Consider the following 55,360-nt stretch of genomic DNA (forward strand, 5'->3'; position numbering starts at 1 on the left):
CAAGGGGCGCCGGGAGGAAGACAAGCAGGATGTACCACTGGCTGAAGCGCTTCCGTTCCTGATAAGCGCCTCACCCCGCAACGGGCTCTGAGCAAGCAACTGATGGAAGTGGGTAGGCACGCCCGGGGTTATGGGCGGCCAACCACTCCCGGCTCCATCTCCAGCGCGATACCGAAGCGTGCCTCGACATCATTGCGAATCCGGTCGGCCAGTGCCAGCACGTCCTGGCCACTGCCATGGGAGTGATTTACCAGCACCAGCGCCTGCCGGTTGTGAACGCCCACCTTGCCATTGCGGTAGCCCTTCCAGCCACACTGATCGATCAGCCAGGCTGCCGCAACCTTGGCATTGTTATCCCCGGGATGACCGGCAATATCCGGATAGGATTGCTGCAGTGCGTGCCAGGTTTTCAGAGAAACGACCGGGTTCTTGAAAAAGCTGCCTGCGTTGGGAAGCTGCGCCGGATCCGGCAGCTTGCGCCGCCGAACCGCCATCACCGCATTGGCCACCTCAAGTGGTGTCAGACTGCGGGTATCCTCACCGTCAAAATAGTCGGCCAGATCACGGTACTCCAGAGAGAACGGCCGGGAGCGGGACAGCCTCAAGCGAACCGTGGTGATGACGTAGCGACCGGGCTCATGCTTGAAAACGGAGTCGCGGTAGCTGAAATGACACAGGCTGTTAGTAAGCGTGATCTCCTCGCCCGTGCGTCGGTCCAGGGCACTGACTTCCAACAATGTATCCCGAAGCTCTGAGCCGTAGGCACCGATATTCTGGACCGGTGCCGCGCCAACAGTACCCGGAATCAACGCCAGGTTTTCAATGCCCCGGTAGCCGGCGGAGGCCGCGTAGATGACCACGCTGTGCCAGTTCTCGCCGGCGCCCAGCACCAGGGTTGCCTCGTCACCGTCAATGTTTTCCCAGCAGCGGCGGCTTATCGCAAGACGGATCACCAGCCCTGGATAATCACCGGCAAAAACCAGATTGCTGCCACCGCCGAGGATCAGCGGCTCCACGGACTGTTCAGCCCCCCAGGCCAGCGCCTGCCGGAGAGCATCGACGGAGGTCACCGACACAAAGTAACGGGCCTGGGCGTCAATACCCAGGCTGTTCATGCCGGCCAGGGAGACGTTCTCCTGAATTCGGGGCTGGCTGCTCAAACCAACTGCTCCCGGATACGCTGCAGGAGGCCCTCACTGGCGTCACTGATCAGGTCCAGCACCTGTTCGAAGCCGTGATTACCGCCGTAATAGGGATCGGGCACCTCGTCATACCCGGAGCTGCCGAACCGCAAAAACAAAACCGGCTCGGTACCGCCATTCTGGCGCCAGACATCGCGCACATCCTCCAGGTTCTGTCGGTCCATCACCAGTACGTAGTCGAAATTGTCCAGGTCCTCGCTGCTGAACTGGCGCGCCCGCAGATGGCCAATATCGACCCCGCGCTCCCGCGCGGCGGCAATGGCCCGACTGTCGGGGGCTTTGCCAACATGCCAGTCGCCGGTACCACAGGAGTCGATGGTTACCTGGTCATCAAGGCCGGCCTGTTGTACCACCCGACGGAAAACACCCTCGGCGCTGGGGGAGCGGCAGATATTGCCGAGACAGACAAAAAGTACCTTAACCGGTGTTGTCATGGGTTTGGCTCCTGGTGTTCGGCCATGTACTGGCGCAGACGTTCGAGATCCTCTTGTGTATCAACACCTGCCGGCGGCACCCGGCAGGCTTCTTCCACATGGATGCGGGCGCCGTTATACAACGCCCGCAGCTGCTCCAGGGATTCCGTCACTTCCGTCGGTGCTGGAGCCCAGGTGACGAAGTTCCGGAGAAGGCTGACACGGTAGCCGTAGATGCCAATGTGGCGATAATATTCGGACCCTTCCGGCAACTGCTTCCGGGCGTCTGCCGTCTGCCATGCATCCCTCGCCCAGGGTATCGGTGCACGGCTGAAATAATGCGCAATGCCGCGATGGTCAAACACCACTTTCACGACATTGGGATTGAACACGCTGGCCGCATCCGAGATCTGTTCACAGAGCGTGGCAATGGCAACATCGGGATGGGTCTCCAGGTTGGCGGCAACCTGGTCAATCAGTTGTGGCGGTATCAGCGGTTCATCACCCTGAACATTGACCACCCGTTCGTCCGGGCCGAAGTTCATCAGCCGGGCTACCTCTTCGAGGCGATCAGTGCCACTGGCATGACCGGCGGATGTCATCACCACCTCTGCCCCGAAGGACCGGCAGGCGGTCTCAATCCTGGGGTCGTCGGTGGCTATGATCACACGGCCGGCGTTACTTTCGCAGGCGCGATCATGGACGTGGGCAATCATTGGTTTTCCGGCAATCTCCGCCAGCGGCTTTCCCGGCAGGCGGGTGGATGCGAAGCGGGCCGGAATCACAACGGTGTAGGACATAAAGGCTTCCCGTCAGCGTTTATGCAGGCGCTCATCGGTGGTCAGGGTGCGAGCCTCGGTAGCCAGCATAACCGGAATACCTTCCCGAATCGGAAAGGCCATTGCATCCTGATAGCAGATCAGTTCGGTCTTGTCCTCATTGATTTTGAGGTCTCCCTTGCAAACCGGGCATGCCAGCAGGGCCATCAGTTTCTTATCCATGGTGTGTTCTCACAGTTTCGTTGGAATCCAGTGTTTGATAACAGTGATTGACGCTGGCTATAAATGCCTCTCTGAACGGCTCCGGAAGCCGGGCTTTGACGACCAGGGCCCAGGCATTGTCAGGGGCAAATCCACGGCACTTGACGGCATCCTTCGCTGTCATTACCAGCCACTCACCGGCCTCTGCCTGCAGATCTTCCGGGGTAAACCGGTGATGATCCGGCAGGGCACGGGACCGGACCTGCGCCCCCAAGCTTGTCAGTGTATCGAAAAAACGCGACGGGTTGCCGATTCCCGCTACGGCCCTAACCGGCTGGCCCTGGAGCCGGTCGGGTGAGAGGGTGTCACCGGAAACCAGGTTGCGCAGCTCGGTTGCAGCCAGGGTCATGGTGAACTGATGTTGGTGTTCAATCTCGTCCAGACGACCACCATTGGTAATGACATAATCGACGGAGTTCAATCTTTCCTGGGGCTCGCGCAGCGGCCCCACGGGAATCAGGGCCCCATTACCCAGACCGCGGGCAGCGTCAAACACCGCCAGTTCGATATCTCTGGGAAGCCGGTAGTGCTGGAGTCCGTCATCACACACCAGGATGTCACCCAGCTTTTGCTCGAGGGCCCAGAGTGCGCCGCGTTTCCGATCGGGATCAACCACCACCGGGCAACCAGACTCCGCGGCCAGCATCACCGGCTCGTCGCCTGCCACCTCAGGGTCCGTTTCCCCGTTGACCTGCAATGGATAATGATACGCTTTGCCACCATAACCGCGGCTCAGAATAACCGGCTGCCAGCCATGCTCCTGCAACAGTGCCGTGAGCGCCCCAGTCAGAGGCGACTTGCCGGTGCCACCGGCGGTGATATTTCCCACCACCACGACCGGCACCGGTATTTTCTCGTCCCGGGCCTGCCATGCCCGGCGGCGCCGGCTTTCGGCAATAGCGCGGTAAAGCCAGGCCAGCGGGTACAGTGGCCACAGCGGGCGCTTGCCGCCATACCACAGCCGGTCCACCAGCGTGCTCATGCCTGCTCGCTGAATTGCATCTGATGGAGCTGGGCGTAGGCTCCGCCTTTGGCAAGCAGCTCCTCGTGTCGGCCGGATTCGATAATCATCCCGCCGTCCATCACCAGAATGCGATCCGCCTTTTCGATGGTGGAGAGGCGGTGGGCGATGATCAGCGTGGTTCTGCCCTGCATGACAATGTCCATGGCTTCCTGTATGTGCCGTTCAGACTCGGTATCGAGGGCCGAGGTAGCCTCGTCGAGAATCAGCACCGGTGCGTCTTTCAGCAGTGCCCGGGCGATGGCGAGACGCTGGCGCTGGCCGCCGGAGAGCATCACGCCGTTATCACCGATCATGGTGTCCAGGCCTTCCGGCATGCGCTCGATAAACTCCATTGCATGGGCCTTGGTGGCAGCATCAATAATCTGCTCACGGCTATGATGGCGGAGGGCACCATAGGCGATATTGGCGGCAATGGTGTCGTTAAACAGCACCACGTTCTGGGTCACCAGCGCGATCTGGGCCCGCAGCGCTTCCAGGGAGAAGTCCTTCAGGGAGTGGCCATCCAGCCGGATATCGCCGCCGGTGTATTCATAGAATCTCGGCAGCAGACTGACCATGGTGGATTTACCGCTGCCTGAGCGCCCTACCAGTGCCACACTCTGGCCGGCCGGAATACTCAGGGTGATGCCTTTGAGCACATCTTCCAGCTGGTCCCGATAACGGAAACACACGTTATCGAACTCGATATTGCCATCGACCCGCTCGGGGGCATAGGTGCCCGGATCATGCTCCGGTTCCTCGTCCATGGTGCCGAATACGTCATGGGCTGCAGCCACACCTTTCTGGATCTTGGCATGCACCGACGTCACCTGGCGAATGGGTTTGGCCATGGTGGTTGCGGCGGTAATAAAGGCGACCAGTTGTCCCGTGCTCATTTCCCCGCGGATTTCCGGAGCGAGCATGGTCCACACCAGCGCAGCGATGGCAATGGCCACCAGAACCTGAATAATCGGAATGCTGATGGCCTGGGTCGAGGCCATTTTCAGGCTTTGCTGGAGATTTTTTTCGCTCACCTTGCGGAAGCGATCCCGCTCGTAGTGCTCACCACCAAAGGTGCGCACCACCCGGTAGCCACTGATGGACTCTGACGCCACATGGGTAATGTCACCCATGGAACCCTGGATCCGCTTGCTGATCTTGCGGAACCGCTTGCTCGCATAGCTGACCACCAGGGCAATCAGGGGCCCTACCGCCACGAACACCAGCGTGAGCTTCCAGTTGGTGTAGATCATGAAACCCAGCAGACCCAGGATCGTCAGCCCCTCCCGGAGCGTGATCGTCACTGCGTTCGTGGTGGCTTCGGCAACCTGCTCGACGTTAAAGGTAAGTTTGGAAACCAGGCGGCCCGAGGCATTCTCGTCAAAATACCGCGAAGGCAGGTTCAGCAGCCGGTCAAAAACCTGCTTGCGCAGGGCATTGATAACATTTCGCCCGACATAGCTGATGAAATACTGGCTCATAAAGGTACCCACACCACGAAAGGCAAAGACAGCCACAATGAGCAGGGTCAGCTGTATACGGTTTTCATCGGTGGGGTTCTCCAGCGCAGTGATAACGTATTCCATCGCCGCGGCCATGCCCGTAGATGCCGCTGCGTAGATGACGTTGCCCACCACCGCCAGAGAGAACGCCAGCCAGAAGGGTTTTACATAGGCCAGCAGACGCTTGTAGGTCGCCCAGTTGGTGGCGGGCTGCTTGACGGGGTCGGCTGTGGAGTTGGATTCGCTCACGGCGCTGGCGCCTCACGCTCGGTGGTGATGCTGAGTTTGGCAAAGCCGAGACGACCGGCAACATCCATGGCCCGAACCACAAACTCATGGGGCGTGCGGGCGTCAGCGGTAATAATGAAAGGCAGAGATGTATCATCACCGGCAAGCTCGCTCACGGCACGCTGCAGGGTTTCCCGGCGGTTGTTCACGAGTGTCCGGTCATTGAGAATGTACTGCCCCTCGGCATTGATCACCACGTCAATCAGTGTCGCTTCGGATTCAGACCTCTCGCCGTTGGCTTCCGGCAGTTCGATATTAAGATGGCTCTCACGGGTGAACGTGGTGGAAACCATAAAGAATATCAGCAGCAGGAAGACCACATCGATCAGTGGCGTCAGGTCGACCCCGACTTCCTGACTTCTCTGGCGCTTGAACTTCACGGTGTTCAGGCTCCTTCCACGTCGATTTCGCGGTCGCCGTGCACCACCTCAACCAGCTTGATGGCTTCCTGCTCCATGCCCACCACGAGCTCATCAACGCGGCGGATAAAGTAACGGTGGAAGATAAGGGCCGGAATAGCCACGGTGAGACCCGATGCCGTGGTAATCAGAGCCTCGGAAATACCCCCCGCCAGATTACCGGCATCGCCGACCCCGGCGAGCTGGATTTCGGCAAACACCTTGATCATGCCGATAACGGTTCCGAGCAGACCCAGCAGCGGGGCGATCGTCGCAACGGTACCCAGCGGATTGAGAAAGCGTTCCAGATCATGGATGACCTGGCTGGCCTCGTGTTCAATGCTTTCTTTCATGATCTCACGACCATGTTTTGCATTCATCAGGCCACCGGCCAGGATACGGCCCAGGGGAGACGATGCCTGCAACGCCTTGAGCTTGCGCCCGTTAAGCTCTTTTTTCTTTATCCAGCGCCACAACTCGTTAATGGTGTGCTGTGGTGTCACCCTGGACGGTCTGAGTGTCCAGAAACGCTCGAGAATGATGGCTAGGGCAAGAATGGAACAGGCAAGAATCGGCACCATGAGGATGCCACCGGCTTTCAAAAGCTCGAACACGCTTGGTCTCCCTGATTGTTGGCAAGCCGCGCTACTTTAGCATAGCTGCCGGCGGAGGCCACACCCGCAATGTCACGGTTTTTATACGCAACATCAGCGGGTTTCCGGTTTGCGTATCCAGAAGGGCACCCCTGCCCTGGCCTCGGTAACTGCCACTCCGGATTCTTGCAATTCCACTCGCACAGCCCCGGATGTGGCCGTGTTCAGCAAGCGGCTACCGCTGGCCAGGTACCGGCCCACCACATCCGGATGAGGATGTCCGAAACGGTGGCGGTATCCCGCACTGACAAGCACAAGATCTGGTGCCATCTCGCGCACCCATTGCTCTGATGAAGAGGTTTTACTGCCATGATGAGGCGCCAGAACAACACGGAAAGCGGCAGATTCATGTCTCCGATCTGCTGTGAAACTGCCCTCTACCTGCCGCGTGATGTCTCCGGACAGGATCACTTCTGCAGCCGCTGAGGCAGAGCGGATGGTCACCACGCAGGAGGCGTCATTGCCCTCGACGTCAGCGGGACTTCGCCAGAAAGAAACCGCAAGGCTGGCTATTTCCCGGACACCGTATCCAGTACAGGATTCCACAGCCACAGCGGAGGAGTCCGGCAACATGCTGGCCACGCGCTCGGGCTCGCCAGTGACCACCTGCCCCACCTCAAAGCTGTCAAACAACAGCGGCAACCCGCCGGCGTGATCACCATCGCCATGACTGATGACCAGCGTATCGATGCGGCGAACCCCCAGTGCTCTGAGATTGGGGACCAGCACCGAATCAACCGCGGAGTAGACCCCTTTCAGCGCCGGGCCGGTATCGTAAAGCAGCACCCGATCCTGATCCCGCACCATCACGGAAAGCCCCTGGCCGACGTCCCATACCCAGAGCTCCGGAACGTCCACCGGGGTATTCTGATTATCGCCGGCAGGGGCATCTACGAGCGCCAACGTCAGCCCCACCGCGGCCAGGCCAACCATGGCCAGGCGACATGCCCGAAAGGGCACCAGCAGCCCAACCATGACGACAACAGCCAGTAGCAGAAGTGCCCCCGGGCCAGGAGTCGGCAGCACCAGCTGCGCATCAGCCAACCAGGCCAGGCCCTGCCAGAGCATCCCCAAAACCAGATCGAAAACGCCGACGATGAGGTCATCAGCCACCGGCGAGATCATCATTACCAGAGCTCCGACGGCCAGAACCGGCATAACCACCAGCGATACCCAGGGAATAGCTACCAGGTTGGCGACAAAGCCAATCACAACCTGGGACTGACCAAGAACCTCGAGAATCGGCCACAGCGCGGCAAACACGGCCAACTGGGCCAGCAATAGGCCCTGGAGCCAACCGGCCTGTCGCAAACGGAAACTGAAAAGCAGCACCAGAACCGACACCGCACCGAACGACAGCCAGAAACCCTGATCGAGGGGTGAAAACGGATCGCTCAGCAGCACCAGGACCAGCGCCCCCAGCAGTCCGGTGAGGACTCCGGTTCTCCGTGCACCCAGAACCATCCAGCCGGCGATGATGACCATAATCAACGCCCGCCGGGTAGGCACTGAAAAACCGGCAGCAAGGGCATAGGCGAGGCTGGCGGTGGAAACACACAAAAAGACCAGCCCCCGCAACCTGCCCGGCGATATCCGGCCCTGGGGCATGCAGAGCAGCAGCCGTCTGCAGACAAAGCCCGCGCCTGCGGCGATCAACCCCAGATGCAGCCCCGAAATAGCCACCAGATGGATGGTGCCGGTGGCCTTTAGGACGTCCCAGTGCCGGGGTTCCATATGGCCGCGGTAACCGATCATCAGCGAGGCAATGAGTGGAAAATGCCGGGCACGGGAGAGTCGTTCCGATGTCGCAATCACCAGGTCGTTGCGCCAGCGGTGATAGCGACAACCGAGCCGGCAGTCAAAACTGCGGTCGGGGGCCAGGTCACGGATAGTACCGGTGGCGCCAAACCCCTTGCGGTAGAGCCAGGTTTCGTAGCGGAAGCCCACAGGATTGACAGAGCCATGGGGTCGTTTCAGCACGACCCTGAGCTTCAGCCGATGGGGAGTGCTGGTTGTTGCCGCATCGCCGTACCAGGCAAGCCGAATCTTCTGCGGCATCGCAGGTGGCGCCGCGGCTTTGGAGCGCCCCGGCAAATGCCACCGCTCGACACAGAAAGCAAAACGGACGCTGCGGTAACTGCCCGTGGAGGGAACGTCGCAGAGATAGCCGGAAACCTCCAGCACCCTCCCCTCCAGGGCAGCGGGAAGCGTGGACTGCTGGCGGGTGTCAGCATGCCAGGCTGACCAGAGCATGCCGATAAATCCTCCTGCAGCCAGCGCGGCTGCAACTTTCGGCCATCGCGACGTCGCCGTCATCAAGGTGAGGCACGGAATCGCCAGCATGGCAATCAGCCAGTGCAGAGGTGGTAAGACCGCAAGGCTATACAGTAAGATAACGCCGCAGGCGAAGCCTGCGAGGCCAACCCTGGCCAAAAAACTTCCGGACAATCCTTGTCCTCCTGATAGTTGATCCTCTCCGGGCAACGCACATCCCCGGAATCATCGTCCTGAGCAGGCAGAACTTCCCGATGCCAAAGAAGTTCATGAAACGATACCTACCATCGCCGGAAAGGGTGCGCGCCATTGAGTCGCTGCACTTCCTTGGCGATATCCTTCATGAACCCAACCTGTGGCACATCAATCGGCACAGTGTTGCCCGCGCATTCCTTGTTGGCATTTTCCTGGCCTTCATCCCCATGCCGTTCCAGATGCTAGCCGCAGCCTTTTTCGCCATCTGGTTCAACGCCAACCTGCCACTGTCCGTGGTACTGGTGTGGATCAGCAACCCGGTGACCATGCCCCCCATGTTCTACTTCAACTACAAAATCGGGGCCTGGATTCTTGACCGACCGGTGCTCAATTTCGACTTCCAGTTATCCTGGTCCTGGCTCAGTGGCCGCCTTCTGGATATCGGCATCCCCCTTTATCTGGGGTCACTTCTTGTAGCTACCCTGTCAGCGTGCCTTGCCTATCTGGTAATTCAGTTCCTGTGGCGCCGCAAGGTGCGCTCTGACTGGCAGGAGCGGCAAATATTCCGTCTCCGGAATCGTCGGCTGGCCCGGCGGAACAGCAACCGTCAAAGTTCCTGAAACAGCTGCCCCTGCTCCAGCCGCAACACCCGACCCAGGCTTTTGGCCATTCGCATATCATGGGTCACCAGAACAAAGGCAATGCCAATCTGGTCCCGCAGTGATTCGATGAGGTCACGAACCCCATCCCCGGTCTGCTCATCGAGATTGCCAGTCGGCTCATCCATCAGCACGCATTCGGGCTCGTTCACCAATGCCCGGGCAATGGCGACCCGCTGCCGCTCGCCTCCGGAAAGTTCACCCGGCTTGTGCGCCAGCCGGTGACTAAGCCCGACCCGCTCCAAGATGGCGCTCGCCTTGGCAGACGCCGGCTTGACTCCAAGCCCTCCCAGGGCGCAGGGCATCATCACATTCTCCAGTGCCGAGAACTCAGGCAACAAATGGTGGAACTGATAGACAAAGCCCAAGTGGCGGTTCCGGAAGCGCGCACGGCCGGCCTCGTTCATGCGATGGATATCCTGGCCACAAATGTCTATATGGCCGGAGGACGGCTTATCCAGTCCACCCAGGAGATTCAGCAGGGTTGTTTTTCCGGCACCACTGCTGCCAACAATACCCACGGATTCCCCAGCCGAGACCCTCAGGGAAATATCCGAGAAAATAGTAAGCTTGCCAGGCCCTTCGTTGTAGGTTCGGGTGACCTTTTCACAGTCAATGACCAGCGCTTTATCACGGTTCATGGTTGCTGACTCACTCATAACGCAAAGCCTCCGCCGGGTCGACGCGAGAGGCACGCCATGCCGGATAAATCGTTGCCAGCAGGCTCAGCGCAAGGCCGGCCCCGCTGATAATCCAGACATCCTGCCATTGCAGCTGGGACGGCAGATAGCTGATGAAGTACACGTCGGCACTGAGGAACTGGTGCCCCATGAAGGCCTCCAGCCAGGCGATAAACCCACTGATGTTATAGGCGCCAAACACGCCAAGGGCCGTTCCCACCAGAGTACCGGTGATACCGATCACAGCACCCTGGACTATAAAGATCCGCATGATTCTGCCGGGGGTGGCACCCATGGTGCGCAGAATGGCAATGTCAGCGGTTTTATCGGTAACCACCATCACCAGAGTGGAGACGATGTTGAAGGCGGCGACGGCGACGATAAACATCAGCAGCAGACCGATCATGGTTTTCTCCATGCGGATGGCCTGGAACAGGTTGCCGTGGGTTCGCGTCCAGTCGGAAATATAGTGGCGACCACTGAGGCCGGTGGCAACATCCCTGGCCACCCGCGGTGCCTGGAACAGATCGTCTACCAGCAGCCGCACGCCCTCAGCCTTGCCGCCGGTACGCATAAGTTTGGCGGCATCATCCATATGCACAAGGGTGTAGTTGCCGTCCAGCTCCGCCCCGACGCTGAACACGCCCTTGACCGTGAAACGCTTGAGTCGCGGCAATACGCCCGCCGGCGTCACCGACGCTTCCGGCAACACCACGGTTACCAGGTCACCAACCTGCAGCCGGAGCGCGGACGCCATCAGCTTGCCGATGATAATCCCGAATTCCCCCGACTTCAGGTCATCCAGATCGCCCTCGATCATGTGATTCTCGATGATCGATACACTTCGCTCCTGCTCCGGCAGGATGCCATTGAGCATGACGCCGCGGACATCGCCGCCGCCGGTCACCATACCCTGTCCCTGGATATAGGGGGCCGCGGCGATCACCGACGGATGTTGTTCAACCTGGCGGTCGACCTCTTCCCAATCCTGCAGCACACCATCGGCCTGAATGGTGGCATGGGGTACCATCCCCAGAATGCGCTGTTTCAGTTCGCGGTCGAAACCATTCATCACCGAAAGCACGATGATCAGCACCGCAACACCGAGCATCAGCCCGATCATGGAAGTGAGTGATATGAATGAAATAAAGTGGTTACGTCGTTTGGCCGCGGTATACCGTAAACCGACATACAGTGATAGGGGTCTGAACATTGAGAGGAGCCTGTCGCTACCTTATGGTCTGTCAAAATTCCCGCCGCGATACGGGCCGGCAGGAAGCTGCTAAACTTCCAGGAATAAACAATAATACCGCGTTCCGGAGTTCCAATGCCCGCTTCCACACCCCCTGACAACCCGGTAGAGGTCTCTTCTGATCGCAGGGACTTTTTCCGTATCAGAGACCACGTCGGCCTGGAAATCCGCAAGCTCGCCCCGGACAACGCGAGCAAAGAGAATCCCTTCAACGGTAGCCACCTGGAAAGCCTCCGATCGGAGTTCAAACGCCTTGATCAGGACGTGCGGGCACAACTGGCCACTCTGGCGGAGCGGGATCGCCTGCTGACCTCATTGATCAAGTCACTCAACGGCAAGCTGGACACGCTGGCGCGCATTATGGCCTTTGAGCAAAATCCGTTGCAACCTGAAGACTGGCAGGACGTCACACTCAGCGAAGGCGGGCTCTCTTTCCACACTCTGACCAACAGCTTCGAAACCGGTCAGATTCTTGCCTTGAGAATGACTCTGCCACCGGAGCTGTTTCAGCCGGTTGCCATTGCACAGGTCCTCAGCGTTGAACCTGACGGCAGCGGGGGTGCCACGGTTCATACGGAGTTCAGCGACATCCATGACAGTGACCGCCAGCAAATTGCCCGCCATGTGATGCGCTGGCAGATCCGGCAACGACAAAAACAATAAACTGTCCACAAATCACCGAATCAGGGCTGACTTTTGTTAGTCTTTGTCAGATATTACGTTTTATCAATGTCCGGTCGTTAGCCTGCTGAACCGGACCGCACAATGCCAGGGAGCAAGCCACTGATGAACAAACGCACATTAAAAGCAGTCTGTGCCGCCACTACACTCGCCGCGCTGGCGATGGGACCTGTCACCAAGGTTGCTGCCGAAGAAATTCGGGTCCCTCTGGCGTCCAAGGCCGAGCGTAGCACCCAGCAAGACCTGCCCCGCACCGGCATGGCCCAGTCAAGCGTTCGCAATGGCTGGGGAAGCCCCCGGCAAACCACCGGCCCGGTGGGTAATCCACCTATTTCCCAATGGCATTACGAGGACTTTGTCGTGTATTTTGAGGACGACCGGGTGATTCATGCCGTGCTGAAACCCCAACGTTGAAAAAACGTTCAATTATGTCCTGACGCAACCCCACCTGTTCGTTAGAATGTCGGCTTTTGCATAAAGGTGTTCGCAACTTGACTTCCAGACCTGTGATGCCCGCAGAGTGGGCACCCCAAAGTGCCGTAATGCTGACCTGGCCCCATCCGGGAACCGACTGGAGCGATGTGCTCGACGAGGTTGAGCCGGTGTTCCTGGACATTGCCCGTACCGTGCTCCGTTTCGAGCATGTTGTGCTCAGCTGTGAACACGTGGTTCGCCTGCAGGAGCTGGAGCGCGAGCTTAACGGCTACGCGCAGCAACATGGGCTGCCGGGCCGTGTTATCGCGGTGCCGGCTCCTGCCAACGATACCTGGGCGCGGGATCACGGCCCAATCGCGGTGTCCGGGGCAAACGGTCCCGAGTTGCTGGACTTTCGTTTCAATGCCTGGGGCGGAAAGTTCCCCTGGGAAAAAGACGATGCGCTCAACCGTCACCTGGCAAATTTCGGCAGCTTCGGCACCACCCCGCTGGTGCCAGTGGAGTTTGTCCTTGAAGGCGGCTCCATCGAATCGGATGGCCAGGGAACCCTGCTCACTACCAGCGAATGCCTGTTGACCCCGTCCCGGAACCCAACCATGGACCGTGCTGCCATAGAGCATCTGATGGGCGAAACCCTGGGTACCCATCGCATTCTGTGGCTCAACCATGGTTATCTGGCCGGTGACGACACCGATAGTCATATCGACACCCTGGCGCGCTTCTGTGCGACGGACCATATCTGTTATGTCAGCTGCTCCGATGTCAGTGATGAACACTACAGCGCACTGGCCGCGATGGAGGAGGAGCTGCAACAGTTTCACCAGGCCAACGGCCAGGCTTATCGGCTCACGCCATTACCCTGGCCAGACGCCATTTATGGTGACGATGGTGAGCGCCTGCCGGCTACCTATGCCAATTTCCTGATCATCAACGGTGCCGTTCTGGTGCCGGTCTACGGCGTGTCCCAGGATGAGGAAGCCCTGGAAATTCTGGCAGGCGTTTTTCCCGACCGGCAGGTTATCCCGGTGAATTGTCGCCCGCTGATCAGGCAACACGGCAGCCTTCATTGCGTCACCATGCAGATACCCGCAGGAGTCGTGCAGGCATGAGCCAGTCAATCCCCTCCGGTGACCTGACCATTGCCGCCATCCAGCAGCACTGCAGCGCTGACAAGGACACCAGCCTGGCCACCAGTGAGCGACTTGTGCGGCAGGCGGCCAAAGACGGTGCGCAACTGGTCATTCTGCAGGAACTGCACGCCACCCTGTACTTCTGCCAGACTGAAGACACCTCGGTGTTTGAACTGGCCGAGCCCATACCTGGTCCCACCAGCGACCGGCTGTCTGCGCTGGCAGCAGAGCTCGGAATTGTTCTGGTGGGATCCATATTCGAACGTCGGATGAATGGCGTCTACCACAACACCGCCGTGGTGATTGAGCGGGACGGAGGCATCGCAGGCCTATACCGCAAGATGCACATACCCGATGATCCGGGGTTCTATGAGAAATTCTATTTCACCCCAGGCGACGCCAGTTTTAACGACGGTCGCAGCGGGTTCACCCCCATCGACACCTCGGTGGGACGCCTGGGTGTTCTGGTATGCTGGGATCAGTGGTATCCAGAAGCCGCCCGCCTGATGGCCCTGGCCGGTGCCGAGTTACTGATCTACCCCACCGCCATTGGCTGGGATGTCACTGACGACCCCGAGGAACAGGCCCGCCAGCTGGAGGCCTGGGTGACGGTTCAGCGCGGCCATGCCGTGGCCAACAATCTGCCGGTTATCGCCCCCAACCGTGTCGGCACCGAGCCCGACCCCTCCGCACAGTCCGACGGCATCCGTTTCTGGGGCAACAGCTTTATCTGCGGCCCCCAGGGAGAATTCCTGGCCCGAGCCGACGATCACTCCGAAACCATACTGTCCACGACCATTAACCGCTCACGCAGTGAATCGATCCGGCGCATCTGGCCGTATTTCAGGGATCGTCGAATCGACGCCTATGGCGACATTCTCAAGCGGGTAAGGGACTGAGCAGGGCATGAAGAAACTGACGGATACGGTGATCCGCGAGCTCAACACCATACTTCTGGGCAAAGACCACCAGGTACGCCTGGCACTGTGCGGCCTTCTGGCACGTGGACATCTTCTCATCGAAGATATCCCGGGCATGGGTAAAACCACCCTTTCCCATGCCCTGGCCCGGGTCATGGGCCTTAGCTACCAGCGCATCCAGTTCACAAACGATCTGCTCCCGGCCGACGTCCTGGGTTTTTCCATGTACGACAAGGAAGCCAATAGGCTGGTGTTCCATCGCGGCCCGATCTTTGCCCAGGTGGTCCTTGCTGACGAGATCAACCGTGCCTCTCCCAGAACCCAGAGCGCGTTGCTGGAAGCCATGGAAGAGCGCCAGGTATCCATTGAAGGGGAAACCCGGCCGTTACCGCACCCCTTCTTTGTAATCGCCACCCAGAACCCCATCGAACAGGGCGGCACCTACCCGCTTCCGGAATCCCAGCTCGACCGATTCCTGATGCGCATCCGGCTGGGCTATCCGGATCCGCGCGCTGAGCGTGAACTGCTGGAGGGGGAGGACCGCCGCTCGATGACCGATCGCCTGCAGCCACTGCTCTGTGCCAAGGACCTGCAAACCCTTCAGGATGCTGTTAACCGGGTCACCACCAGCCCCGCGCTGCTGGACTATGTACAACGATTACTGGACCAGAGCCGCCGCATGCCAGGGCTGCTCTACGGCCTGTCGCCCCGAGCCGGCCTCGGGCTGGTGCGTGCCGCCAGGGCCTGGGCCCTGATGGACGGGCGCCATCACGTACTGCCGGATGACATCCAGGCCGTATTTCCCGCAGTTGCAGAACACCGCCTTGAACAGGGAGAATCCGGAAAGAGCGCTGAACGCATCAGGCAACTTCTGACCTCCGTATCTGTCATTGAATAAATCGTTAACGAGAGACCCCCAATGAGCGAAACCAAGCACTCCCGATTGATCATCCTCGGCTCCGGACCGGCCGGCTACACCGCAGCAGTCTATGCGGCCCGCGCCAACCTCAAGCCGACACTGATCACTGGTATCGAGGTGGGTGGGCAGCTGACCACCACCACCGACGTGGACAACTGGCCAGGCGACAACGACGGTGTGCAGGGCCCGGAACTGATGCAGCGCATGCTCAAACACGCCGAACGTTTCGAAACCCATGTGGTCTACGACACCATCAACGAAGCCGACCTTCGCAACCGCCCTTTCCGCCTCAAGGGCGACAACGGCGAATACACCTGCGACGCCCTGATCATCGCCACCGGCGCCTCCGCCATGTATCTGGGCCTGGAGTCGGAAGAGAAATTCAAGGGCCAGGGCGTCTCCGCCTGCGCCACCTGCGACGGTTTCTTCTACAAGAAGCAGAAAGTCGCCGTCATCGGCGGCGGCAACACCGCCGTTGAAGAGGCCCTGTACCTCTCCAACATCGCCGACGAAGTCACTCTGGTACACCGCCGTGACAGCCTGCGCGCCGAAAAAATCCTGCAGGACAAACTATTTGAAAAAGCCGAAAACGGCAACGTCAACATCATCTGGGACCACACGCTCGACGAAGTCCTCGGCGACGGCACCGGCGTCACCGGCATGCGCATCAAAAGCACCAAGGGCGACTCCACCCAAGAAATGGACCTGGCCGGCGTCTTCATCGCCATCGGCCACAAACCCAATACCGACCTGTTCGCCGGCCAGCTGGATATGGAGAACGGCTACATCAGAATCCGCTCCGGCCTCGAAGGCATGGCCACCCAGAGCAGCATCCCCGGCGTCTTCGCCGCCGGCGACGTGGCCGACCACGTCTATCGCCAGGCCGTCACCTCCGCAGGTTTCGGCTGCATGGCCGCCCTCGACGCAGAAAAATTCCTGGACCAAGACTAAGCTGAATACAACGCACGCAGCAATAATTGGTGAAAGCAGGTAACTCCCAGTTCGAGGGAGGCCGGGGGCGCCAACCTTATGGAACTGTGCGGAGCCAGGGATGGCGGAGCTCAAGCGCCACAGGGACGTGCTTGAGCGTGTTCCAGAAGGTTGGTGACCCCGGCCGACCCCACAAACACGCGAGCCCTAACTCTGGACCCAGATGACCTCACTCCCCTGGCTAGACCAAGACCATCTCTGGTTCCCCCCCGCCGAGCAGGCCCTCGACGACCCCGACGGGCTACTGGCTCTGGGCGGCGACCTCTCCACCGAGCGGCTCAAACTGGCCTACCGCAGCGGGATCTTCCCCTGGTACAGCGACGACCAGCCCATACTCTGGTGGTCCCCCGACCCCCGTTGCGTCCTTTTCCCGGAAGAAGTCCACATTTCCAGGAGCCTTCGACGCACGCTCAACAGCGGCTACTTCACCATCACCGCAGACCAGGCTTTCCCACGGATTATCCGCCTGTGCGCCAACACCCGCGCCGAGGGCACCTGGATCACCCGCGACATGATCCACAGCTACAGCCAGCTGCACAAAGAGGGCGTGGCCCACTCCATAGAGGCCTGGAATCCCCAAGGACAGCTGGTGGGCGGCATGTACGGACTGGCTATTGGCCGCTGCTTTTTCGGGGAGTCCATGTTTTCCCTGGAAACCAACGCCTCGAAAGTGCTTATGGTCCACCTGGCCAATCAGCTCAGAGTGTGGGGCTACCGCATCATGGACTGCCAGGTGGAGAGCGGTCACCTGCTCAGAATGGGTGCCCGATGTATTCCCCGCAGCGAATTTTTATCTATACTCAGAACATGCGTCGACAGTGCTCCGGACCATAGCCATTGGGACTTCCAGTGGCGGTGGCCCGGCCCGGAGGTATGAATGAGCAATCTAAGGACCCTGGTTTTTTTCGCCACACCGGCCCATGACTGCAGCTACCTGCCCGACCGTAAAGCAACCACCATGTTCGTCGACCCAAGGGCCCACGTTGACAAACACTTGTACAGCCAGTTAACAGCGTTGGGGTTTCGCCGCAGTGGCTCCCATTATTACCGTCCCCACTGTGAACACTGCAATGCCTGCGTTCCGGTTCGACTGAAAGTGAATCAGTTCCAGCCTGACCGCAGCCAGCGCCGGGTCATGTCGAAAAATGCGGATCTTGACTGCAAAATGGTGCGTGCAAGCTTTTCCGAGCGGTATTACAGTCTTTACGCCCACTACATTGAACAACGGCACGCCGACGGAGACATGTACCCACCCTCGCAGGAGCAGTTCATGTCGTTTCTGGTGGAGGGCGCTACTGACTCCTGGTTTGTGGAAATCATGGATGGCGAAAAGCTGGTCGGCCTTGCTGCTGTGGATATGCTCGATGAGGGGCTGTCGGCCATCTATACGGTGTTCGATCCGGCATACGAACACCGCAGCCTCGGCACTTTTGCGGTACTATGGCAGATTGAAGAGGCAAAACGGCTGGGGCTCCCCTACCTGTACCTTGGTTACTGGATCGAAGAATGCCGGAAGATGAACTACAAGACCCGTTTCCGCCCCATTGAGGCCCTGCGAGACGGGCAATGGCGGACCATGGACGTTAACTGATTTTGCCAAATGGCGATAAATCAGGCAGAATTGCGCAATTTAAAATCACAGCAAGCCAATTTACGAGGTTTTTACTGAATGGCAAAGTCAGATGCTATTGAAATGGAAGGCGTTATTGTAGACACACTTCCGAACACCATGTTCCGTGTTGAACTTGAGAACGGCCATGTTGTTACCGCTCACATCTCGGGCAAGATGCGAAAGAACTACATCCGCATCCTGACAGGGGACAAGGTCAAGGTTGAACTCACGCCTTACGACCTGAGCAAGGGACGCATCGTTTACCGCGCCCGTTAATCACTTTCTGGCATCGAGAGAGTGACAGTAAAAAGCCCCGGTATTTCTACCGGGGCTTTTGCTATCAAACCGCCAAGATTATCGTCAGCTTCTACACCGCTTCGGCAGGCTCGTCCTCGTACTCGAAATGCAGCTCATCATCCTTGAGATGGATGTGCACATCGCCCCCGTTTTCCGACAGACGACCGAACAGGATCTGCTCAGCCAGAGGCCGCTTGATCTTATCCTGGATCAGCCGAGCCATCGGACGGGCGCCCATGGTGACATCGTAGCCCCTCTCAGCCAGCCAGACCTTCGCCGCATCGTCTACGTGAAGCACCACGTGCTTCTCATCCAGCTGGGCCTGGAGCTCGGTCAGGAACTTGTCCACCACGTGGGTGATGGTCGCCGGCTGGAGGTCGCCGAACTGGATAATGCCATCCAGGCGGTTGCGGAACTCCGGTGTGAAGGTCTTGGAAATGATCTCCATACCATCGCTGCTGTGATCCTGCTCGCTGAAACCAATGGAACGACGGGCCATGCTCTCGGCACCGGCGTTGGTGGTCATCACCAGGATCACATGGCGGAAGTCTGCCTTGCGACCGTTGTTATCCGTCAGCGTGCCGTGATCCATCACCTGCAGCAGCAGGTTGAAGACTTCCGGATGCGCCTTTTCGATCTCGTCCAGCAGCAGCACACAGTGGGGGTGCTTGCTCACGGATTCCGTCAGCAGGCCTCCCTGGTCGTATCCCACATAGCCCGGAGGCGCGCCGATCAGCCTGGAAACGGTATGACGCTCCATGTACTCCGACATGTCGAAGCGCACCAGCTCGATGCCCAGCACCTTGGCAAGCTGCTTGGTGACCTCGGTCTTGCCCACCCCCGTGGGGCCGGCAAACAGGAAGGCACCTTCCGGCTTCTCCGGCGCCTTCAGGCCGGCACGGGCCAGCTTGATGGCGGTGGACAATGACTCGATGGCCGGATCCTGGCCGAAGACCACCATCTTCAGATCCCGCTCCAGATTGCGGAGCAGATCCTTATCGCTGGTGGACACATTCTTCGGGGGAATGCGCGCGATGTTGGCCACCACGTCCTCGATTTCCGACACATCGAGGGTTTTCTTGCGCTTCGCAATCGGGAGCAGGCGCTGGTGGGCGCCGGCCTCATCAATAACGTCAATGGCCTTGTCTGGCAGATGACGATCGGTGATGTAACGCTCCGACAGTTCCGCCGCCACGCGCAGTGCCTGATCCGTGTATTTCAGGTCATGGTGCTTCTCGAAGTGAGGTTTCAGCCCCTTGAGGATCTGGTAGGTATCCTCAACGCTGGGCTCGTTCACATCGATTTTCTGGAAACGGCGGGCCAGCGCACTGTCCTTCTCGAAAATGCCACGGAACTCCTGGAATGTGGTGGAACCGATGCAGCGGATTTCCCCCGAGCTCAGCATGGGCTTGAGCAGGTTGGACGCATCCATGACCCCACCGGATGCGGAGCCGGCACCGATGATGGTGTGGATCTCATCAATGAAGAGGATCGCATGTTTCTCTTTCTTGAGCTCGGCGAGCAGGCCTTTCAGACGCTTTTCGAAATCGCCCCGATACTTGGTGCCGGCCAGCAAAGCGCCGAGATCCAGTGAGTAGACGACGCCATCCGAAATAATATCCGGCACCTGGCCATCTACAATACGCTTGGCCAGGCCTTCGGCGATCGCTGTCTTGCCGACGCCGGCTTCACCCACCAGCAGAGGGTTATTCTTGCGACGGCGCACCAGAATCTGCACGACCCTCTCAACCTCGTGTTCACGGCCGATCAGCGGATCAATGCGACCCTGCCGCGCCTGCTCGTTGAGATTGGTTGCATAGCTTTCAAGCGGGCGCGACGCACCGCCCTCTTCCCCGGCTTCCTCGTGGGAAGCCTGGTCATGACTTTCCTGTTCCTCGGCACCCTGAACGCGGGAGATGCCATGTGACACAAAATTGACCACGTCAATACGGGCGATGCTCTGTTTCTTGAGCACGTAAACCGCTTGACTTTCCTGTTCACTGAAGATGGCGACCAGCACGTTGGCGCCGGTTACCTCTTTCTTGCCGGAAGATTGCACATGAAAGACAGCACGTTGCAAAACGCGCTGGAATCCGAGCGTGGGTTGCGTTTCCCGCTCGCTGTCGTTACTGGGGATCAGTGGTGTGGTCGAGTCCACAAACTCAACGAGTTCTTCCTGAAGCCGGGCCAGATCTGCACCACATGCTTTCAGGACGCCCACTGCCGAATCATTATCGAGCAGGGCCAGCAAAAGATGCTCGACGGTCATGAATTCATGACGCTTGTCGCGGGCACTTTTGAAAGCCGTATTCAGTGTAATTTCAAGATCTTTGCTCAGCATGGGCCACCCCAACGTCTATCAGTCCGCACGTTCAATCTCGCAAAGGAGCGGATGCTCGCATTCCGAAGAATACTGGTTCACCTGTGCCGCCTTTGTTTCCGCGATGTCCCGGGTATATATCCCGCATACCGCCTTTCCCTGGGTATGGACGAGCAGCATCACCTGCGTCGCCTTTTCCTCGTTCATTCCAAAGAACGTCATCAACACCTCTACAACAAAATCCATGGGTGTGTAATCGTCGTTCAGGAGCAGCACCCTGAAGCGTGCTGGACGCTTGAGAGCCGGCTTCTCGGGAGCAACACTGACATCGTCCTGACGCCCGGGTTGATTGTCCTCCCCCTGATTCAATACTAGTAGAGAATTCTGGATAGTCCGCATGATTCTTTACCGGAAAACGGTGCCTCTTCCTAAAGATGGTTGTCCGCCGCCCGGTTTTCAAGGTGCTTGGCAGAACCGGGCGCGCGCTGATTATCAATATGGCCATGATACAGGCTACAACCCCGGTTCAACCATACATTCCCGCTATAAGTGCTATTGACTCCGAGCAAAGATTGGTCAACAGTAAGACAGCAATGTAAAATAATGTAAATTGGTGTAAGGAATTTGTTACCGGAACCGGTAGCAGCTGCGCATCGATACAAAGCAAGGCTGAACGCTCGGCAAACTATCAACAACAAAGACACTGACAGTGAAAGAACAGGGGAGTTCAACATGCCAAGGGGCAAAGTGAAGTGGTTCAACAATGCCAAGGGTTATGGCTTCATTATCGAGGAAGGCTGCAGTGACGATCTGTTTGCTCACTTCTCTTCAGTGCAGATGGATGGTTACAAAACTTTAAAGGCCGGTCAGCCCGTCACGTTTGACAAAAAACCCAGTGACAAAGGGGTTCACGCCGTCAATATTGTGCCTGAAGAGCAGCCGGGGAAGCAGGAGTCGCGGGAGAGCAGCTCGGAACAGGCGCAAGCCAGTGACGATGCCAGCCAGAAACAAAGCGACGATTACCACCGGGATCAGCCTCGCGCCGCGAATGGCTGAACCGTAGCTCCTCGATCGCCATTACCGGACTACGCCTGACAGCCGTTATCCTCGATACGGCCAGGCGTATACGCCACCTCTGTGTACGTGGCACTGGTGTCTTTGTTTCCGGATTCGCTGCCGTTGCCCCGCTCCGCTGCTGTTTCTGGCATACTATGCGCTCCGACTCGATACCCAAGGTTATGCGCCGCAATGGCAACGCTGATCCTGTTCAATAAACCTTTTCAGGTGCTGTGTCAGTTCACCGACGAAAAGGGCACCTCCAATGGCGACCGACGTGCCACCCTGGCAGACTGGATCACCACCCCCAATGTGTACCCTGCCGGACGTCTGGACTTCGACTCCGAGGGGCTTTTATTGCTGACGGATGACGGTCAGTTGCAGCATCGTATTGCCTCGCCACGGCAGAAACTGGCCAAAATTTATTGGGTTCAGGTTGAAGGCGAAATTACGGAAACCGCTTTGAACCAACTTCGCGGAGGCGTTTCACTGAAAGATGGTAAAACCCGCTCCGCCGATGTCTCGGTCATGAAAGCGCCCGATCTGTGGCCGCGAAACCCGCCCGTCCGTTACCGCGAGTCGATTCCCACCAGCTGGATCCGAATAGCGATTACCGAAGGCAGGAACCGGCAGGTTCGGCGAATGACGGCTGCCGTGGGCTTCCCTACCCTGAGGCTTGTTCGCTATGGTATCGGAGACTGGAACCTGGACGGACTGTCGCCAGGAGAATCCAGCACGATGACGGTCCACGCGCCAGCGCCCGCCAGAAACAGGCCTGTGCGGAAGCCGGCAAAACCCAGCAAACAACCATCCCGGAGAAGCCCTCGCTCATGACCTGGACACCCCACGCTACTGTCGCCGTTATTGTCGAAGATGATCAGGGCCGTTTTCTGCTGGTGGAAGAGTTCAGTCACGGTGAGGTTGTGTTCAACCAGCCTGCCGGACACGTGGAGGAAGGCGAGAAGATTATCGACGCCGTACTCAGGGAGACTCTGGAAGAGACAGGCTGGGAGGTGGAGCCCGAGCATTTCCTGGGACTCTATACCTACAAGGCCCCCGCCAATGGCGTGACCTATTACCGTTTCTGCTTTTCCGCCAGAGCCCTGGCCCGGGTCACCCGGGAGCTGGATGACGGTATCATCGCCGCCCACTGGATGACGCCGGAGCAAATCAGGCAGCACACAGACCGGCTTCGCAGCCCCCTGGTGATGCAGTGCATAGAAGATTACCGAAACGGACGCCGCTTTCCTCTGGATGTCATTGTCGAGCCGCAGACGTAACCGGGCTTAGATGCTAGAATTGCCGCTTTTAATGCGACAGACCCAGACATGACTAAAGCACCTGAACGTACCCGAGTGATTGTCGGCATGTCCGGCGGCGTGGACTCTTCCGTGGCAGCCTGGCTTCTTAAAGAACAGGGCTATCAGGTTGAAGGTCTGTTCATGAAAAACTGGGACGAGGACGACGGTACCGAATACTGCACCGCCATGGCGGACCTGGCAGATGCCCGGGCAGTTGCGGACACGATGGGTATCACCCTGCACACCGCCAGCTTCGCCGCAGAATACTGGGATCGGGTGTTTGAACACTTCCTGTCTGAATACCGAGCCGGCCGGACGCCGAACCCGGATATCCTCTGTAACAAGGAAGTGAAATTCCGTGCTTTTCTCGATTACGCCATCACTCTTGGGGCTGACTATATCGCCACAGGCCACTACACCCGTCAGCGGCCGCTCAGTGACGGCAGCGGGAGGGCGCAACTGCTCAAAGGCCTGGATCCCAACAAGGACCAGAGCTACTTCCTGCACGCGGTTTCCGGTGAACGTATCGCACGCACCCTGTTCCCGGTCGGTGAACTGGAGAAGCCGGTTGTTCGCCGCATTGCAGCCGAACAGGGCTTCATCACCCATGACAAGAAGGATTCCACCGGCATCTGTTTTATCGGTGAACGCAAATTCCGGGACTTCCTCAAACAGTACATTCCTGCCCAGCCCGGTAATATTGAAACACCAGATGGCCAGGTCATCGGCCGCCACCAGGGCCTGATGTACCACACCATTGGTCAACGCCAGGGGCTGGGTATTGGCGGCTTGAGCGAATTCGGCGACGAGCCCTGGTACGTGGCGGAGAAAGACCTGTCCCGCAACGTGCTTGTTGCCGTTCAGGGTAAACACCATCCCCTGTTGTTCGCCCGAGGCCTGCTCAGTGGGCCGGTCAACTGGATTGCCGGCGAGCCTCCGGCAGCGGAATTCCGCTGTAAAGCCAAGACCCGTTACCGCCAGCCGGATCAGGACTGTGTGGTGACGGCAATGGCCAGTGGATTCAGGGTCGTGTTTGATGACGCCCAACGGGCCGTTACACCTGGCCAGTCGGTGGTCTTTTACCATGGCGAGGTCTGCCTCGGTGGTGGGGTTATCGAGCAAACCTGGCGGGACGGCGAACAGGAGCCAGCAGTGATGGACATCAAGGCAGCGGGAGCCGACGCATGAGCCGATCGATACACGACCAGACCCTTGCCCTGGCAGGGGTTTTTCAGGCGGCGGCACTGGTCCAGCAGGTGGCACATTCCGGACAGTGCGCGGAGTCGAGCTTTGAGACTTGCATGCGCTCGCTGTTCGCCACACAACCGGAGACTACTCTGGATGTTTATGGCGGGGAACTGAAAGACCTGCGCGAGGGCCTGTCCACACTGGCCAGCGTTCTCAGCCAGCAAAGCAAGCAGCAGGATATCGAAGTCCTGCGATACGCCCTGAACCTGATCAACCTGTCGTCCAAGTTGCGTCGTAACAGCGACATGCTGGAGGTCATTGGCAGCCGGATCGACCAGGCCCGGCATACGGCCAGCCATTTCGGATACAGCCACAGCAACCTGGTTGCCAACCTGGCGTCCGTTTACACCGATACCATCAGCACCTTCCGCCAGCGCATTCAGGTCACCGGCGAGCCCACCATCCTCCAGCGCGAGGAAAACGCTGCGAAAGTACGCGCCCTGCTGCTGGCCGGTGTCCGTTCCTCGATACTCTGGCACCAGACCGGCGGCCGCCGCTGGCAGCTTATTTTCAACCGCCGCAAGGTCATCATGACCGCCCGGGAGCTGGCAGAGAAGGCAAACCGATCGGTTTACGACTGAATCGCGGGCGCCGCTGGTGTATCATATCGTCCCCCAATTATTCTTTTGCCCATTCTGTGATGACTTGAGAGGTTTTCGATGGAACTCAACGCCCTGACCGCCATTTCCCCGGTCGATGGACGCTATGGCAGCAAAGTCAGCGTTTTCCGTGACATTTTCAGTGAATATGGCCTGATCAGGAACCGTGTCACCGTCGAACTCCGCTGGCTGCAGAAGCTGGCCGCCCACCCCGGGATCACCGAAGTGCCGGCGTTTTCTGCCCAGGCCAACCAGTTCCTGGACAACATGGTCTCCGGTTTCAGCCTGGCGGATGCGGAGCGTATCAAGGGCATTGAGCGCACCACCAATCACGACGTGAAGGCAGTGGAATACTTCATCAAGGAAAAGATCGCTGACGTTCCGGAACTGCACGCGGTAACCGAATTCGTCCACTTCGCGTGCACCTCCGAGGATATCAACAATCTGTCCCACGCCCTGATGCTGCGCGAGGGCCTCGACCACGGCCTGCTCCCTGCCATGGACCGTGTGGTAGAACGGCTTGCCGACCTGGCCCGCGAACACGCCGACCAGCCCATGCTGTCCCGCACCCATGGCCAGACCGCGTCGCCATCAACCGTAGGCAAGGAACTGGCCAACGTCGTCTATCGCCTGCGCCGCCAGATGAAGCAGATTCGCGCCGTGGAGCTGATGGGCAAGATCAACGGCGCTGTTGGCAACTACAACGCACACCTGTCGGCCTACCCAACCATTGACTGGGCCGCCAACGCCAAGGACTTCATTGAGAGCCTGGGCCTGGACTGGAATCCGTATACCACGCAAATTGAGCCCCACGATTACATCGCCGAACTCTACGATGCCATTGCCCGCTTCAACACCATCCTGATCGATCTGGACCGGGATATCTGGGGCTACATTTCCCTGGGCTATTTCAAACAGAAAACCGTGGAAGGCGAAGTGGGTTCGTCCACCATGCCCCACAAGGTCAACCCCATCGATTTCGAGAACTCCGAGGGCAACCTGGGTATCGCCAATGCCCTGTTCAGCCACCTGTCCGCCAAACTGCCGATTTCCCGGTGGCAACGGGACCTGACAGATTCCACCGTTCTGCGCAATCTGGGCGTCGGCTTCGCCCACAGTCTGATTGCCTACGAGGCTTCACTGAAAGGCCTGAGCAAGCTGGAAATCAACCCGGCGCGACTGGACGAAGACCTAGACCATGCCTGGGAGGTACTTGCTGAGCCGATCCAGACGGTCATGCGCCGCTATAACATCGAAAAGCCCTATGAAAAACTCAAGGCGCTGACCCGGGGCAAGGCCATGACGCCGGACGTGATCAAGGCTTTTGTGGATTCCCTGGACATTCCCGATGCCGCCAAAGCAGAACTGATGGAACTCACTCCGGGCACTTACATCGGCAATGCCACCCAACAGGCGCGGGATATCTGAATCATGAAACTGCCCGGCGGAATGCCTGCGGAAGAATTTCTGAGGGATTACTGGCAGAAAAAGCCTCTGGTGATCCGTCAGGCGTTTCCGGACTTTGAGTGCCCGGTGTCGGCCGATGAACTGGCGGGGCTGGCCTGCGAAGAAGCGGTCGAATCCCGCATCGTCATTGAAAACGACAACGGCAAACCCTGGCAGCTGCAAAACGGCCCTTTCAAGCCCGAACGCTTCGAAAAGCTGCCGGAAAATGACTGGACACTACTGGTGCAGGGACTCGACCACTGGGTTCCGGACATCGCGGACCTGTTGGACAAGTTCCGGTTCGTGCCCAACTGGCGGCTGGACGACATCATGGCCAGCTACGCGCCGAAAGGGGGTAGCGTGGGGCCCCACTACGACCAGTATGACGTATTTCTGCTGCAGGCTCAGGGCCATCGGCGCTGGACCTTTGGTGGTCACTGCGATCACACCTCGCCCCGGGTCGCGGACACACCGCTGCGAATTCTCAGTAGCTGGGAGGGCGAGGAAACCGTTACCCTGGCGCCGGGAGACATGCTTTATCTGCCCCCGGGCGTTGGCCACCACGGCGTTGCCGAAGACGACTGCATCACTCTCTCGGTGGGCTTTCGTGCCCCCACCATTGACGATGTGCTGACCGGCTTCACGGACTTTCTGTGTAGCCAGTCCGACGCCTCCGAGCACCTCAATGATCCGGATCTGAAGGTGCAGGACAACCCCGGAACCATTGCCCCCGACGTCATCGACCGCCTTGATCGCGTCATTCGCGAGAAACTCACCGACAAACGCCAGCTGGCGCTGTGGTTTGGTCAATACGCCACCGTACCCAAGAGCCTCGATATTGTGGTGCCGACCGAAGAACCGGTAACGCCCGAGTCTCTCAGTGACCTGATGATCGCCGGCAATCCCCTGCGCTGGAACGAGGGCTCCCGTTTCGCCTACTATGACCTCGGGGATGAAACGGCCCTGTTTGTGGATGGCGAACAGTTCCTGCTACGGGGAGACGCGCGACCACTGGCTCCCCTGCTCTGCGCCGGCGCCCGGCCTGATATGGCAGCGCTGACTGAATTTGTCGGCGATGAGGCCATCTGTGGACTGTTGAGTAACCTTGTCAACCAGGGTTCACTGTATTTCGAGTGACGGTTACTTTTTAGCGATAGGGGTGGATGCAGGCGCAATGACCGTACGGATTCGAAAATACAGCTGGCAACTGGCGCCGGCCGACGTCCGGAAAATACGCCAGAGTGTCTTTGTGGAAGAGCAACAGGTTCCGCCGGCCCTGGAATGGGACGATACCGACGAGATTGCCGACCATTTTCTGGTGGTACTGCCTGACAACACGCCCGTCGGTGTCGGCCGGTTGTTCTCCACTCTTGAAGAAACCGCCCATATCGGGCGCATGGCTATTCTGCCCGCTCATCGCGGCAAGGGCATCGGCGAAATCCTGCTCCGCCACATGATATCAGAGGCCGCCGGGCAGTTCAGTGAACTCCAGCTTTCCGCCCAGGAGCACGCCATACCCTTCTACCAGCGCTCCGGCTTTCATGTCTGCTCAGCCCTTTACGACGACGCCGGCATCCCCCATGTGGACATGCGCTGCCTGGCACCACAACTGGCCAGTGACGCCTTCGAAACCCGCGACAACCCCATGCTGCTGGGGGAAGATCCGCATGCGTGGCTGTTCAACAGCGAGAGCGACATGACCGGACTGATGGATTCCGTTGTAGGCCAGGCCCGCCAGCGGCTGTGGCTTTACGACCGCCTGTTGGACCACGACATCTACGATCGCCTGCGATTCCGGGAGCTGGTTTCCTTCCTGGCCCGTCGCCACAGGCTCAGCGAAGTCCGCCTTCTGATTCACGATGACAAGCCCCTGGTAAAACGCCGGCACCAGATCGTGGAGCTGATGCGCCGCCTTCCCAGTCGCATTGAACTGAGGCTGATCAACCAGGACTACCCGGTGGAGAGCCAGCCATTTATGCTGGTCGACCGTGACGGTATGATTTTCCGGCACGATTTCTATAAGCCAGAAGGTTTCGCCAAATTTTCCGACAGCGGCCGGGTAAAGCTGCTGGCGGAATCGTTCCAGCGTATGTGGGACACCGGCAAGGGTTCACTCGAGTTGAGGGAATTACCGCTCTGAAGGATGGATGCCAGGAACCTCGGCGGATTCAAACTGTGCTCCGAAGGGGGCAAATTCCGTATCCACCTCCTCCGCCACTTCCGCAATCAGCCTGCGCAACCACTGGTGATCGGTGTTGTGCTGCAACAGCGGGCTCCAGGCCATTTTCAGCTCGAATGGCGGAATTTCGAACGGCGGCACCTTCACCACCAGATTGGGGTTGTCTTTTTGCAGCCAGGCTGCGCGGGACGGCAAGGTGGCAATGAGGTCATGCTGTTCCGCCAGCAGCATCGCCACCTGGTAATGCCTCGTGAATACCGAGATCTGTCGTTTGCGGCCCATCAATGACAGGGCTTCATCCACCCAGCCAAGACGCTGGACATCCTTTGGATTGACCCCCACCCCGACACCGAAACCGGTTTTGCTGACCCAGATATGACTGGCATCCAGATAGGTATCCAGAGTAAACGGCTCCCTGAGAATCGGATTGCGCGCGTTCATCAGGCAGGCAAAATATTCCGTCCACAGCGTTTTCTGGTGAAACGACTGGGGGATCTTGTCGAAGCGGTTGATGGCCATGTCCAGGCGACCCTGCTCTACGTCGAGGAAACTGACGTCACTGGGTGTCAGCACATCCAGGGTGACATGGGGCGCCTCCTGGCGAATTCGCCGCAGTACCCGGGGCATCAGGCAGGATTCGGCGTAATCGCTGGCCATGATGCGGAACACCCGTTGGCTTTCCATGGCCGCGAAGGCGGTTTTTTCATGGACGGCCCGCTCGATGTCCGAGAGGATGCCCCGCACCAATGGCTGCAGTTCCGTTGCGCGCTCGGTCGCGGTCATGCCCTCGCTGGTTCTGACCAGCAGAGGATCACCGAACAGATCCCTCAACCGGCGCAAGCCGTTGCTCATAGCCGGCTGGGTAATACCCAGATGATTCGCTGCCTTGGTCACGTTGCGCTCCCTGAGAAGCACATCGAGATAAACCAGCAAATTCAGATCGACACGGGAAATATCCATAACTTGGCACCTGTTCAAGGACCGGTATCGGCCGTCGTGGTGACACTGGCACCCGACATCAGCGACTCCTGCATTCACCGAAATAATAGACATAAGCGTAACAATTCACTTAAATGATATAAAGCCATCATTGTTCACATTTCAAAACGGAATCGCTTCCGGTTTTCTGCTAGTCTTCCGGATACTTGCTGGATGTCTCCGGTCTTTTTCAGTCACCGGAGCGCCCAGTGGCCGTCCATAAGCCGGAGTGTTTGCAACAGAATGGATACCACAATGATTGTGCTGCTACTGGCAGCTATCGTTATCATTTCGATCATCATTATTGTGGCCAGCCAGATGCGGGAACGTGCCCGTATTGAGCGCGCACGGAAAGTCACCGCCCTGGAAGACAGCTACAACAGGGCCAATCGTCTTTTGTGCGAAATTCCCGGCCAATACCTGACCAACGACCTTAAGCTGCTGTTGATCAAACGCATGGAAGAAACCTGCAAGGACCTCCAGGCGCTCAAGTCCAGCCAACCCGTCAGCGCCTGGCTGACTAATGCTCAACAGCTGAAAAAGCAGGTCATGGATAACGAGGACCAACGTCCTCCCGTGAAAATCGATTCCCCCGAAAAGTCCAGCTACGTCAAAGAGCTGCTGCAGAATCTTTTCAAAATGATTGAAGGGATGCACAAGGCCGGAAAGATCGACAGCGCAACCGCCAAGAAAAATCTAAAATACGTGCTGTTTCTGGTGCACAAGACCCACGCCGATCTCCATGTATTCCAGGCCCGCGACTACGTGAAGCAGAACCAGATTCGCAAGGCGATTCACGCCTATCACCTGGCCAGCACGGAAATGGGTAAGTCCAGGGACAACCCCATGGCCATGAAGGCAGTCAAGAGTTTCCGTACCCGCATCAAGGAACTGGAAGCCATGAAAGGTGATGAGTCCCAGGATGCCGGTGCCGAAGCGCAATCACGCCTGGACCGGGAATGGGACACCTTTCTTCACGATGACGAATGGCGTAAAAAGGCCGACTACGACGACTGACAGCGGCGTTAGGGCCGGTCAACGCCCCCGGAACGCTGCCCAACAGGGACTGTGGACACATTGTGACAATTCCATTCAAAAAGCGGCTTTCCTATCGCCTGACCCGGGACACCGTTTTGATTGCAATGGTGCTGGGTCTGATACTGAATATTGTTCAGGTCACCCTGGATTATTTCAGTGCCCGGGATGCCATGGAGCAGGAAATCCGCGCCCTTATCGAAATCAGCCATAGCCCCGCCTCCCAGATTGCCTACAACATCGATATCCGTCTGGCGGAGGAATTACTGGACGGCCTGCTCCGTCATCCTGCCACTATCGACGCCCGCATCATCGATAACAACGGTCAGACCATGGCGGCTGCCAGCCAGAGCAGTCCCGAGTCCCGATATCGCTGGATCAGTGACCTGCTGTTCGGCGACATCCGGGTTTTCAGCGATGATCTGATGGTGCCGCAATTGAGCGATCTTTCCCTTGGCAACCTGACGGTCACCATCGACACCTATCACTATGGTGTGCTGTTCCTGCAAAGGGCCGGTTATACCCTGTTGAGCGGTTTACTGAAAAGCCTAGTGCTGACCGCGGCGCTGCTCGCCATTTTCTATTTCGTACTGACCCGCCCCATGCTCAATGTGATCGGCGCTCTGAGCCGGGTTCGCGCTGAGTCTCCGGAAAAGGTCCGGCTGCCTGTGCCGCCCAACCACCGCGAAGATGAAATCGGCCAGATGGTGGGTATCATCAACCAGCATCTGGAAACAATGGACGCCAGTCTGGCGCAAACGCGAGAGGCGGAAAGCACCATAAAGAACTACTCTGCCCAGCTGGAGCGGGAGGTGGATGACCGCACGCGGGAGATCTCCGAAAAGAACGAAGCCCTCCAGCGAGGCAACCGCGCCTTGGTGAGGGCCAAGGAGGACGCCGTGCGCCGGGCCCGCACCCGGGCCAACTTCCTGGCCAGCATGAGCCACGAAATTCGCACCCCGCTCAACGGTGTGCTGGGCATGCTTGGCCTCGTCCTGGAGGGCGATCTGGAGCCGGCGCAACGCAACCGCCTCGAGATTGCCCTCAACGCGGGGCAAAGCCTGCTCGGCCTGCTTAATGACATTCTTGACATTTCCAAAGTCGAGGCTGGCAAACTCAGCCTTGAAAGCATCCCCTTCAGTGTCCGGAACCTGATCGAGGAATGCGCCACATTGCACGCCCAGCAAGCCCGCCGAAAAAATATCGACGTTGTGACAGACATCGACTGCAACCTGCCGGAATCGTTTCTCGGCGATCCCACCCGAATCCGGCAGATCCTCAATAATCTGCTGAGCAATGCCATCAAGTTCACCGAACAGGGAAGCGTACGGATCCGCGCGACCCGTTTTGACGGAAACCTGCGAATTGATGTGATTGACACCGGTATCGGTATGTCCAGGGAGGGTCTGCACCGGATCTTTTCGCCGTTTTCACAGGCGGATACCGATACCACCCGGCTTTATGGTGGAACCGGGCTGGGCCTGACTTTGTGCAGACAGCTGGTGGAGCGCATGCACGGCCAGATACTTGTGGATTCAGAGGAGCGCCGGGGTACACACTTCACGGTCAACCTGCCGCTACCGGTTCACGATCAACATAGAAGCGGAATAACGCCACAGGATATACCGCAAGCTGTCAGAGCCGCGGGCGTGGACCTGGGCATCACCCATCAGCACCCTCACCGACTGCCCATCGAAAGCCAGCTGAGAGCCTGGGGCATCCCGGTGCGTGATGCAGATCGCAACCAGGGCGGCATCCTGATGGTGCCTGCAGAAAGCGAGGACGACTCCAGCCGGAGAATGGCGGCGCAATGGCGAGGGACTGGCGTCATTGTGGTGGACAGGAACGGAAACAGTGCGGTTTCCGGCGATCAGCAGGTTCTTTCCATGCCCCTGAGGCGGGACCAGCTATTCCACGCACTCTGCGCTGCAGCGGGTATCAGGCTGGCACCGCGGGGTGCCGACATGGAAGCACTTCAAGGTCAGACCGCTTCCAGACCACTGAGCCTGCTGCTTGTGGAAGACAACCAGGTCAACCAGGTTGTTGCCAGCAGTATGCTGCGGAAACTTGGCCACAAAGTAACCCCGGCTGAGAACGGCAAGCGGGCGTTGGAGGCCCTGAAAGCAGGCGACTTCGATATTGTGCTTATGGATTGCCAGATGCCGGTGATGGACGGCTACGAGGCTACCCGCAATATCCGAGAAAACCCCGACTGGCAGAATCTTCCGGTCATTGCCGTAACCGCCAATGTGATGCAGGGAGACAGGGACGACTGCTTTGAGGCCGGAATGAACGATTACATTACCAAACCCTATAATCGCGCCGACCTGAAATCCATTATTGACCGCTGGGCTCCCCCTGAGACTCGAGAAGACTGAGGACAGCGCGTAATTCGTCCCGCAGCGCCACAACGCGCTCCTCTCCGATTCCTGTATCGCAGAGCAGCCGGCCGGGAATCTCCCGGGCCTGCCGGCGCATGGCGTTGCCCTTATCCGTAAGCGCTACGGTTACCACCCGCTCGTCAGCCGTATCCCGCTGCCGCGTAACCAGCTCACGTTCAGCCAGGCGTTTCAGCAGCGGCGTCAGAGTGCCGGAGTCCAGGCGCAGCCGTTTACCGAGATCCGATACCCTTACTGTTTCCCCCTCCCGGACCGCCTGCCATAACACCAGCATGACCAGGTATTGTGGATAGGTAAGATTGATCTCGGTCAACAGTGGGCGATAGCGGGCTGTTACCGCCCGGTTGGCGGCATAAAGCGCAAAACAGAGCTGGTTGTCCAGCGTCAGGATATCGTCCTCAGTGCCCATGGCTTACAGTAGCTTCTCAATGTCGGCACGGATGGCCGAGGGCTTTGTGGTGGGTGGATAGCGATCCACAACCTCGCCGTCCCTGTTCACCAGAAACTTGGTAAAGTTCCATTTTATCGCTTCTGATCCCAACAGGCCCGTGGCGTTGTGTTTCAGATACTGGAACAGGGGGTGAGCATTGGGCCCGTTGACCTCGACTTTGGAGAACATGGGGAAATCAACGCCATAGTTCAGGCTGCAGAATTCACTGATGGCTTTGTCATCTGCCGGGTCCTGATTGCGGAACTGGTTACAGGGAAAGCCCAGCACTTCCAGCCCTTTGTCTTTCAGGTCCGTATACAGGGACTGCAGACCTTCAAACTGCGGGGTGAAGCCACATTTGCTGGCCGTATTGACGATCAGCAGGACCTTGCCACGAAACTCATCCAGGGAATGCTCCTGTCCATGGATGTCGGTGGCCCTGAAATCGTAGATGCTTTCTTTGCTCATTCTGGCTCTCCATTGTATTTTTCACCATTATATTGTGCACAAGCTTTTTTACAACGGGACTGGACACTGTTACCCCCTTCAGCTCAGGAACATGGTGAGGTTTACGCGTTAAATCTCTGCATCTGTGCCACAATTCATCACAATTGGTCTGTTGTCGCTGCCCTCTGCTCCGCTAGAATACAGGCTTGTCTTCGAAATATGGCACCTATAACCCCTATCGATCTGAGGAAATACCGGGCTTATGCAGAACTATCTCAAATCCGCCAAGCTGGATAACGTCTGTTACGAGATACGTGGCGTAGTTCTGCGCGAAGCCCGTCGTCTTGAGGAGGAGGGCCACCGGGTTCTCAAACTGAATATCGGCAACCCGGCCGCCTTTGAACTCGATGTGCCGGAAGAAATCCAGCAGGACGTCATTTACAACATGCACCTCGCCCAGGGCTACGTGGAGTCGAAAGGCCTGTTCTCCGCCCGCAAGGCAGTGATGCACTACTGCCAGCAACGGGGCATCGACAAGGTGGATATCGACGATATCTTCCTCGGTAATGGCGTCAGCGAAATGATCGTGATGTCCATGCAGGCCATGCTCAATACCGGTGACGAAGTGCTGATTCCGGCACCAGACTACCCGCTGTGGACCGCCGCAGTAACTCTGTCCAGTGGCAAGCCCGTGCACTACCGCTGCGATGAAGCACAGGACTGGTTCCCGGACATCGACGACATCCGCAAGAAGATCACCCGCCGCACCCGGGCCATCGTGCTGATTAACCCCAATAACCCCACCGGTGCCGTCTATTCACGGGAGTTGCTGGAACAGGTGGTCGAACTGGCCCGGCAGCACAACCTGATCGTGATGTCCGATGAGATCTACGACAAGATTCTTTACGATGGCACCGAGCACATTCCTACCGCCTCACTGGCGGACGATGTGCTTTTCCTGACCTATAACGGGCTGTCCAAGAACTACCGAGCCGCCGGCTACCGTTCCGGCTGGATGATCATCAGTGGCGCCAAACACCGTGCAAGGGACCTGATCGAAGGCATCGAAATGCTTTCCAACATGCGCCTGTGCGCCAATGTGCCGGCCCAGCTGGCCATCCAGACGGCCCTTGGCGGTTACCAGTCCATTGACGATCTGGTGGCGCCGGGGGGCCGGCTTTACGAGCAGCGGGAAACCGCCTGGAACCTGCTCAATGATATTCCCGGCGTGAGTTGTGTGAAGCCAAAGGGCGCGCTCTATCTGTTCCCCAAGCTGGACCCGAAGCGCTTCCCGATCGTCAATGATGAAAAGCTGGTGCTGGACCTGCTGCTACAGGAACGCATTCTGCTGGTTCAGGGTTCGGCCTTCAATATAGATGACAAGCAGCACCTGCGCGTGGTGTTCCTGCCACGGGAAGACACCCTGGAGGACGCCATGAAGCGTCTGGCACACTTCCTGTCGTCCTACCAGCTGTAACCGGCGGCTTCATGGCGGATATCCATATTGAAGAGTTTTACAAGGACGCCGCGATCGCCCTGGTTCAGCTCTACAACGCCTTCCCCCGCCGGGTAAACCTGTTCGTCGAAGACATTGCCGGCCCCGATGAGCCCGATGACTTCGGATTACACAGCAAACGCCATATGGCCTGTTTCGGCACCCTGCTCTGGCTGGCAGAAGAGGACCTGCTCCGTTACGTAGACACCATAAGACAGGAAGCCCTGGACCAGGCAGTGCTGACACGGCGGGCGTTCGTGCGCATGAGCTCACCCGCCAGTCCGGACCTGCAGGACAAAGCCCTGCCGCATAACGCTCAGGACCTGCCCCCGGCCCTGCGGGAAGACTTTTCCACCCATATTCATATGCTCCGCACGGCGCTTCGAAGCGGGAGCTCGGCCAAAATCAGCCGGGTCGTGCAGGCGACGTTTTTTCGCGACAAAACCGATCATTAAATCAACGTAAACCTGTTGAACACTACAACACCAACCGCATATAAAGTGTCGGGTACAAACCGCTGTGGGCGGCTGATCATTCAACAAGGAATTCAAGATGCGTATTCTGCTTTTTCTTGCCACCAACCTGGCCGTCATTCTGGTTGCCAGCTTCACCCTGAAACTGCTGGGCGTCGACAGTTACCTGGCCCAGAATGGGATCCAGTACGGCTCACTGCTGGCCTTTGCCGCTGTTTTCGGCTTTGCCGGCGCGATAATCTCGCTGCTGATCTCCAAGCCCATGGCCAAATGGAGCACCAAGGCCAAGGTTATCGAGTCACCCAGGACACCGGCTGAACGCTGGCTGGTGGATACGGTGCGGGAACTGGCAAAGAACGCCGGCATCGGCATGCCTGAAGTGGCAATATTCCCCGCCTCCCAGTCCAACGCCTTTGCAACAGGCTGGAACAAGAACAACGCCCTGGTCGCTGTCAGCGAGGGATTGCTTCACCGCTTCAACAAGGATGAGATCCGCGCGGTGCTGGGCCACGAAATTGGCCACGTTGCCAACGGCGACATGGTGACACTTGCCCTGATTCAGGGCGTGGTGAACACCTTCGTGATTTTCGCCTCCCGGGTGATCGGCTCGTTTGTCGACCGCGTGGTCTTCAAGAACGAAAGCGGGCACGGTATTGGCTTCTTCGTGGTGAGCATTGCGGCGGAAATCGTACTGGGCATCCTTGCCAGCACCATCGTGTTCTGGTTTTCCCGTCGGCGGGAATACCGCGCTGACATTGCCGGTGCCCAGCTGGCAGGCCGTGGCGCGATGATCAATGCCCTGGCCCGGCTAAAGCAGGAAAGTGAGGTGCCGGACCAGATGCCGGACAGTCTGCAGGCGTTCGGTATCAACCGCGGCGCACGTGGCGGACTCAGCGCCCTGTTCATGACGCACCCGCCCCTGGAAAGCCGCATTGAAGCTCTGCAAAAGGCGCAGCTGTAGCTATAACTTGAGTTTGAAGCCAAGGGCCCGGAAAGTATCCTGCATGGACTTGCTGGTGCCCTTGAGCTGAATCTTGACGCTCGAGAACTCCCGCCGGACCGGATAATCCCGGCGCAGTCGGTCAAATGCCGTCCCCCGTTCCTCGGCCGGCAGTGACATCGCCAGACGCATGCGGGCATCATCCCGGCGCGGGTCGTAACAGGAACGCATGGCAATATTCGCCGAGTCCATTTCCTCCGCCGCACTGGTGAACGACAGCTTCGCCAGCGCCGGCTCCGGCAAAAACTGGCCCGCCTTCTTCCGCACGGGCAGACCCATGTTCCGGCTCAGAGCCTGGTACACCATCTCACTGCCCTGCACTTTGCCTTCCAGGCTGTAACCCGCAATGTGCGGTGTTGCGAGCCAGACTTTATCAAGCAACCCCGGGTGAACGCGTGGCTCATGCTCCCATACATCGAGCACTACGGTGGGAGCATTGGGCTCATCGAGGCGCGACAGCAAGGCGGCGTTATCGATGACCTCGCCGCGACTGGTATTGATCAGCAGCTGATGCTCGCCCAACACCGACAACCTGTGCTCGCCGAACATGTGGAGGGTACTGTACTCTCCCTCACGGACCAGTGGCGTATGCAACGTAACTACGTCGCAGGCCATGGCCTCTTCAAGGCTGACAAAATCCTGACCGTTGTCGCCTTCCTGTTCGGCACGTGGCGGATCGCAACACACTACATCAAAATCCAGTCGCTCCAGCTTGTGAGCCAGTTCCCCACCCACATTCCCGGCGCCAATAATTCCGACACTGAGCTTTGACCAGTCGGCCACCCCGCGTCTCTCAGCATGCAATGAGATTGCCGATAGCACATACTCAACCACACTGTTGGCGTTACAGCCGGGTGCTGCCGAAAACGCGATGCCGTTGGATGCAAGCCACTGCTTGTCCACGTGGTCGGTCCCGATGGTGCAGGTGCCGACAAAGCGCACACGACTGCCCTCAAGCAGGGACTGATTGACCCGGGTAACCGAGCGCACCAGCACGATATCCGCATTCTGCACATCGGCGGCCGACATCGTACGACCGGATACAGGGTGTATCTCACCGATATCGCCAAAGAACGAATCAAGCAAGGGTATGTTTTCGTCCGCTACTATCCGCATCATTCGGCTCCCCGGCCCATTAGTTCCTGCGCTGGCGCTGATTGCTGCCGCGGCCGCCCTGGCTCCGATTGCCCTGGGGGCGCCTGGCACCGCGTTTGCGGGTGATCGGCGGTTTGGCCAGCGCTGTCATCAGTTCTTCATCAGGCACGGTCGTGGTGAGCTTTTGGCCAATATAGGACTCTATCGCCGGCAATGAATAGGCATCGTCCTCACTGGCGAAGCTGACGGACACACCGTGCTTCCCTGCCCGTCCGGTTCGCCCGATACGGTGAACGTAATCTTCTGCATTATCGGGCAAATTGTAGTTGAACACATGGGTCACACCGTCCACGTGAATACCACGCCCGGCCACATCCGTGGCGACCAGCACCTGGATGCTGCCGCTCTTGAACTGCTCCAGGGTTTTAAGCCGTTTGTTCTGGGCAATTTCGCCAGACATCAGGGCTACCTTGACACCCTGATTCCGCAAGTCCTCGTCCAGGTCACGACACTGGTCACGACGGTTGGCGAACACCAGGGCCTTTTCAACTTCAGGGCGCTGGAGGTAGTTCACCAGAACCGGCAGTTTTTCATCTTCACCCACCAGATAGACAGTCTGCTTAACCCGTTCGGCGGTTTTCTGTTCCGGCTCGATTTCCACAAATTCCGCGTTACGTGTCCACATGGAGGCGAGGTTGAGCACATCCTGGTTAAAGGTGGCGCTGAACAGCAGGGTCTGGCGCTCCTCCTTTGGCGTGCATTTGCGGATAATACGCTTTACATCCGGTATGAAGCCCATGTCGAGCATGCGGTCCGCCTCATCCAGAATCAGGATGTCGATCTGGTCCAGAAACACATCCTGGGACCCCAGGAAGTCGATCAGTCGTCCCGGCGTGGCCACCAGGATATCGACAATCTCGTTCTGCAGCTGATCACGCTGTTTGTCATAGTTCATGCCGCCGACCACGGTGACCACATTATGACCGGTGTAACCGCACAGCTGCTCAGCATCCTTGGCTATCTGCATCGCCAGCTCCCGGGTCGGCGCCAGAGCCAGCACTCGGGGCTCCGACGCGAATCGGTCGCTGTCAGGAATGGGCGTTTCCAGCATGCTCTGGATAGCGGTAATCAGGAAGGCGGCGGTCTTGCCGGTGCCTGTCTGCGCCTGACCGATCAGGTCCTGGCAGGCCAGCGTAAACGGAAGGGTTTCTGCCTGGATTGGCGTACAATGCTCGAAGCCGATATCGGTGATGGCATCGAGTACTCGCTGGTCGAGGTTCAGGTCCTTGAAAAGTGTCTTGCCGGCTTCGGGTGCGTCAGATGTCATATTGCTTCAATTTACCTCGGTGTCTGTGACGGAACCTTCGGGCATCAGGCGCCTGGTCTCGTTCTTCCAGACTTCGTTAAACTCGGTCCCGGTTCCATAAAATGTCTGGAGCACTTGCAAGAACCTGCCAGCACGGGCGGGCAAGCCATGCTCCAGATAATGATCAGCCTGCGCCGACACATTTTTGCGGAAGGCGTCTTCGTCCCACGCTCCGCTACCGGATAGATTGTCGACGCTGACGTGAAAGCGGGCGCCAGCGGCTATCGAAAACAGCCATTCCAGAGCCTGGGGCTTTATTTCCGCCTTTTCGAAAGCCTGTTGCTGCGCCACAGTGCGGCCATCCGGGCAGTACCAGTAGCCGAAATCCCGGAGTGTACGCCGTTGCTTACCGGCGATACACCAGTGGCTGATTTCATGCAACGCGCTGGCGTAAAAGCCATGAGCGAAGATAATCTGCGCAAAGCCTCCAGGCTCCGTGGCCGGCACATATTCGGGTTCATCGCCGCCCCTGACCAGAACAGTCCGGTAGTTTGCCCGGAACAGGTCATTAAACAGCATGATAAGATCGTCTGGATCATGTTTCATGGGACGGGTATTGTGCGACTTTAGACGGTTCAATACCAGAGGGAACTTTTGTCTGGCAACTGTGTCCATTGCAACCTGAAGCGGCGCTGTTACCCTCCCAGGATCTGGCGCCGGACAAACCCGAAATTACCAACGGTGTTCTATCGATTATGACAGGCAGCACAACAACCCCATGCCGTAGTGCCCCCAACGGGGTTTTGAGCCGCTTATTCCTGTTTCTGACATTGTCCGTTTTCTCTGCCCTAGCCACTGGCGCAGGTAACTCACTGTTTGGCAACAGTAATGATTTCCTTCCCGTTGACGAGGCCCTGCCCTTCAGCTTTACGACAGACAACGACGCGGTGTTGCTGTCCTGGGATATTGCCCCCGATCACTACCTGTATCAGGGACGAATCAGCGTCAGCACCAACACCGAGGGTGTCGAGCTGGGGGAGCCCGAGTTCTCCTACACCGGGACCGACACCGAGGACGAGTTCTTCGGCAAGGTCACGGTGTTCTATGAACCGCTCGAGGCCAGGGTTCCGGTCAGTCTTCCCGAGGGGGTCCACGAGGCAGAATTAGAGGTGACTTACCAGGGCTGCGCCAATGCCGGGCTCTGTTATCCGCCACAGACCCGTGACGTACTTTATTACGCCAGCAATGGGGACAACCCGGGATCTGCATCAGCCGGCAGCTCCGGGGGTGGCAATGCCCAGCAAGGCGCCGCCGACACCTCCACGGCAACCGGTCTGGCGGGCTTCCTCGCCAATCAGTCCACTCTGGTTATTGCCGGCCTGTTCCTGTTGCTGGGGCTCGGGCTGACGTTTACCCCCTGCGTGCTGCCCATGGTGCCGATCATTTCGTCCCTGGTCTCATCCCGCAACACCAGCACCACCGGCCACGCCTTGCTGCTGTCCGGCAGCTATGTGCTGGGCATGGCCCTCACCTATGCGGCGGCCGGTGTCATTACCGGCTTGCTGGGAGCCAGTTTCAACCTCCAGGCCCACCTCCAATCCCCCTGGGTGCTGGGCGTGTTCGCAGCGCTTTTCGTGCTGTTTGCAATGTCCATGTTCAACCTGTTTGAAATCCAGCTGCCGCGCTTTATCCGCGAGCCACTCAACGATGCCAGTCACAAGCTGACCGGCACTCGCGTTGTCAGTATTTTCGGGATAGGCGCGCTCTCAGCCCTGATTGTCTCACCCTGCGTTTCCGCGCCACTTGCCGGCAGCCTGTTATACATCAGTACAACCCAGGACGCGGTAATCGGTGGTGTTGCCCTGTTCGCCCTGGGGTTGGGTATGGGTATTCCCCTGATGCTGGTCGCCGTCGGGGGCCGCAAGCTACTGCCGTCAACCGGCCCCTGGATGAATGTTGTCAAAGCCTTCTACGGTGTCATGCTATTGGGCGTTGCCATCTGGCTGGTGGAAAGGATGGTACCCGGGTGGGTGGCACTGACCCTATGGGGGCTGCTTGTGGCCATTACCGGTGTGCAGCTGGGCGCTTTTGACGCTGCCAGGGCTGGCTGGGAACGCACCCGCAAGGGCTTGGGTCTGGTCATGTTTGCCTACGGCATCGCGCTACTTGCAGGCGCCGTGTCGGGCGCAAATGATCCCCTCAGGCCCCTGGCCGCGTTTACCGCATCGAATCAGACCGCGGCCGGAGCCTACTCTCCCGGGTCAATGGCTGCCCATGCCGCATTTACCCGGCTCGAGTCCCCGGCAGAGATTCGCAGTGAACTCCTGCAGGCCAGTCATAGCGGCACCCCGGTGATGCTCGACTTTTACGCCGACTGGTGCATTTCCTGCAAAGTCATGGAGCGTAATGTTTTCAGTGACAGCGCCGTCATCCAATCGCTGGCGCCCTACAAACTTCTGCAACTGGACATGACCGACAACACGCCGGAGCAGCAGGCATTGCTGGACGAGCTCGGCCTGTTCGGACCACCGGCCATCCTGTTTTACAACGGCTCCGGTGCCGAAATGGAAACTGCCCGCGTTCTCGGAGAGATGGACCGGGACCAATTTCTTGGCCATCTCGACGGGCTCGGGATTGCCGGTGAATCCTGACGGGGCTGATCAGTTGCCACGGCGGATAAAAAACACGAACTCTTCACCGTTTTCGCCGCTGTCCACCAGTTCATGATCAAGAAACTGACAGAATCGCGGAATGTCCCGGGTAGTGGACGGGTCAGTCGCCACTACCTTCAGCACCGCACCCGGGCTGATCTCGACAATCCGGTTATGCAACATCATGACCGGTTCCGGGCAAAACAGGCCGCGGGCATCCAGCTCTGCATCGTAATCCTGCTCTGACAAGGTCAGTCCTCCTGAAATTCCACCTGAAATTTGAAAAAAACGTGCTAAATTATTGTTTATAACCGCCAAAAAACACGTCGAGGTAAACAATGATCCGTGTGCTGATTGAACGCCATATCGCCGAATCCCTGGAAACCGTTTACGAGGAAAGATCCCGCCGCGTTCTTCAAAACGCCGTGAACGCCCCGGGCTTTGTGTCGGGTGAAACGCTCGTGGATACCAGCGATCCGAACCATCGATTCACCCTCGCCAACTGGCGCTCGGAAGCAGACTGGCAGCGCTGGTACCTGTCCGAGGAGCGCCGGACATTGATGGCCGAACTGGTCCCCATGATGGACCGTGACGAAGTCATAACGGTACTCGAGCACAGCCATAACTAGCTCAGTCTACACGCTCGATAAAGCAGGTGATCTCCTCCCGGTCATGGTAGAGGTGGCGGGCCCTGATACGGAAGTTCATTTCGGTCTTGGCCAGCCCCTGCTCCAGAATATCTCTGCAAGTCAGCCACTCATCGTATCTTTTTTTCATCGGCAGTTTGAGATTGAACACTGTGTAACGGCACAGTTTCCGGGCAAGCCAGTCCACCGCCATTGCCGCGGTCCGACGCGGGTGGTCCACAATGTCGCAGACCATCCAGTCCACTCCCCGCCTTGGCCGCCACTGGTAGCCATCGGCCTCAACGTGCTGAACGTGCCCTGACGCCATAAGGTCTCCGTTCATTGGCCCGTTATCGATGGCAGTTACCATCATACCCTGTTTGACCAGCTGCCAGGTCCAGCCACCGGGAGCAGCTCCCAAATCCACCGCCTGCTTACCGCCACCCAGATAGTCGAGCTCTTTTCCGGGAGGCAGAAACACCTTCCAGGCCTCCTCCAGCTTGAGCGCCGAACGACTCGGAGCCGACGCCGGCAGGCGCAAGCGGGGTATGCCGCTGACAAACCGGGCCCGGTTATCGGCCACGCTGACACCGGCAATAACCCGGTCAAACCCGAGCAGCAACAACTCCAGGCGAGCTGCCGAATGCCCCTGGGGGTCTGGCTGCAGCAGCCCCGCTCCCCGCAACCCTCTGGAAAGCGGAGACACCCATTTGCGGGCAAAATTGCCAAGATCCGGATCGCTGTTGTTCTCGGGCAACCGGATTTCCACTCTCGCGCAGGCCGGAAATTCTGCATCCGTGGTCCTGAGACTCTCTACGACGGCGCCCACCCGGTCCGTTGTCGGCAACACTACGTCCGCCAGAACAACGAACCAGTCTCTGACAAAGACCAGCGTGTGGATGGACAGCGTGTTTATCAATGTATCTGCCGAGGCCGGTCCAGGCAGGTTAAAGATGACGAAGCCCTGGGAATTGCCCGGCTCGAAATAGCCATAAATTGCAAATGCTGCCGCTGCATCCGTCAGTTCCCGGCCGGCTTCTGTCTCGAAGCCTGGCCGGCATAAGGCAATCAGTCGTTCCATTGTTCTACCCTAACCGGGGTCGCCCGGGAAGCCCGCGCATAACCGTGTATAAAAGCCGCGGCCAGACTCGCTGCCCGCAGAATCATTGCTTCCTGGCTTTGCTGTTGTCGTGCCAGTGGCCGATAATCGTGATCGCCGCCCTCAAGCCACGACAGGTTCAGGTTATCAACTGTCTCGAGACCCCGTGCTTCGACCTCGGACCGTCGACCAAAAGGGTCCCTGCTGCCCTGGATGATCTGGAGCGGGCGCTGCAGGTCCTGGAAGTGAATTGTCCGCCACCGCTCATGCTTTCCCGGGGGATGAAACGGGTATCCGAAGCAGACAGCACCAGAAACGTCAGGCGGCAGGTCCCCTTGGGCGATTATATGGCTGGCCATTCTCCCACCCATGGACTTGCCACCAATAAAAATGGGACCGCCGGCGGCGGCTTCAGCTGCGATTTCGTCGATTACCCGGCGGAAATGCTCCAGCAACACCGGCTGCCGGTCCGGTGGCCTTTTCCGGCCATCCAGCCGCCGCTTTTCCATATAGGGAAACTCGAATCGCAGGGTTCTGACACCCTCTTCTGAAAGCGCTGAGGCCAGCCTTTCCATAAAGGCGGAATCCGCGGGGGCGCCAGCCCCATGAGCCAGTATCAGACGGGGGCCAGGGGACCCTTTTCGTGATTCAGACTCATAAAATGTTACAGGATTCACAACGCCTCCAAATCGTGACTATCATAAGTAACGTGGCCACTATACATCCGGGGCTCCCCGAGTGCTCTCTGTTGAGTCGGGAAATACTCTAGTATATTCGCCATCTTACTGATTTAGACGCATTTGATAGAGTCTGCGAGTTGATCTGCGTCATTGCAAACAGCTAATGCTTTCTCCATACTTGCGCCCGCATATTCCCCACTCTAAACCCATTGGTAAGGCTATGAGCACAGTAAATGCAAACCTGACATACAACTACAAGGTGGTAAGGCAGTTTGCCATCATGACAGTGGTATGGGGGATTGTCGGTATGGCCCTGGGCGTGCTGATTGCAGCACAACTGGTCTGGCCCGCCGTCAATCTTGACCTGCCCTGGACCCATTTCGGCCGTTTACGGCCGCTGCATACCAACGCCGTGATCTTCGGCTTTGGCGGAAGCGCATTGTTCGCTACGGCCTACTATGTGGTACAGCGCACCTGTCAGGCCCGTCTGTTTTCAGACGCACTGGCTGCGTTTACCTTCTGGGGCTGGCAGGCCATCATCGTGGCGGCCGCCATTACCTTGCCTTTGGGATTGACCACGTCGAAGGAATACGCCGAGCTGGAATGGCCCATCGATATCGCAATCACTGTGGTATGGGTGTGCTATGCGCTTGTGTTCTTCGGAACCATCATGAAGCGCAGCACTCCGCACATTTACGTGGCCAACTGGTTCTATGGCGCCTTTATCATTACCGTTGCGGTGCTGCATATCGGTAACAGCATGGCGCTGCCGGCAACGGCCTTCAAGTCCTACTCGGCCTACGCTGGCGTTACCGATGCGATGATCCAGTGGTGGTACGGCCACAACGCCGTCGGGTTTTTCCTGACTGCTGGTTTCCTTGGCATGATGTACTACTTCGTGCCCAAGCAGGCAAACCGTCCCGTCTATTCCTATCGTCTGTCGATTGTCCACTTCTGGGCATTGATCGCCACCTACGTATGGGCCGGCGGCCACCACCTGCATTACTCAGCCCTGCCCGACTGGGCACAGACTGCGGGCATGGTAATGTCCCTGATTCTGCTGGCACCCTCCTGGGGCGGCATGATCAACGGCATGATGACCCTGTCAGGTGCCTGGCACAAACTGCGTACCGACCCCATCCTGCGCTTCCTGGTGGTCTCCCTGTCGTTCTACGGCATGTCCACTTTCGAAGGTCCGATGATGTCCATCAAGACGGTGAACGCGCTCTCCCACAACACGGACTGGACTATCGGCCACGTTCACTCCGGTGCGCTGGGCTGGGTTGCCATGATCAGTATCGGTGCCGTTTACCACCTGATCCCCAAACTGTGGGGCGTTCAGGCGATGTACAGCACCGCCATGATCAACGTGCATTTCTGGCTGGCAACGGTCGGTACCGTATTGTACATCGTCGCCATGTGGGTGAACGGCATCATGCAGGGGCTGATGTGGCGCGCGGTCAACGAGGACGGCACACTGACTTACAGTTTTGTTGAATCACTCGAAGCATCCTACCCGGGCTACTTTGTACGGTTTATTGGCGGCGTGATTTTCCTCAGTGGCATGCTGATAATGGCATACAACGTCTACATGACCGTACGTCAGAAAGAAGCGGCTGCTCAGGACAACACAGCAGCGCAAGCGGCGTAACGGGAGACAGTACTGATGAAGCACGAAATTATTGAAAAGAATATCGGGATCATGATCGTACTGATCATCCTGACCATCAGTGGCGGCTTTCTTGCAGAAGTTGTGCCGCTGTTCTTCCAGAAGAGCGTCAATGAGCCGATAGAGGGCCTTGAGCCACTGTCAGCGCTCGAGCAGGAAGGCCGGGACATCTACATCCGCGAGGGTTGCCATGTCTGTCATACCCAGCAGATCCGTCCGTTCCGGGCTGAAACCGAACGCTACGGGCACTACTCCGTTGCCGGCGAGTTCGTATACGACCGCCCGTTCCTGTGGGGCTCCAAGCGTACCGGCCCTGACCTTGCCCGTGTCGGTGGTCGTTACTCCGACGCCTGGCAGCGCCAGCACCTGTACGATCCGCGCAGCGTGGTTCCCGAATCCAACATGCCGGCTTTCCCCTGGCTGTTTGAGGACCGTGTTGATCACACTGCTACCGAGGCCAAGCTCAGAACTCTCCAGACACTGGGCGTGCCGTATACTGACGAACAGGTTGCAACCGCAGCTGAGGAAGTCCGCGGCAAATTTGAAATCGAAGCTCTGGTCGCGTACCTGCAACAGCTCGGTACCGTCATTTCAGAGAAACGGTGATACCCATGGATATAAATGATTTACGTGGCGTTCAAACACTGATCATCATGGCCATGTTCTTCGGCATCATCTGGTGGGCTTATAGTTCCCACCGCAAGAAAGCCAACGAAGAAGCGGCCCACCTGCCCTTTGATGATGATGAGGTGGAGAAGCGTACTGTTGAACAGGAAAAAACGGAGAAAAAACGATGAGTACCTTCTGGAGCATCTGGATCAGCGTGATCGTGCTCGGTACTGTGTTTGGTTGCTGGTGGCTGCTTTACGCCACCCGCAAGAACCAGACGTCTGATACTGAAACTGACAGAACCATGGGCCATTCCTTCGATGGCATTGAGGAATATGACAATCCACTGCCGAAGTGGTGGTTCTACCTGTTTCTCGCAACCTGTATTTTTGCGCTTGGCTATCTCGCCCTGTATCCCGGTCTGGGCAACTACAAGGGTCTGCTGGGCTGGTCTTCCACCGGCCAGTGGGAAACCGAGATGCAACAAGCCGATGAAAAATATGGTGAACTCTATGCCAAATTCGGCGACACACCGGTGCCTGAACTGGCTGAAATTGAGGATGCCATGAGAATGGGGCAGCGGCTGTTTGCCAACAATTGCGCCACCTGTCATGGCTCAGCCGGCCGGGGATCCCTGGGTTTTCCGAATCTGACCGATGATGACTGGCTGTATGGGGGTGACCCTGACTCGATTCTTACCACGCTTCACCAGGGACGCAACGGCAACATGCCTGCCATGGGCACCATGCCGAACATGACCAACGAACAGGTCGACCAGGTGGTCAACTACGTGCTCAGCTTTAGTGACCGGGAAAGGGACGCCGAGGCAGCGGAGAAAGGTGAAGAAGTCTACGCCCAGGCCTGCGTGGCCTGTCACGGCCCTGATGCCAAAGGCAACCAGGCTCTTGGCGCGCCAAACCTGACCGACGACACTTGGCTTTACGGTTCCACCTACGACTGGATCAGGGAAACCGTTGTTAACGGTCGCCAGAACCAGATGCCCGCCCAGGGCGGCCGGCTTTCCGACGATCAGATCCAGATTCTGGCTGCGTACGTCTACAGCCTGTCCAACTGAGTATCCGGCCGGGGCCTGTGGCCCCGGCCCGGTCTGTTCAACCCTGTGTCTGCATTTGCGGGTACAGGCTTGAGAAGATCCCCAGCCCCGCAGTCCTTTGTGACAAGGGCGCCACATCATCGGGAGGTTAACGATGAGCAGTGAGATTCCGGTCAAACAGGTTGACCCATCCTCTGACGCCTCCGACAACAAAAACAAAAATACCGGAACTGTCGAGCTTTACGCCAGCCGCAAGAAAATCTACGTGAAAGAGGTCAAGGGCTTCTTTCAGCGCATCCGTAATGTCAGTCTGACGGCCCTGATGGGCATGTATTTCCTGATTGTCTGGATCACTGTCGATGGCCAGCCACTGATTCACTTTGACCTCCCTGCACGTGAATTTCACCTGTTTGGTACCACCTTCTTTCCCCAGGATTTTATCCTGCTGTCGGGCATGCTCATTATCTGTGCCTTTGGCCTGTTCTTTATTACCACGCTGTTTGGCCGGGTATGGTGTGGCTATACCTGTCCGCAAACGGTCTGGACGTTTATTTTCATGTGGGTCGAGGAACGTATTGAAGGCGGCCGCAACAAGCGCATAAAGCTGGACAAGGCGCCCCGGTCGGCCGAAAAAATTGCCAAGAAATCAGCAAAGCACACTGCATGGTTGTTAATCGCACTTGCCACTGGTCTAACCTTTGTTGGTTATTTCTACCCCATCCGTGAGCTGATCATTGACCTGTTTACCCTCCAGGCCAATGGCTGGGCTTACTTCTGGGTCGCTTTCTTTACCGTGGCCACCTATCTGAACGCCGGGTGGATGCGTGAGCAGGTATGCCTGTACATGTGCCCCTACGCCCGTTTCCAGTCCGTTATGTTCGACCCCAACACTCGAGTGGTGTCCTATGACCCCAACCGGGGCGAGCCCCGGGGTAGCCGCAAGAAAGGCGTGGATCCGGCAGAACTGGGCCTGGGGGACTGTATCGACTGTGGCCAGTGCGTGCAGGTCTGCCCCACGGGCATCGACATCCGCGATGGTCTGCAATACGAGTGTATTGGCTGCGCCCTTTGCATTGATGCCTGTGATGAGGTCATGGATAAGATGAACTATCCACGTGGCCTTATTCGCTATACCACGGAAAACGAGCTGGAGGGGAAAACCTCCAAACTCCTGCGGCCGCGCACTTTCGGTTATGGGTTTGTATTAGTGCTGATGATGGCTGCGATTGCCGTTACCATTGCCACGAGGGTTCCGGCACAGCTGGATGTTCTCAGGGATCGGGGCGCCCTCTTCAGCTACAACGGGCAGGGAAGGATCGAGAATACCTATACCCTGAAAATCGCCAACATGTCAGAAGTGCCCCAGACCTTCGAGATCTCCGTTTCAGGCATGGAGGGCATGCAGCTACTGACCCAGGATACCGTCACGGTGGCCAGCAGCGAAAACCGTTCTTTGCCAACGGTTGTGGATGTGGCGCCGGAGGTTATTACACAAAGCAACAATGACATTGTGTTCAGGCTTGAATCACAATCCGATGAAAATCTTATTCTTGAAACCGAAAGCCGGTTTGTCGGTCCTAATCGCTAGCCCCGGATTCATCATCCGGGAACAGCACTGAGAGAATTGCTTATGACTGAAAATACTTCTGTAGGCCCTTGGTACCGCCAGCCCTGGCTGCTGTTTCTGCTGATCTTCCCGGGAGCCGCCATTATCTGGTGCACCATTGCCATCACGGTGGCGCTCAACTCACAGAACTCCATGGTGACCGATGACTATTCCAAGGAAGGCCGCGGTATCAATATGGAAATTGCCCGTGACGAGACAGCGAAGGACCTCGGTCTCAGCGCGGAAATGGCCTTTAACGAACGCCAGATCAATCTGTCGGTGGATACCACCAGCGGCCGCGCTGATTATCCTTACCTGATTCTCAACCTGTTCCACCCGACCATCGCCGAGCGTGACCGCACTGTGCAGTTTCGCGCCATTGGTGAAGGCCAGTACGTGGCGAACCTGAATCAGCCCATCGAGGGCCGCTGGTACTTCGACCTGCGGGGCCCCGATAACGACTGGCGCCTCAAGGGCGAGTCCAGCCTGCCATCGTCACGTCCACTGACCCTTGGCGCGGGCGCTGAAGACCGCGGGTGAAACCCTTGGATTGCTTCCACTGTGGGGAGCCGGCACCCGGCAGACCCGCCATCACGCTGGAACTTGATGGCGAGTTACGCCACTTCTGCTGTCAGGGCTGTAAAGCCGTCTGCGAGACCATCCGGGCGGAAGGCCTCGACGGTTTCTATCAGTTCCGCACCGAGCCGGCTGTCACCCCGAAGGCGTTGACAGATTCCGAGCTCAACCGGATACGGGAACTGGACCATCCGTTGGTGCAGAAATCGTTCGTATCGCCGGTGAAGGCAGGCCGGGAAGCCACCCTGCTAGTCAGTGACATTACCTGCGCTGCCTGCATATGGTTGCTCGAGAACCATATGGCCAAGCAGCCAGGGGTTATCTCGTTCACCGTCAACCACAGCACCCAGCGGGCCCGGCTGGTCTGGAATCCGGAACAGGCCCGGCTCAGTGACCTGCTGATCGCCATCCACGAACTCGGTTATCGCGCCCGCCCCTACCAGGCTGACGAAGCCGAACAGGCGCTGAAAGCTGAACACCGTTCGATGCTGATTCGACTGGCCGTTGCCGGCATCGGCTCATTCCAGAGCATGATGCTGGCTTTTCCATTGTATTTTGAACTGATCAACGATCTTTCCGACGATTTCATCGGCTTCTTTCGCTGGTTCAGTCTTCTTGTCGCTACGCCAGTGGTGCTCTATAGCGCCAAACCCTTTTTCCGCAATGCCTTGCGGGATATCACTTCCCGGCAGTTCACCATGGACCTGCCTGTGGCCATTGCCATTGGTATCGCCTATGTGGCCAGTGCCTGGGTCACCGTTTTCGGGGGTGACGAGGTTTATTTTGAATCGGTGTGTATGTTTACCTTCTTCCTGTTGCTTGGCCGCTACGTGGAAGTCCAGGCCCGCTACCGGGCCGGCCTGACCGGCAACGCCCTCGCGGGTTTCCAGCCTTCGGTTGCTTCGCTGATGCGCGATGGCGAAACTGATATCGTGCCGGTCCACGACATCAAGCCCGGTGATATTGTCCGGGTTCGCCCCGGGGAAACCTTGCCGGTGGACGGGGAAATCGTGTCCGGGGAATCCACACTGAATGAAGCGGCTCTCACCGGCGAATATCTGCCGGAAACCCGCCGGGCGGGTGACACCGTGTATGCCGGTAGCGTCAACGGGGAGAACCCTCTCAACATTCGCGTTGTGCGCGCCGGCGCCCAGACTCGCCTATCCGGCATTTTGAGGGTGCTTGACCGGGTGCAGGCCGAAAAACCGCCCGTGGCTCGTCTGGCAGACCGCATTGCCGGTAAATTTATCAAGCAGGTACTGATTCTGGCCCCCGTTGTCTGGGGCGGCTGGTGGCTGGCAGGCGCCGACAATGCCTTCGACATTGCCCTTGCCGTACTTGTGGTGACCTGCCCCTGTGCCCTGTCCCTGGCAACCCCCACGGCCATCACCGCTGCCACGGTCAGGCTACGCAAGCTGGGGTTCTTGCCTACCCGTGGCCATACGCTGGAATCCATGAAAACCATAGATACCGTTGTGTTTGACAAAACCGGCACCCTGACCCGTGGCGAGCTGTCGTTAACCACTACCCTGGCTTTCGGTGATCTGGACATTGCGACCTGCCAGAAAATCGCGGCGGGTCTGGAAAAACATTCGGAACACCCCATTGCCAAGGTATTCCACCAACACCCCTCAGTAACGGTCGCCGACGTTACCAACCATCTCGGGGGTGGTCTGTCCGGAAAACTGGATGGGCAGAACATTTATATCGGCCATAAAGCCTTTGTCGCCGGCAAGACTCTGGCCCGACCACCGGAAACCGAGCAGCCGCCCGGCATGGAAATCTGGCTGGCAACCGACCAGCAATGGCTGGCCAGCTTCCGGATGGACGACCAGATTCGTGACGACGCAGCTGAAGCAGTCAAAGCCTTTCAGCAAGCCGGCGTGCAAACCATCCTGCTCAGCGGCGACCGATCCGGCCATGTGCAACAGGTTGCCGAACAACTCGGTATCGACCGTGCGATAGGTGAAGCCTCCCCCGAACAAAAACTGGAGGTGCTGAACGAGTTGCGTGAACAAGGTCACCACGTAATGATGGTCGGCGACGGTCTTAACGACCTGCCTTCTATGGCCGGCGCCGGTATCTCGGTCGCCATGGGTGCCGCTGCCGACCTGACTCAGCTCAAGGCTGATGCCGTGTTGCTGAATGGCCAGCTAATGCAGCTGCTGGAAGCCATGAAAACCAGCCGCCAGACTCGGGATATCATCCGGCAAAACATGGCCTGGGCGCTGGTTTACAACCTTCTTGCCCTGCCCCTTGCCGCCGCCGGCTTTGTAACGCCCTGGCTGGCTGCCATCGGCATGTCAGCCAGTTCACTGATTGTGGTGCTCAATGCGCTGCGTCTCAGCAAACCACCTGGCAAGAGCAAGCCTTTACCAAAGGTACAACAGACACTTGCAACCGCAGCGTGACACATAACCGCTCTGCTTTTTGAGGAGGTAGCGTGAAAATCGTCTTTATACTGGTGCCACTGATGCTGATTCTGATCGCATTGGGGTTGGTTCTGTTCTCCTGGGCCGTGAGAAACGGCCAGTATGATGACCTGGACGGGCCGGCCCATCGCATTCTCTACGATGATGACAAGGACAGGATTCCGGACGACGCAAAGCAGCCGAAACAGGAAACCGCCTCGCGCCATAACACTGCCTCCAAAGGCGAGCCAGAGGATGACAAACCGGGAGAAGACCGGACATCCTGATGGGCGAAGAACTGTATCTGAGTTATTCCAGTGCCTTCCTGATCGGGCTGCTGGGCAGCACGCACTGCCTGAGCATGTGTGGCGGAATCAGCGCTTCGCTTTCCATGGCCCTGCCCGTCGGGCGGGGCTTCCGGCTCCGACAGACCATTATGCTGCTGGCCTTCAACGGTGGCCGCATTGGCAGCTATGCACTCATCGCCGCTTTGATTGCGCTCCTCAGTACCAGTGCCACGGGATACTGGACACAACTGGGCCCGGTGCTGCGAACCCTGGCAGGCGTACTGCTGATTCTGATGGGACTTTCCATGGGCCAGTGGTGGCAGGGAATTCGTTATGTGGAACGGATCGGCGCGCCGGTCTGGAAACGGCTGTCCCCCCTTACCAGGCACGTACTTCCAGTCCACCATGTGCGCCAGGCACTTGCGCTCGGTGCACTCTGGGGCTGGTTACCCTGTGGCCTGGTCTACAGTACGCTGGGGTGGGCGGCCTTACAGCCTACCGTCGGCAGCGCCGCAACAACCATGCTGTTTTTTGGCCTGGGCACCCTGCCCTCCATGCTGGCAACCGGTTACGCCGCCACCTGGATCAGCAAACTCAGGGAACAGAAGCATTTCCGACAGCTCGCGGGACTGCTGCTGATCGGCTTCGGTATCTGGACCCTGCCAATCACCGCAATGCTGCACTCAGGCCACGGCTAGGACTTTGCCCGCATTTCTAAGCGGGTCAGATATTGAGTACGTCAAGCCGCCCGAAATCCTTCGTCTCCGGTTCGAGGGTTGTAACAGACCGCTTGCCATCCGGGTGCCGGGAACCGTCACGGAAATTATAGAGAGCCGTGTCGGCAAGGTGTGACGGCTCTACATTGCACATGGCGCGGAACATGGTTTCCAGCCGCCCTGGGTGCTGCTTGTCCCACGTCTGGAACATGTCCTTGATCACCTGGCGCTGGAGATTTTCCTGGGAGCCACAAAGATTGCAGGGAATGATGGGGAACTTCCGCATGCGTGCATACCGGGCAATATCCTTTTCCCGGCTGAAGGCAAGCGGGCGTATCACCGTGTTACGGCCATCGTCGCTGTGAAGAACCGGGGGCATGGATTTCAGCTTGCCGCCGTAAAACATATTGAGAAACAGGGTCTCCAGGAGATCATCACGGTGATGGCCCAGAGCGATTTTTGTCACCCCGTGTTCCTCGGCAAAATTATAGAGAATCCCTCGGCGCAGGCGGGAGCATAGCCCGCAGGTGGTTTTCCCTTCCGGCACTTTGTCCTTGACGATACTGTAGGTGTCCTTCTCGATAATGTGATATTCGATACCAAGGGCCTGCAGATATTCAGGCAGCACCTCTTCCGGGAACCCCGGTTGTTTCTGATCGAGATTCACGGCAATCAGTTCAAAGGACACGGGTGCACTTTTCTGAAGGTTCATCAGAATATCGAGCATGGCATAAGAGTCCTTGCCGCCGGACAGGCAGCACATGACTTTATCGCCGGCCTCAATCATCGAGAAATCAGCAATCGCCTGCCCCATCTCCCGGCGCAGGCGCTTTTGCAGCTTGTTGAATTCCAGTTTCTGCCTGCGCTCCGCTTCAGAGGTCAGGACAGCGTCAGAGTTGGCAGTTATTGCGTCGGGCATAGAAAACATCGTTCATGGGAATCAGTGGACGTTGGATTATACGCGTGCAAATGGTCCGGGAACAGGATACAGACATGGGTGCGTCGCAGACAAAAAGGAACCCCGGCCTGAGACTGGAGCCCCCTCTTCCGTAACGGCGCCCCGTCACCTACCATAGTGTTATGAATCAATCCGAAACGGCAACAGATGGCGCCCGACCCATTGCTTCCGGCTCCCAGGACGACAAGCTGAATTTGCAGATTCAGCACCTGCTGGTCGCTACCGAGCACATACTTCGGCAGAACCCTGGCGGAATCAACGAACTCGGGCTTATCAGGACTCTGCAGAAGCCCCCCTGGGAGTTGATCGGCACGGTAAACTTCGCGGAGCCGGATAAACTCTATCCGGTCCATTTTCTGCTATTCCACGTGCTTTATCGCCTCCGTGACCAGCTTGCCACTGGCGGGGAGGCGCTTACCATATCGCCTCTGGTCATCCGGCTCCGGCACAGCACGGTTGTCGGCGGCTCGGGCATGCCGGACCAGGCAGACGAACTGAGAATTTTCTACCTGGACCTTTCCGGTTACCGGATGTCTGAGGATTCCATAAACCGGATGATGGACGACTTCTGGGCCGGGCGCAGCGGCTTGAGACCGGAACTTGCGGAAATCCGCAGCGCAGCGGCTACGCTCGGCTTTGACGATATCCCGCCGGAATTTGATGAGGTAAAGCAGCGGTTTCGCCGGGTGGTAATGCATGCTCATCCGGACCGCGGTGGCGAAACCGAAGCCATTCAACAGCTGAACCAGGCTTTCGCGGTATTGAAGGCGCATTTCAGAACCTGACAGTCTTGCACTACCTGATCCTCGAGGAAGACACCATGACAAAACGTATGACGACCCGATCACTGCTGATGACATCCCTTGCCGGCTTTGCGCTGGGCGCCCAGGCGGATCTCGTGGTGCTCCAGTATCACCACGTCAGTGATTCCACGCCATCGTCCACCAGCACCTCGGTGTCCCTGTTCGAAGGACAGCTGGACATGATTGATGAACTGGGAATTGAGGTTGTACCCCTGGAATCGGCAACCCGCGACGCACTGGAAGGCAAACTGGATAATCGCAAACA

General features: G+C 58.1%; 61 protein-coding genes (2 of these 61 cut by a window edge). 37 read left to right on the forward strand and 24 right to left on the reverse strand.

The window, feature by feature from the left end; all coding sequences use genetic code 11:
* Positions 1-91 carry the end of a proline--tRNA ligase gene (locus tag DIT71_RS09875; protein WP_114613055.1) on the forward strand. It extends 1,643 nt beyond the left edge of the window, so the window shows 91 of its 1,734 coding nt (coding positions 1,644-1,734); the start codon falls outside the window, past its left edge; it ends in the stop codon at positions 89-91.
* 37 nt (positions 92-128) lie between these two features.
* Here the strand turns inward: DIT71_RS09875 and murB are convergent, their stop codons facing one another.
* The 9 genes from murB to DIT71_RS09920 all read right to left on the reverse strand — a co-directional run bounded on the left by murB (position 129) and on the right by DIT71_RS09920 (position 8,947).
* On the reverse strand, positions 129-1,160 hold the full coding sequence (gene murB / locus DIT71_RS09880; RefSeq protein ID WP_114613056.1) for a UDP-N-acetylmuramate dehydrogenase: 1,032 nt from the start codon (positions 1,158-1,160) through the stop codon (positions 129-131).
* A complete protein-coding gene (locus tag DIT71_RS09885; RefSeq protein ID WP_114613057.1) occupies positions 1,157-1,636 on the reverse strand; it encodes a low molecular weight protein-tyrosine-phosphatase in 480 nt (159 codons plus the stop codon). The genes murB and DIT71_RS09885 overlap by 4 nt, the downstream gene beginning before the upstream one ends.
* Positions 1,633-2,415, reverse strand: a complete 783-nt coding sequence (kdsB, locus tag DIT71_RS09890) for a 3-deoxy-manno-octulosonate cytidylyltransferase (protein WP_114613058.1) — start codon at positions 2,413-2,415, stop codon at positions 1,633-1,635. The genes DIT71_RS09885 and kdsB overlap by 4 nt, the downstream gene beginning before the upstream one ends.
* 12 nt (positions 2,416-2,427) lie before the next feature.
* The gene (locus tag DIT71_RS09895; RefSeq protein WP_114613059.1) at positions 2,428-2,616 is read right to left on the reverse strand and encodes a Trm112 family protein; all 189 of its coding nucleotides are present in this window, start codon (positions 2,614-2,616) and stop codon (positions 2,428-2,430) included.
* Complete coding sequence (gene lpxK / locus DIT71_RS09900) at positions 2,609-3,637, reverse strand: tetraacyldisaccharide 4'-kinase (protein ID WP_114613060.1); 1,029 nt, start codon at positions 3,635-3,637, stop codon at positions 2,609-2,611. Before lpxK ends, DIT71_RS09895 begins: the two co-directional genes overlap by 8 nt.
* Complete coding sequence (gene msbA, locus DIT71_RS09905; RefSeq protein ID WP_114613061.1) at positions 3,634-5,409, reverse strand: lipid A export permease/ATP-binding protein MsbA; 1,776 nt, start codon at positions 5,407-5,409, stop codon at positions 3,634-3,636. The genes lpxK and msbA overlap by 4 nt, the downstream gene beginning before the upstream one ends.
* On the reverse strand, positions 5,406-5,828 hold the full coding sequence (locus DIT71_RS09910) for an ExbD/TolR family protein (protein WP_114613062.1): 423 nt from the start codon (positions 5,826-5,828) through the stop codon (positions 5,406-5,408). The genes msbA and DIT71_RS09910 overlap by 4 nt, the downstream gene beginning before the upstream one ends.
* 5 nt (positions 5,829-5,833) lie before the next feature.
* Positions 5,834-6,460 carry a MotA/TolQ/ExbB proton channel family protein gene (locus tag DIT71_RS09915; protein ID WP_114613063.1) on the reverse strand — a complete coding sequence of 209 codons (627 nt, stop codon included), beginning with the start codon at positions 6,458-6,460 and terminating at the stop codon, positions 5,834-5,836.
* Positions 6,461-6,553: 93 nt separating this feature from the next.
* Entirely contained in the window at positions 6,554-8,947 is a 2,394-nt protein-coding gene (locus DIT71_RS09920; RefSeq protein WP_227538050.1) for a DNA internalization-related competence protein ComEC/Rec2, read from the reverse strand.
* An 80-nt stretch (positions 8,948-9,027) separates the two neighbouring features.
* On the opposite strand from DIT71_RS09920, the gene DIT71_RS09925 reads away from it, so the two are divergent.
* Complete coding sequence (locus DIT71_RS09925; protein WP_114613065.1) at positions 9,028-9,588, forward strand: DUF2062 domain-containing protein; 561 nt, start codon at positions 9,028-9,030, stop codon at positions 9,586-9,588.
* Here the strand turns inward: DIT71_RS09925 and DIT71_RS09930 are convergent.
* Both DIT71_RS09930 and DIT71_RS09935 read right to left on the reverse strand, forming a co-directional pair.
* On the reverse strand, positions 9,576-10,286 hold the full coding sequence (locus DIT71_RS09930) for an ABC transporter ATP-binding protein (protein ID WP_114613066.1): 711 nt from the start codon (positions 10,284-10,286) through the stop codon (positions 9,576-9,578). The genes DIT71_RS09925 and DIT71_RS09930 overlap by 13 nt on opposite strands.
* Positions 10,279-11,520: a lipoprotein-releasing ABC transporter permease subunit gene (locus tag DIT71_RS09935; RefSeq protein WP_114613067.1), complete on the reverse strand. Its 1,242-nt coding sequence runs from the start codon at positions 11,518-11,520 to the stop codon at positions 10,279-10,281. Before DIT71_RS09935 ends, DIT71_RS09930 begins: the two co-directional genes overlap by 8 nt.
* Before the next feature lie 114 nt (positions 11,521-11,634).
* On the opposite strand from DIT71_RS09935, the gene DIT71_RS09940 reads away from it, so the two are divergent.
* From DIT71_RS09940 to infA, 9 genes are all read left to right on the forward strand, one after another.
* Positions 11,635-12,222, forward strand: coding sequence for a PilZ domain-containing protein (locus DIT71_RS09940; protein WP_114613068.1), 588 nt, complete (start codon positions 11,635-11,637; stop codon positions 12,220-12,222).
* A gap of 123 nt (positions 12,223-12,345) precedes the next feature.
* Positions 12,346-12,654: a hypothetical protein gene (locus DIT71_RS09945; RefSeq protein WP_114613069.1), complete on the forward strand. Its 309-nt coding sequence runs from the start codon at positions 12,346-12,348 to the stop codon at positions 12,652-12,654.
* 95 nt (positions 12,655-12,749) lie between these two features.
* Entirely contained in the window at positions 12,750-13,784 is a 1,035-nt protein-coding gene (locus tag DIT71_RS09950) for an agmatine deiminase family protein (protein ID WP_114613070.1), read from the forward strand.
* The gene (locus DIT71_RS09955) at positions 13,781-14,704 is read left to right on the forward strand and encodes a carbon-nitrogen hydrolase (RefSeq protein WP_114613071.1); all 924 of its coding nucleotides are present in this window, start codon (positions 13,781-13,783) and stop codon (positions 14,702-14,704) included. The genes DIT71_RS09950 and DIT71_RS09955 overlap by 4 nt, the downstream gene beginning before the upstream one ends.
* Before the next feature lie 7 nt (positions 14,705-14,711).
* Entirely contained in the window at positions 14,712-15,623 is a 912-nt protein-coding gene (locus tag DIT71_RS09960; RefSeq protein ID WP_114613072.1) for an AAA family ATPase, read from the forward strand.
* A 21-nt stretch (positions 15,624-15,644) separates the two neighbouring features.
* Entirely contained in the window at positions 15,645-16,595 is a 951-nt protein-coding gene (trxB, locus tag DIT71_RS09965) for a thioredoxin-disulfide reductase (protein ID WP_114613073.1), read from the forward strand.
* Between the two features lie 202 nt (positions 16,596-16,797).
* Positions 16,798-17,511: a leucyl/phenylalanyl-tRNA--protein transferase gene (gene aat / locus DIT71_RS09970; protein ID WP_114613074.1), complete on the forward strand. Its 714-nt coding sequence runs from the start codon at positions 16,798-16,800 to the stop codon at positions 17,509-17,511.
* Positions 17,512-18,225, forward strand: a complete 714-nt coding sequence (locus DIT71_RS09975; protein WP_114613075.1) for an arginyltransferase — start codon at positions 17,512-17,514, stop codon at positions 18,223-18,225.
* 78 nt (positions 18,226-18,303) lie between these two features.
* Positions 18,304-18,522, forward strand: coding sequence for a translation initiation factor IF-1 (gene infA / locus DIT71_RS09980; protein ID WP_114613076.1), 219 nt, complete (start codon positions 18,304-18,306; stop codon positions 18,520-18,522).
* 91 nt (positions 18,523-18,613) lie between these two features.
* On the opposite strand, the gene clpA is transcribed toward infA, so the two are convergent.
* Positions 18,614-20,884: an ATP-dependent Clp protease ATP-binding subunit ClpA gene (gene clpA, locus DIT71_RS09985; protein WP_114613077.1), complete on the reverse strand. Its 2,271-nt coding sequence runs from the start codon at positions 20,882-20,884 to the stop codon at positions 18,614-18,616.
* An 18-nt stretch (positions 20,885-20,902) separates the two neighbouring features.
* The gene (gene clpS / locus DIT71_RS09990) at positions 20,903-21,262 is read right to left on the reverse strand and encodes an ATP-dependent Clp protease adapter ClpS (protein ID WP_114613078.1); all 360 of its coding nucleotides are present in this window, start codon (positions 21,260-21,262) and stop codon (positions 20,903-20,905) included.
* A gap of 333 nt (positions 21,263-21,595) precedes the next feature.
* On the opposite strand from clpS, the gene DIT71_RS18485 reads away from it, so the two are divergent.
* Positions 21,596-21,919 (forward strand): cold shock domain-containing protein, encoded by a 324-nt coding sequence (locus tag DIT71_RS18485; protein ID WP_114613079.1) that lies wholly within the window; start codon positions 21,596-21,598, stop codon positions 21,917-21,919.
* 29 nt (positions 21,920-21,948) lie between these two features.
* On the opposite strand, the gene DIT71_RS18395 is transcribed toward DIT71_RS18485, so the two are convergent.
* Positions 21,949-22,071, reverse strand: a complete 123-nt coding sequence (locus DIT71_RS18395) for a hypothetical protein (protein WP_264756332.1) — start codon at positions 22,069-22,071, stop codon at positions 21,949-21,951.
* 40 nt (positions 22,072-22,111) lie between these two features.
* On the opposite strand from DIT71_RS18395, the gene DIT71_RS10000 reads away from it, so the two are divergent.
* The 7 genes from DIT71_RS10000 to DIT71_RS10030 all read left to right on the forward strand — a co-directional run bounded on the left by DIT71_RS10000 (position 22,112) and on the right by DIT71_RS10030 (position 28,653).
* On the forward strand, positions 22,112-22,753 hold the full coding sequence (locus DIT71_RS10000) for a pseudouridine synthase (protein WP_114613080.1): 642 nt from the start codon (positions 22,112-22,114) through the stop codon (positions 22,751-22,753).
* Positions 22,750-23,199: an NUDIX hydrolase gene (locus DIT71_RS10005; protein ID WP_114613081.1), complete on the forward strand. Its 450-nt coding sequence runs from the start codon at positions 22,750-22,752 to the stop codon at positions 23,197-23,199. The genes DIT71_RS10000 and DIT71_RS10005 overlap by 4 nt, the downstream gene beginning before the upstream one ends.
* Positions 23,200-23,247: 48 nt before the next feature.
* Complete coding sequence (gene mnmA / locus DIT71_RS10010; RefSeq protein WP_114613082.1) at positions 23,248-24,408, forward strand: tRNA 2-thiouridine(34) synthase MnmA; 1,161 nt, start codon at positions 23,248-23,250, stop codon at positions 24,406-24,408.
* Positions 24,405-25,049 (forward strand): high frequency lysogenization protein HflD, encoded by a 645-nt coding sequence (hflD, locus tag DIT71_RS10015; RefSeq protein WP_114613083.1) that lies wholly within the window; start codon positions 24,405-24,407, stop codon positions 25,047-25,049. The genes mnmA and hflD overlap by 4 nt, the downstream gene beginning before the upstream one ends.
* Positions 25,050-25,127: 78 nt before the next feature.
* The gene (purB, locus tag DIT71_RS10020; RefSeq protein WP_114613084.1) at positions 25,128-26,495 is read left to right on the forward strand and encodes an adenylosuccinate lyase; all 1,368 of its coding nucleotides are present in this window, start codon (positions 25,128-25,130) and stop codon (positions 26,493-26,495) included.
* A 3-nt stretch (positions 26,496-26,498) separates the two neighbouring features.
* Complete coding sequence (locus DIT71_RS10025) at positions 26,499-27,650, forward strand: cupin domain-containing protein (RefSeq protein ID WP_114613085.1); 1,152 nt, start codon at positions 26,499-26,501, stop codon at positions 27,648-27,650.
* Positions 27,651-27,687: 37 nt separating this feature from the next.
* A complete protein-coding gene (locus DIT71_RS10030; protein WP_114613086.1) occupies positions 27,688-28,653 on the forward strand; it encodes a GNAT family N-acetyltransferase in 966 nt (321 codons plus the stop codon).
* On the opposite strand, the gene DIT71_RS10035 is transcribed toward DIT71_RS10030, so the two are convergent.
* A complete protein-coding gene (locus tag DIT71_RS10035) occupies positions 28,642-29,652 on the reverse strand; it encodes a LysR family transcriptional regulator (protein WP_114613087.1) in 1,011 nt (336 codons plus the stop codon). The genes DIT71_RS10030 and DIT71_RS10035 overlap by 12 nt on opposite strands.
* A 261-nt stretch (positions 29,653-29,913) precedes the next feature.
* On the opposite strand from DIT71_RS10035, the gene DIT71_RS10040 reads away from it, so the two are divergent.
* Both DIT71_RS10040 and DIT71_RS10045 read left to right on the forward strand, forming a co-directional pair.
* Positions 29,914-30,687: a hypothetical protein gene (locus DIT71_RS10040; RefSeq protein WP_114613088.1), complete on the forward strand. Its 774-nt coding sequence runs from the start codon at positions 29,914-29,916 to the stop codon at positions 30,685-30,687.
* Between the two features lie 125 nt (positions 30,688-30,812).
* Positions 30,813-33,083 carry a hybrid sensor histidine kinase/response regulator gene (locus DIT71_RS10045; RefSeq protein WP_114613317.1) on the forward strand — a complete coding sequence of 757 codons (2,271 nt, stop codon included), beginning with the start codon at positions 30,813-30,815 and terminating at the stop codon, positions 33,081-33,083.
* Here the strand turns inward: DIT71_RS10045 and DIT71_RS10050 are convergent.
* Together DIT71_RS10050 and DIT71_RS10055 are read right to left on the reverse strand one after the other, a co-directional pair.
* A complete protein-coding gene (locus tag DIT71_RS10050; protein WP_114613089.1) occupies positions 33,043-33,513 on the reverse strand; it encodes a MarR family winged helix-turn-helix transcriptional regulator in 471 nt (156 codons plus the stop codon). The genes DIT71_RS10045 and DIT71_RS10050 overlap by 41 nt on opposite strands.
* A gap of 3 nt (positions 33,514-33,516) precedes the next feature.
* On the reverse strand, positions 33,517-34,002 hold the full coding sequence (locus DIT71_RS10055; RefSeq protein ID WP_114613090.1) for a glutathione peroxidase: 486 nt from the start codon (positions 34,000-34,002) through the stop codon (positions 33,517-33,519).
* A 241-nt stretch (positions 34,003-34,243) separates the two neighbouring features.
* Here DIT71_RS10055 and DIT71_RS10060 point away from each other — a divergent pair, with 241 nt between their 5' ends.
* The 3 genes from DIT71_RS10060 (at position 34,244) to htpX (ending at position 36,910) form a co-directional block, all read left to right on the forward strand.
* Positions 34,244-35,458: a pyridoxal phosphate-dependent aminotransferase gene (locus DIT71_RS10060; protein WP_114613091.1), complete on the forward strand. Its 1,215-nt coding sequence runs from the start codon at positions 34,244-34,246 to the stop codon at positions 35,456-35,458.
* An 11-nt stretch (positions 35,459-35,469) separates the two neighbouring features.
* The gene (locus DIT71_RS10065; RefSeq protein ID WP_114613092.1) at positions 35,470-35,931 is read left to right on the forward strand and encodes a hypothetical protein; all 462 of its coding nucleotides are present in this window, start codon (positions 35,470-35,472) and stop codon (positions 35,929-35,931) included.
* Positions 35,932-36,028: 97 nt separating this feature from the next.
* Positions 36,029-36,910 (forward strand): protease HtpX, encoded by an 882-nt coding sequence (gene htpX, locus DIT71_RS10070; RefSeq protein ID WP_114613093.1) that lies wholly within the window; start codon positions 36,029-36,031, stop codon positions 36,908-36,910.
* On the opposite strand, the gene pdxB is transcribed toward htpX, so the two are convergent.
* From pdxB to DIT71_RS10085, 3 genes are read right to left on the reverse strand one after another with little or no spacing between them, the layout of a single operon-like run.
* A complete protein-coding gene (gene pdxB / locus DIT71_RS10075) occupies positions 36,911-38,065 on the reverse strand; it encodes a 4-phosphoerythronate dehydrogenase PdxB (protein ID WP_114613318.1) in 1,155 nt (384 codons plus the stop codon). It lies immediately after the preceding gene.
* A gap of 19 nt (positions 38,066-38,084) precedes the next feature.
* On the reverse strand, positions 38,085-39,371 hold the full coding sequence (locus DIT71_RS10080; RefSeq protein ID WP_114613094.1) for a DEAD/DEAH box helicase: 1,287 nt from the start codon (positions 39,369-39,371) through the stop codon (positions 38,085-38,087).
* 6 nt (positions 39,372-39,377) lie between these two features.
* Positions 39,378-39,956 carry an elongation factor P hydroxylase gene (locus tag DIT71_RS10085; protein ID WP_114613319.1) on the reverse strand — a complete coding sequence of 193 codons (579 nt, stop codon included), beginning with the start codon at positions 39,954-39,956 and terminating at the stop codon, positions 39,378-39,380.
* A gap of 149 nt (positions 39,957-40,105) precedes the next feature.
* Here DIT71_RS10085 and dsbD point away from each other — a divergent pair, with 149 nt between their 5' ends.
* Complete coding sequence (dsbD, locus tag DIT71_RS10090; protein WP_114613320.1) at positions 40,106-42,001, forward strand: protein-disulfide reductase DsbD; 1,896 nt, start codon at positions 40,106-40,108, stop codon at positions 41,999-42,001.
* 9 nt (positions 42,002-42,010) lie between these two features.
* Here the strand turns inward: dsbD and tusA are convergent, their stop codons facing one another.
* Positions 42,011-42,250: a sulfurtransferase TusA gene (gene tusA / locus DIT71_RS10095; RefSeq protein WP_114613095.1), complete on the reverse strand. Its 240-nt coding sequence runs from the start codon at positions 42,248-42,250 to the stop codon at positions 42,011-42,013.
* A gap of 89 nt (positions 42,251-42,339) precedes the next feature.
* On the opposite strand from tusA, the gene DIT71_RS10100 reads away from it, so the two are divergent.
* Complete coding sequence (locus tag DIT71_RS10100; protein WP_114613096.1) at positions 42,340-42,630, forward strand: antibiotic biosynthesis monooxygenase family protein; 291 nt, start codon at positions 42,340-42,342, stop codon at positions 42,628-42,630.
* A gap of 1 nt (position 42,631) precedes the next feature.
* Here the strand turns inward: DIT71_RS10100 and rlmM are convergent, their stop codons facing one another.
* Positions 42,632-43,708, reverse strand: coding sequence for a 23S rRNA (cytidine(2498)-2'-O)-methyltransferase RlmM (rlmM, locus tag DIT71_RS10105; RefSeq protein ID WP_114613097.1), 1,077 nt, complete (start codon positions 43,706-43,708; stop codon positions 42,632-42,634).
* Positions 43,696-44,403, reverse strand: a complete 708-nt coding sequence (locus DIT71_RS10110) for an alpha/beta fold hydrolase (RefSeq protein WP_114613098.1) — start codon at positions 44,401-44,403, stop codon at positions 43,696-43,698. Before DIT71_RS10110 ends, rlmM begins: the two co-directional genes overlap by 13 nt.
* 223 nt (positions 44,404-44,626) lie before the next feature.
* Between DIT71_RS10110 and ccoN the strand changes: the two genes are divergently transcribed.
* The 9 genes from ccoN to DIT71_RS10155 all read left to right on the forward strand — a co-directional run bounded on the left by ccoN (position 44,627) and on the right by DIT71_RS10155 (position 53,316).
* A complete protein-coding gene (gene ccoN, locus DIT71_RS10115) occupies positions 44,627-46,057 on the forward strand; it encodes a cytochrome-c oxidase, cbb3-type subunit I (RefSeq protein ID WP_114613099.1) in 1,431 nt (476 codons plus the stop codon).
* A gap of 15 nt (positions 46,058-46,072) precedes the next feature.
* Positions 46,073-46,681 (forward strand): cytochrome-c oxidase, cbb3-type subunit II, encoded by a 609-nt coding sequence (ccoO, locus tag DIT71_RS10120; RefSeq protein ID WP_114613100.1) that lies wholly within the window; start codon positions 46,073-46,075, stop codon positions 46,679-46,681.
* A 5-nt stretch (positions 46,682-46,686) separates the two neighbouring features.
* Positions 46,687-46,872, forward strand: coding sequence for a cbb3-type cytochrome oxidase subunit 3 (locus DIT71_RS10125; protein ID WP_114613101.1), 186 nt, complete (start codon positions 46,687-46,689; stop codon positions 46,870-46,872).
* Positions 46,869-47,759 carry a cytochrome-c oxidase, cbb3-type subunit III gene (gene ccoP / locus DIT71_RS10130; protein ID WP_114613102.1) on the forward strand — a complete coding sequence of 297 codons (891 nt, stop codon included), beginning with the start codon at positions 46,869-46,871 and terminating at the stop codon, positions 47,757-47,759. The genes DIT71_RS10125 and ccoP overlap by 4 nt, the downstream gene beginning before the upstream one ends.
* A 133-nt stretch (positions 47,760-47,892) precedes the next feature.
* Complete coding sequence (gene ccoG / locus DIT71_RS10135; protein WP_114613103.1) at positions 47,893-49,326, forward strand: cytochrome c oxidase accessory protein CcoG; 1,434 nt, start codon at positions 47,893-47,895, stop codon at positions 49,324-49,326.
* Positions 49,327-49,368: 42 nt separating this feature from the next.
* Entirely contained in the window at positions 49,369-49,884 is a 516-nt protein-coding gene (locus DIT71_RS10140) for a FixH family protein (protein WP_114613104.1), read from the forward strand.
* A complete protein-coding gene (locus tag DIT71_RS10145; RefSeq protein ID WP_114613105.1) occupies positions 49,881-52,331 on the forward strand; it encodes a heavy metal translocating P-type ATPase in 2,451 nt (816 codons plus the stop codon). The genes DIT71_RS10140 and DIT71_RS10145 overlap by 4 nt, the downstream gene beginning before the upstream one ends.
* Before the next feature lie 32 nt (positions 52,332-52,363).
* Entirely contained in the window at positions 52,364-52,618 is a 255-nt protein-coding gene (gene ccoS, locus DIT71_RS10150; protein ID WP_114613106.1) for a cbb3-type cytochrome oxidase assembly protein CcoS, read from the forward strand.
* Positions 52,618-53,316 carry a sulfite exporter TauE/SafE family protein gene (locus tag DIT71_RS10155; protein WP_114613107.1) on the forward strand — a complete coding sequence of 233 codons (699 nt, stop codon included), beginning with the start codon at positions 52,618-52,620 and terminating at the stop codon, positions 53,314-53,316. The genes ccoS and DIT71_RS10155 overlap by 1 nt, the downstream gene beginning before the upstream one ends.
* Before the next feature lie 25 nt (positions 53,317-53,341).
* Here DIT71_RS10155 and ttcA read toward each other — a convergent pair whose 3' ends face one another.
* Positions 53,342-54,253, reverse strand: a complete 912-nt coding sequence (gene ttcA, locus DIT71_RS10160) for a tRNA 2-thiocytidine(32) synthetase TtcA (RefSeq protein ID WP_114613108.1) — start codon at positions 54,251-54,253, stop codon at positions 53,342-53,344.
* A gap of 161 nt (positions 54,254-54,414) precedes the next feature.
* Between ttcA and DIT71_RS10165 the strand changes: the two genes are divergently transcribed.
* The gene (locus DIT71_RS10165) at positions 54,415-55,077 is read left to right on the forward strand and encodes a DNA-J related domain-containing protein (protein ID WP_114613109.1); all 663 of its coding nucleotides are present in this window, start codon (positions 54,415-54,417) and stop codon (positions 55,075-55,077) included.
* 35 nt (positions 55,078-55,112) lie between these two features.
* Positions 55,113-55,360, forward strand: the beginning of a protein-coding gene (locus tag DIT71_RS10170; RefSeq protein WP_227538055.1) for a polysaccharide deacetylase family protein. It continues 784 nt past the right edge of the window; 248 of the gene's 1,032 nt are visible here — the first part of the coding sequence; it begins with the start codon at positions 55,113-55,115; the stop codon falls past the right edge of the window.

Origin of the sequence: Marinobacter vulgaris (genome assembly GCF_003344045.1) — a bacterium.
Lineage (GTDB): Bacteria > Pseudomonadota > Gammaproteobacteria > Pseudomonadales > Oleiphilaceae > Marinobacter > Marinobacter vulgaris.

What these genes read in the sequence shown, in the direction of transcription:
- DIT71_RS09885 (WP_114613057.1), bottom strand. Translation starts at nt 1,636, where the DNA reads ATGACAACACCGGTTAAGGTACTTTTTGTCTGTCTCGGCAATATCTGC.
- kdsB (WP_114613058.1), bottom strand. Translation starts at nt 2,415, where the DNA reads ATGTCCTACACCGTTGTGATTCCGGCCCGCTTCGCATCCACCCGCCTG.
- DIT71_RS09895 (WP_114613059.1), bottom strand. Translation starts at nt 2,616, where the DNA reads ATGGATAAGAAACTGATGGCCCTGCTGGCATGCCCGGTTTGCAAGGGA.
- lpxK (WP_114613060.1), bottom strand. Translation starts at nt 3,637, where the DNA reads ATGAGCACGCTGGTGGACCGGCTGTGGTATGGCGGCAAGCGCCCGCTG.
- DIT71_RS09925 (WP_114613065.1), top strand. Translation starts at nt 9,028, where the DNA reads ATGCCAAAGAAGTTCATGAAACGATACCTACCATCGCCGGAAAGGGTG.
- DIT71_RS09930 (WP_114613066.1), bottom strand. Translation starts at nt 10,286, where the DNA reads ATGAGTGAGTCAGCAACCATGAACCGTGATAAAGCGCTGGTCATTGAC.
- DIT71_RS09935 (WP_114613067.1), bottom strand. Translation starts at nt 11,520, where the DNA reads ATGTTCAGACCCCTATCACTGTATGTCGGTTTACGGTATACCGCGGCC.
- DIT71_RS09940 (WP_114613068.1), top strand. Translation starts at nt 11,635, where the DNA reads ATGCCCGCTTCCACACCCCCTGACAACCCGGTAGAGGTCTCTTCTGAT.
- DIT71_RS09945 (WP_114613069.1), top strand. Translation starts at nt 12,346, where the DNA reads ATGAACAAACGCACATTAAAAGCAGTCTGTGCCGCCACTACACTCGCC.
- DIT71_RS09950 (WP_114613070.1), top strand. Translation starts at nt 12,750, where the DNA reads ATGCCCGCAGAGTGGGCACCCCAAAGTGCCGTAATGCTGACCTGGCCC.
- DIT71_RS09955 (WP_114613071.1), top strand. Translation starts at nt 13,781, where the DNA reads ATGAGCCAGTCAATCCCCTCCGGTGACCTGACCATTGCCGCCATCCAG.
- DIT71_RS09960 (WP_114613072.1), top strand. Translation starts at nt 14,712, where the DNA reads ATGAAGAAACTGACGGATACGGTGATCCGCGAGCTCAACACCATACTT.
- trxB (WP_114613073.1), top strand. Translation starts at nt 15,645, where the DNA reads ATGAGCGAAACCAAGCACTCCCGATTGATCATCCTCGGCTCCGGACCG.
- aat (WP_114613074.1), top strand. Translation starts at nt 16,798, where the DNA reads ATGACCTCACTCCCCTGGCTAGACCAAGACCATCTCTGGTTCCCCCCC.
- DIT71_RS09975 (WP_114613075.1), top strand. Translation starts at nt 17,512, where the DNA reads ATGAGCAATCTAAGGACCCTGGTTTTTTTCGCCACACCGGCCCATGAC.
- infA (WP_114613076.1), top strand. Translation starts at nt 18,304, where the DNA reads ATGGCAAAGTCAGATGCTATTGAAATGGAAGGCGTTATTGTAGACACA.
- clpA (WP_114613077.1), bottom strand. Translation starts at nt 20,884, where the DNA reads ATGCTGAGCAAAGATCTTGAAATTACACTGAATACGGCTTTCAAAAGT.
- clpS (WP_114613078.1), bottom strand. Translation starts at nt 21,262, where the DNA reads ATGCGGACTATCCAGAATTCTCTACTAGTATTGAATCAGGGGGAGGAC.
- DIT71_RS18485 (WP_114613079.1), top strand. Translation starts at nt 21,596, where the DNA reads ATGCCAAGGGGCAAAGTGAAGTGGTTCAACAATGCCAAGGGTTATGGC.
- DIT71_RS18395 (WP_264756332.1), bottom strand. Translation starts at nt 22,071, where the DNA reads ATGCCAGAAACAGCAGCGGAGCGGGGCAACGGCAGCGAATCCGGAAAC.
- DIT71_RS10000 (WP_114613080.1), top strand. Translation starts at nt 22,112, where the DNA reads ATGGCAACGCTGATCCTGTTCAATAAACCTTTTCAGGTGCTGTGTCAG.
- DIT71_RS10005 (WP_114613081.1), top strand. Translation starts at nt 22,750, where the DNA reads ATGACCTGGACACCCCACGCTACTGTCGCCGTTATTGTCGAAGATGAT.
- mnmA (WP_114613082.1), top strand. Translation starts at nt 23,248, where the DNA reads ATGACTAAAGCACCTGAACGTACCCGAGTGATTGTCGGCATGTCCGGC.
- hflD (WP_114613083.1), top strand. Translation starts at nt 24,405, where the DNA reads ATGAGCCGATCGATACACGACCAGACCCTTGCCCTGGCAGGGGTTTTT.
- purB (WP_114613084.1), top strand. Translation starts at nt 25,128, where the DNA reads ATGGAACTCAACGCCCTGACCGCCATTTCCCCGGTCGATGGACGCTAT.
- DIT71_RS10025 (WP_114613085.1), top strand. Translation starts at nt 26,499, where the DNA reads ATGAAACTGCCCGGCGGAATGCCTGCGGAAGAATTTCTGAGGGATTAC.
- DIT71_RS10030 (WP_114613086.1), top strand. Translation starts at nt 27,688, where the DNA reads ATGACCGTACGGATTCGAAAATACAGCTGGCAACTGGCGCCGGCCGAC.
- DIT71_RS10035 (WP_114613087.1), bottom strand. Translation starts at nt 29,652, where the DNA reads ATGGATATTTCCCGTGTCGATCTGAATTTGCTGGTTTATCTCGATGTG.
- DIT71_RS10040 (WP_114613088.1), top strand. Translation starts at nt 29,914, where the DNA reads ATGGATACCACAATGATTGTGCTGCTACTGGCAGCTATCGTTATCATT.
- DIT71_RS10045 (WP_114613317.1), top strand. Translation starts at nt 30,813, where the DNA reads ATGGTGCTGGGTCTGATACTGAATATTGTTCAGGTCACCCTGGATTAT.
- DIT71_RS10050 (WP_114613089.1), bottom strand. Translation starts at nt 33,513, where the DNA reads ATGGGCACTGAGGACGATATCCTGACGCTGGACAACCAGCTCTGTTTT.
- DIT71_RS10055 (WP_114613090.1), bottom strand. Translation starts at nt 34,002, where the DNA reads ATGAGCAAAGAAAGCATCTACGATTTCAGGGCCACCGACATCCATGGA.
- DIT71_RS10060 (WP_114613091.1), top strand. Translation starts at nt 34,244, where the DNA reads ATGCAGAACTATCTCAAATCCGCCAAGCTGGATAACGTCTGTTACGAG.
- DIT71_RS10065 (WP_114613092.1), top strand. Translation starts at nt 35,470, where the DNA reads ATGGCGGATATCCATATTGAAGAGTTTTACAAGGACGCCGCGATCGCC.
- htpX (WP_114613093.1), top strand. Translation starts at nt 36,029, where the DNA reads ATGCGTATTCTGCTTTTTCTTGCCACCAACCTGGCCGTCATTCTGGTT.
- pdxB (WP_114613318.1), bottom strand. Translation starts at nt 38,065, where the DNA reads ATGCGGATAGTAGCGGACGAAAACATACCCTTGCTTGATTCGTTCTTT.
- DIT71_RS10080 (WP_114613094.1), bottom strand. Translation starts at nt 39,371, where the DNA reads ATGACATCTGACGCACCCGAAGCCGGCAAGACACTTTTCAAGGACCTG.
- DIT71_RS10085 (WP_114613319.1), bottom strand. Translation starts at nt 39,956, where the DNA reads ATGAAACATGATCCAGACGATCTTATCATGCTGTTTAATGACCTGTTC.
- dsbD (WP_114613320.1), top strand. Translation starts at nt 40,106, where the DNA reads ATGACAGGCAGCACAACAACCCCATGCCGTAGTGCCCCCAACGGGGTT.
- DIT71_RS10100 (WP_114613096.1), top strand. Translation starts at nt 42,340, where the DNA reads ATGATCCGTGTGCTGATTGAACGCCATATCGCCGAATCCCTGGAAACC.
- rlmM (WP_114613097.1), bottom strand. Translation starts at nt 43,708, where the DNA reads ATGGAACGACTGATTGCCTTATGCCGGCCAGGCTTCGAGACAGAAGCC.
- ccoN (WP_114613099.1), top strand. Translation starts at nt 44,627, where the DNA reads ATGAGCACAGTAAATGCAAACCTGACATACAACTACAAGGTGGTAAGG.
- ccoO (WP_114613100.1), top strand. Translation starts at nt 46,073, where the DNA reads ATGAAGCACGAAATTATTGAAAAGAATATCGGGATCATGATCGTACTG.
- DIT71_RS10125 (WP_114613101.1), top strand. Translation starts at nt 46,687, where the DNA reads ATGGATATAAATGATTTACGTGGCGTTCAAACACTGATCATCATGGCC.
- ccoP (WP_114613102.1), top strand. Translation starts at nt 46,869, where the DNA reads ATGAGTACCTTCTGGAGCATCTGGATCAGCGTGATCGTGCTCGGTACT.
- ccoG (WP_114613103.1), top strand. Translation starts at nt 47,893, where the DNA reads ATGAGCAGTGAGATTCCGGTCAAACAGGTTGACCCATCCTCTGACGCC.
- DIT71_RS10140 (WP_114613104.1), top strand. Translation starts at nt 49,369, where the DNA reads ATGACTGAAAATACTTCTGTAGGCCCTTGGTACCGCCAGCCCTGGCTG.
- DIT71_RS10155 (WP_114613107.1), top strand. Translation starts at nt 52,618, where the DNA reads ATGGGCGAAGAACTGTATCTGAGTTATTCCAGTGCCTTCCTGATCGGG.
- ttcA (WP_114613108.1), bottom strand. Translation starts at nt 54,253, where the DNA reads ATGCCCGACGCAATAACTGCCAACTCTGACGCTGTCCTGACCTCTGAA.
- DIT71_RS10165 (WP_114613109.1), top strand. Translation starts at nt 54,415, where the DNA reads ATGAATCAATCCGAAACGGCAACAGATGGCGCCCGACCCATTGCTTCC.